At 72.4% G+C, this 57,479-nt stretch carries 45 protein-coding genes and 3 pseudogenes (1 of these 48 running past the window's edge); 9 read left to right on the plus strand and 39 right to left on the minus strand.

Going from position 1 to position 57,479, the window contains the following annotated elements; translation table 11 throughout:
• Nucleotides 1–248 (plus strand): annotated as a pseudogene (locus ACF1BE_RS28175) (ATP-binding protein); the annotation flags it as partial.
• Between the two features lie 153 nt (nt 249–401).
• Here the strand turns inward: ACF1BE_RS28175 and ACF1BE_RS28180 are convergent.
• The 5 genes and pseudogenes from ACF1BE_RS28180 to ACF1BE_RS28200 form a co-directional block, all read right to left on the minus strand.
• The gene (locus ACF1BE_RS28180) at nt 402–593 is read right to left on the minus strand and encodes an acyl-CoA carboxylase subunit epsilon (RefSeq protein WP_361997141.1); all 192 of its coding nucleotides are present in this window, start codon (nt 591–593) and stop codon (nt 402–404) included.
• A gap of 57 nt (nt 594–650) precedes the next feature.
• Nucleotides 651–2,246, minus strand: a complete 1,596-nt coding sequence (locus ACF1BE_RS28185) for an acyl-CoA carboxylase subunit beta (RefSeq protein WP_392201822.1) — start codon at nt 2,244–2,246, stop codon at nt 651–653.
• A gap of 154 nt (nt 2,247–2,400) precedes the next feature.
• Nucleotides 2,401–4,698 carry a polysaccharide lyase 8 family protein gene (locus tag ACF1BE_RS28190; RefSeq protein WP_392201909.1) on the minus strand — a complete coding sequence of 766 codons (2,298 nt, stop codon included), beginning with the start codon at nt 4,696–4,698 and terminating at the stop codon, nt 2,401–2,403.
• 35 nt (nt 4,699–4,733) lie between these two features.
• Nucleotides 4,734–5,231, minus strand: coding sequence for a hypothetical protein (locus ACF1BE_RS28195; protein WP_392201823.1), 498 nt, complete (start codon nt 5,229–5,231; stop codon nt 4,734–4,736).
• Between the two features lie 119 nt (nt 5,232–5,350).
• A pseudogene (locus ACF1BE_RS28200) lies at nt 5,351–5,768 on the minus strand (ATP-binding protein).
• Between the two features lie 213 nt (nt 5,769–5,981).
• Between ACF1BE_RS28200 and ACF1BE_RS28205 the strand changes: the two are divergent.
• Complete coding sequence (locus tag ACF1BE_RS28205; RefSeq protein ID WP_392201824.1) at nt 5,982–6,521, plus strand: DUF5753 domain-containing protein; 540 nt, start codon at nt 5,982–5,984, stop codon at nt 6,519–6,521.
• Nucleotides 6,518–6,766: a DUF397 domain-containing protein gene (locus ACF1BE_RS28210; RefSeq protein ID WP_392201825.1), complete on the plus strand. Its 249-nt coding sequence runs from the start codon at nt 6,518–6,520 to the stop codon at nt 6,764–6,766. Before ACF1BE_RS28205 ends, ACF1BE_RS28210 begins: the two co-directional genes overlap by 4 nt.
• A gap of 5 nt (nt 6,767–6,771) precedes the next feature.
• On the opposite strand, the gene ACF1BE_RS28215 is transcribed toward ACF1BE_RS28210, so the two are convergent.
• From ACF1BE_RS28215 to ACF1BE_RS28225, 3 genes are read right to left on the minus strand one after another with little or no spacing between them, the layout of a single operon-like run.
• Nucleotides 6,772–7,365 (minus strand): NAD(P)H-dependent oxidoreductase, encoded by a 594-nt coding sequence (locus ACF1BE_RS28215; RefSeq protein WP_392201826.1) that lies wholly within the window; start codon nt 7,363–7,365, stop codon nt 6,772–6,774.
• A 51-nt stretch (nt 7,366–7,416) separates the two neighbouring features.
• Nucleotides 7,417–8,784 carry a hypothetical protein gene (locus ACF1BE_RS28220; protein ID WP_392201827.1) on the minus strand — a complete coding sequence of 456 codons (1,368 nt, stop codon included), beginning with the start codon at nt 8,782–8,784 and terminating at the stop codon, nt 7,417–7,419.
• A 53-nt stretch (nt 8,785–8,837) separates the two neighbouring features.
• Nucleotides 8,838–11,849 (minus strand): glycoside hydrolase family 3 N-terminal domain-containing protein, encoded by a 3,012-nt coding sequence (locus ACF1BE_RS28225; protein ID WP_392201828.1) that lies wholly within the window; start codon nt 11,847–11,849, stop codon nt 8,838–8,840.
• A gap of 124 nt (nt 11,850–11,973) precedes the next feature.
• Here ACF1BE_RS28225 and ACF1BE_RS28230 point away from each other — a divergent pair, with 124 nt between their 5' ends.
• Nucleotides 11,974–13,839, plus strand: a complete 1,866-nt coding sequence (locus ACF1BE_RS28230; RefSeq protein WP_392201829.1) for a ricin-type beta-trefoil lectin domain protein — start codon at nt 11,974–11,976, stop codon at nt 13,837–13,839.
• Between the two features lie 111 nt (nt 13,840–13,950).
• Nucleotides 13,951–14,556 carry a GPP34 family phosphoprotein gene (locus tag ACF1BE_RS28235; RefSeq protein ID WP_392201830.1) on the plus strand — a complete coding sequence of 202 codons (606 nt, stop codon included), beginning with the start codon at nt 13,951–13,953 and terminating at the stop codon, nt 14,554–14,556.
• A gap of 22 nt (nt 14,557–14,578) precedes the next feature.
• On the opposite strand, the gene cimA is transcribed toward ACF1BE_RS28235, so the two are convergent.
• The 12 genes from cimA to ACF1BE_RS28295 form a co-directional block, all read right to left on the minus strand.
• Entirely contained in the window at nt 14,579–16,189 is a 1,611-nt protein-coding gene (gene cimA / locus ACF1BE_RS28240) for a citramalate synthase (RefSeq protein WP_392201831.1), read from the minus strand.
• A gap of 286 nt (nt 16,190–16,475) precedes the next feature.
• Entirely contained in the window at nt 16,476–17,786 is a 1,311-nt protein-coding gene (locus tag ACF1BE_RS28245; protein WP_392201832.1) for an MFS transporter, read from the minus strand.
• Nucleotides 17,787–17,824: 38 nt separating this feature from the next.
• Nucleotides 17,825–18,442 (minus strand): TetR/AcrR family transcriptional regulator, encoded by a 618-nt coding sequence (locus tag ACF1BE_RS28250; RefSeq protein WP_392201833.1) that lies wholly within the window; start codon nt 18,440–18,442, stop codon nt 17,825–17,827.
• Between the two features lie 238 nt (nt 18,443–18,680).
• Nucleotides 18,681–19,724, minus strand: a complete 1,044-nt coding sequence (locus ACF1BE_RS28255; protein ID WP_392201834.1) for an agmatine/peptidylarginine deiminase — start codon at nt 19,722–19,724, stop codon at nt 18,681–18,683.
• A gap of 16 nt (nt 19,725–19,740) precedes the next feature.
• The gene (locus tag ACF1BE_RS28260) at nt 19,741–21,465 is read right to left on the minus strand and encodes an urease subunit alpha (RefSeq protein ID WP_392201835.1); all 1,725 of its coding nucleotides are present in this window, start codon (nt 21,463–21,465) and stop codon (nt 19,741–19,743) included.
• Nucleotides 21,462–22,157: an urease subunit gamma gene (ureA, locus tag ACF1BE_RS28265; RefSeq protein WP_392201836.1), complete on the minus strand. Its 696-nt coding sequence runs from the start codon at nt 22,155–22,157 to the stop codon at nt 21,462–21,464. Before ureA ends, ACF1BE_RS28260 begins: the two co-directional genes overlap by 4 nt.
• Nucleotides 22,158–22,416: 259 nt before the next feature.
• Nucleotides 22,417–23,505 (minus strand): branched-chain amino acid aminotransferase, encoded by a 1,089-nt coding sequence (locus ACF1BE_RS28270; protein ID WP_392201837.1) that lies wholly within the window; start codon nt 23,503–23,505, stop codon nt 22,417–22,419.
• A gap of 238 nt (nt 23,506–23,743) precedes the next feature.
• Nucleotides 23,744–24,787 carry a 3-isopropylmalate dehydrogenase gene (locus ACF1BE_RS28275; protein ID WP_392201838.1) on the minus strand — a complete coding sequence of 348 codons (1,044 nt, stop codon included), beginning with the start codon at nt 24,785–24,787 and terminating at the stop codon, nt 23,744–23,746.
• A 132-nt stretch (nt 24,788–24,919) separates the two neighbouring features.
• Nucleotides 24,920–25,051: a hypothetical protein gene (locus tag ACF1BE_RS28280; protein WP_392201839.1), complete on the minus strand. Its 132-nt coding sequence runs from the start codon at nt 25,049–25,051 to the stop codon at nt 24,920–24,922.
• A 372-nt stretch (nt 25,052–25,423) separates the two neighbouring features.
• A complete protein-coding gene (locus ACF1BE_RS28285; protein ID WP_392201840.1) occupies nt 25,424–25,957 on the minus strand; it encodes a GNAT family N-acetyltransferase in 534 nt (177 codons plus the stop codon).
• 116 nt (nt 25,958–26,073) lie between these two features.
• Nucleotides 26,074–27,705, minus strand: coding sequence for an L-glutamate gamma-semialdehyde dehydrogenase (pruA, locus tag ACF1BE_RS28290; RefSeq protein ID WP_392201841.1), 1,632 nt, complete (start codon nt 27,703–27,705; stop codon nt 26,074–26,076).
• A gap of 39 nt (nt 27,706–27,744) precedes the next feature.
• The gene (locus ACF1BE_RS28295; protein WP_392201842.1) at nt 27,745–28,671 is read right to left on the minus strand and encodes a proline dehydrogenase family protein; all 927 of its coding nucleotides are present in this window, start codon (nt 28,669–28,671) and stop codon (nt 27,745–27,747) included.
• Between the two features lie 163 nt (nt 28,672–28,834).
• Here ACF1BE_RS28295 and ACF1BE_RS28300 point away from each other — a divergent pair, with 163 nt between their 5' ends.
• Entirely contained in the window at nt 28,835–30,139 is a 1,305-nt protein-coding gene (locus ACF1BE_RS28300) for a PucR family transcriptional regulator (RefSeq protein WP_392201843.1), read from the plus strand.
• Between the two features lie 7 nt (nt 30,140–30,146).
• Here ACF1BE_RS28300 and ACF1BE_RS28305 read toward each other — a convergent pair whose 3' ends face one another.
• Nucleotides 30,147–30,731 (minus strand): TetR/AcrR family transcriptional regulator, encoded by a 585-nt coding sequence (locus ACF1BE_RS28305; protein WP_392201844.1) that lies wholly within the window; start codon nt 30,729–30,731, stop codon nt 30,147–30,149.
• 97 nt (nt 30,732–30,828) lie between these two features.
• Between ACF1BE_RS28305 and ACF1BE_RS28310 the strand changes: the two genes are divergently transcribed.
• A complete protein-coding gene (locus tag ACF1BE_RS28310; RefSeq protein WP_392201845.1) occupies nt 30,829–32,361 on the plus strand; it encodes an MFS transporter in 1,533 nt (510 codons plus the stop codon).
• Nucleotides 32,362–32,422: 61 nt separating this feature from the next.
• On the opposite strand, the gene serA is transcribed toward ACF1BE_RS28310, so the two are convergent.
• The 6 genes and pseudogenes from serA to ACF1BE_RS28340 all read right to left on the minus strand — a co-directional run bounded on the left by serA (nt 32,423) and on the right by ACF1BE_RS28340 (nt 42,435).
• Complete coding sequence (gene serA / locus ACF1BE_RS28315) at nt 32,423–34,021, minus strand: phosphoglycerate dehydrogenase (RefSeq protein WP_392201846.1); 1,599 nt, start codon at nt 34,019–34,021, stop codon at nt 32,423–32,425.
• A 226-nt stretch (nt 34,022–34,247) separates the two neighbouring features.
• Nucleotides 34,248–35,246 (minus strand): ketol-acid reductoisomerase, encoded by a 999-nt coding sequence (gene ilvC / locus ACF1BE_RS28320; RefSeq protein ID WP_392201847.1) that lies wholly within the window; start codon nt 35,244–35,246, stop codon nt 34,248–34,250.
• Nucleotides 35,247–35,367: 121 nt separating this feature from the next.
• Entirely contained in the window at nt 35,368–35,892 is a 525-nt protein-coding gene (gene ilvN / locus ACF1BE_RS28325; protein ID WP_121786755.1) for an acetolactate synthase small subunit, read from the minus strand.
• A gap of 28 nt (nt 35,893–35,920) precedes the next feature.
• Entirely contained in the window at nt 35,921–37,771 is a 1,851-nt protein-coding gene (locus tag ACF1BE_RS28330) for an acetolactate synthase large subunit (protein WP_392201848.1), read from the minus strand.
• Between the two features lie 243 nt (nt 37,772–38,014).
• Nucleotides 38,015–41,075 (minus strand): annotated as a pseudogene (locus ACF1BE_RS28335) (putative bifunctional diguanylate cyclase/phosphodiesterase).
• Nucleotides 41,076–41,457: 382 nt separating this feature from the next.
• Nucleotides 41,458–42,435 carry a 2-hydroxyacid dehydrogenase gene (locus tag ACF1BE_RS28340; protein ID WP_392201849.1) on the minus strand — a complete coding sequence of 326 codons (978 nt, stop codon included), beginning with the start codon at nt 42,433–42,435 and terminating at the stop codon, nt 41,458–41,460.
• 75 nt (nt 42,436–42,510) lie between these two features.
• On the opposite strand from ACF1BE_RS28340, the gene ACF1BE_RS28345 reads away from it, so the two are divergent.
• Together ACF1BE_RS28345 and ACF1BE_RS28350 are read left to right on the plus strand one after the other, a co-directional pair.
• Nucleotides 42,511–43,509: an aldo/keto reductase gene (locus tag ACF1BE_RS28345; RefSeq protein WP_392201910.1), complete on the plus strand. Its 999-nt coding sequence runs from the start codon at nt 42,511–42,513 to the stop codon at nt 43,507–43,509.
• A 98-nt stretch (nt 43,510–43,607) separates the two neighbouring features.
• Nucleotides 43,608–44,771, plus strand: a complete 1,164-nt coding sequence (locus tag ACF1BE_RS28350; protein ID WP_392201911.1) for a PQQ-dependent sugar dehydrogenase — start codon at nt 43,608–43,610, stop codon at nt 44,769–44,771.
• Between the two features lie 15 nt (nt 44,772–44,786).
• Here ACF1BE_RS28350 and ACF1BE_RS28355 read toward each other — a convergent pair whose 3' ends face one another.
• The 12 genes from ACF1BE_RS28355 to ligA form a co-directional block, all read right to left on the minus strand.
• Nucleotides 44,787–45,146: a DUF6191 domain-containing protein gene (locus tag ACF1BE_RS28355; RefSeq protein ID WP_392201850.1), complete on the minus strand. Its 360-nt coding sequence runs from the start codon at nt 45,144–45,146 to the stop codon at nt 44,787–44,789.
• A gap of 37 nt (nt 45,147–45,183) precedes the next feature.
• Nucleotides 45,184–48,228, minus strand: coding sequence for an AAA family ATPase (locus ACF1BE_RS28360; RefSeq protein WP_392201851.1), 3,045 nt, complete (start codon nt 48,226–48,228; stop codon nt 45,184–45,186).
• Nucleotides 48,229–48,521: 293 nt separating this feature from the next.
• Nucleotides 48,522–48,695 (minus strand): hypothetical protein, encoded by a 174-nt coding sequence (locus ACF1BE_RS28365; RefSeq protein WP_392201852.1) that lies wholly within the window; start codon nt 48,693–48,695, stop codon nt 48,522–48,524.
• A 196-nt stretch (nt 48,696–48,891) separates the two neighbouring features.
• Nucleotides 48,892–49,524, minus strand: coding sequence for a hypothetical protein (locus tag ACF1BE_RS28370; RefSeq protein WP_392201853.1), 633 nt, complete (start codon nt 49,522–49,524; stop codon nt 48,892–48,894).
• A 35-nt stretch (nt 49,525–49,559) separates the two neighbouring features.
• Nucleotides 49,560–50,135 carry a GNAT family N-acetyltransferase gene (locus ACF1BE_RS28375; RefSeq protein WP_392201854.1) on the minus strand — a complete coding sequence of 192 codons (576 nt, stop codon included), beginning with the start codon at nt 50,133–50,135 and terminating at the stop codon, nt 49,560–49,562.
• 136 nt (nt 50,136–50,271) lie between these two features.
• The gene (locus ACF1BE_RS28380; RefSeq protein ID WP_392201855.1) at nt 50,272–50,631 is read right to left on the minus strand and encodes a hypothetical protein; all 360 of its coding nucleotides are present in this window, start codon (nt 50,629–50,631) and stop codon (nt 50,272–50,274) included.
• A 137-nt stretch (nt 50,632–50,768) separates the two neighbouring features.
• On the minus strand, nt 50,769–52,283 hold the full coding sequence (gatB, locus tag ACF1BE_RS28385; protein WP_392201856.1) for an Asp-tRNA(Asn)/Glu-tRNA(Gln) amidotransferase subunit GatB: 1,515 nt from the start codon (nt 52,281–52,283) through the stop codon (nt 50,769–50,771).
• A gap of 15 nt (nt 52,284–52,298) precedes the next feature.
• Complete coding sequence (locus ACF1BE_RS28390; RefSeq protein WP_392201857.1) at nt 52,299–52,538, minus strand: hypothetical protein; 240 nt, start codon at nt 52,536–52,538, stop codon at nt 52,299–52,301.
• Nucleotides 52,535–54,034: an Asp-tRNA(Asn)/Glu-tRNA(Gln) amidotransferase subunit GatA gene (gatA, locus tag ACF1BE_RS28395; RefSeq protein WP_392201858.1), complete on the minus strand. Its 1,500-nt coding sequence runs from the start codon at nt 54,032–54,034 to the stop codon at nt 52,535–52,537. Before gatA ends, ACF1BE_RS28390 begins: the two co-directional genes overlap by 4 nt.
• Before the next feature lie 5 nt (nt 54,035–54,039).
• Entirely contained in the window at nt 54,040–54,336 is a 297-nt protein-coding gene (gene gatC / locus ACF1BE_RS28400) for an Asp-tRNA(Asn)/Glu-tRNA(Gln) amidotransferase subunit GatC (RefSeq protein WP_004925108.1), read from the minus strand.
• Nucleotides 54,337–54,551: 215 nt separating this feature from the next.
• On the minus strand, nt 54,552–56,792 hold the full coding sequence (locus ACF1BE_RS28405) for a putative bifunctional diguanylate cyclase/phosphodiesterase (protein ID WP_392201859.1): 2,241 nt from the start codon (nt 56,790–56,792) through the stop codon (nt 54,552–54,554).
• Nucleotides 56,793–57,051: 259 nt separating this feature from the next.
• A protein-coding gene (ligA, locus tag ACF1BE_RS28410; protein WP_392201860.1) for an NAD-dependent DNA ligase LigA crosses the window boundary here: on the minus strand, nt 57,052–57,479 show its 3' portion. 1,768 nt of this gene lie beyond the right edge of the window; only the last 428 of its 2,196 coding nucleotides appear in the window; its start codon lies off the right edge, out of view — the gene reads right to left on this strand; its stop codon occupies nt 57,052–57,054.

Below are 57,479 nucleotides of genomic sequence, written 5' to 3' on the forward strand. Positions count from 1 at the left end.
TGGTGGACACCCGGCGCCTGGCCGACTGCTTCCCCGCGGTCGACTACTTCGAGAACAGCGGCCTGCCCTTCGTCATCGCCCTCAACGGCTTCGACGGCAACCAGCCGTACTCGCCGGACGAGGTGCGCGAGGCCCTCCAGATCGGCCCCGACACCCCGATCATCACGACGGACGCCCGCCACCGCGCGGACGCCAAGAGCGCGCTGATCACGCTCGTGGAACACGCCCTCATGGCGCGCCTGCGGTAGCACTGCCGCGCAGTCGGCAAGAGAAGGGGGTGCCCTCTCCGGTTCGGAGAGGGCACCCCCTTTTTCCTGTTGCCTTCCGCCCCGGCTCCCCCGTGGCCGCACGCCGAAGGGGGCCCACCCGGGCGGGTGGGCCCCCTTCAGGGACGTACGGGCTCAGTGCCAGCTGTGCGGGGCGTGGAAGCCGGGTTCGCGTTCCAGGCGGCGCCAGCCCGCCTTGGCGCGGGCCCGGTGCGTGGCCGAGGGTGCCGGGCGGGCCGCGGCGCGGGCCATGAGGACGGCCGTGATGGCGGCGACCTCCTCGGGCTCGGCATGGCCCTTCTCGACGCGGATGTCAGGAGTACTCATGGATGTCAGTCTCCGGGAGAGGTAGGTCCGCGGGATTGCCGCGGCGGGTCCGCTGGGTTACTGCGGGGGGTTGCCGTGCTTGCGCGAGGGCAGGTCGGCGTGCTTGGTGTGCAGCATCGCCAGGGACCTGATCAGTACCTCGCGGGTCTCCGCGGGGTCGATGACGTCGTCGACCAGGCCGCGCTCGGCCGCGTAGTAGGGGTGCATCAGCTCGGCCTTGTACTCCTTGACCATCTTCTGACGCATGGCCTCGGGGTCCTCGGCCTCGGCGATCTGCCGGCGGAAGATGACGTTGGCCGCGCCTTCCGCGCCCATCACGGCGATCTCGTTCGTCGGCCAGGCGTAGGTCAGGTCGGCGCCGATCGACTGGGAGTCCATGACGATGTAGGCACCTCCGTACGCCTTGCGCAGGATGAGCGAAATCCTCGGCACGGTCGCGTTGCAGTAGGCGTACAGCAGCTTCGCGCCGTGGCGGATGATTCCGCCGTGCTCCTGGTCGACACCGGGGAGGAACCCGGGGACGTCCAGGAACGTGACGATCGGGATATTGAAAGCGTCACACATCTGGACAAAGCGTGCAGCTTTTTCGCTCGCCTCGATGTCCAGCACACCCGCCAGGACCTGGGGCTGGTTGGCGATGATGCCGACGACCTGGCCGTCCAGCCGGGCGAGGGCGCAGATGATGTTGCGGGCCCAGCGCTCGTGGACCTCCAGGTACTCGCCGTCGTCGACGATCTCCTCGATGACCTTGGCCATGTCGTACGGCCGGTTGCCGTCGGCCGGGACCAGGTCGAGCAGGACGTCGCCGCGGCGGTCCAGCGGGTCGGACGAGTCCACCCGGGGCGGGTTCTCGCGGTTGTTCTGCGGGAGGAGCGAGAGGAGGTAGCGCACCTCGGCGATGCAGGTCTCCTCGTCGTCGTACGCGAAGTGGCAGACGCCGGAGGTCTCCGCGTGGACGTCGGCGCCGCCCAGGCCGTTCTGGGTGATCTCCTCGCCCGTCACCGCCTTGACGACGTCCGGGCCGGTGATGAACATCTGGGAGGTCTCACGGACCATGAAGACGAAGTCCGTCAGGGCGGGGCTGTAGGCCGCGCCGCCCGCGCACGGGCCGAGCATCACGGAGATCTGCGGGATGACACCGGACGCCTTGGTGTTGCGCTGGAAGATGCCGCCGTAGCCGGCGAGCGCGCTGACGCCCTCCTGGATGCGGGCTCCCGCGCCGTCGTTCAGGGAGACCAGCGGGGCACCGGCCGCGATGGCCATGTCCATGATCTTGTGGATCTTGGTGGCGTGGGCCTCGCCGAGCGCACCGCCGAAGATCCGGAAGTCGTGGGCGTAGACGAAGACCGTGCGGCCCTCCACCGTGCCCCAGCCGGTGATGACACCGTCGCTGTACGGCTTCTTGGCCTCCAGGCCGAATCCGGTCGCCCGGTGCCGGCGCAGCTGCTCGACCTCCTGGAAGGACCCGGGGTCCAGGAGCAGCTCGATCCGCTCCCGCGCCGTCAGCTTGCCCTTGGCGTGCTGCGCCTCGGTCGCCTTCTCGCTGGGGCCGGCGACGGCCTGGGCACGAATCTCGTGCAGCTCGGCGACCCGTCCGCGCGCGTCCGTCGGCTCGCCGGTCGGCTCACCCGTCGTCTCTTCCAAAACGGTCATGTAGTGACCATACGAAGGACACCGAGGAAAGCGAGCCGTTGACTCTGTACAGTCTCCGGCCCGTTTTCCTGGTAGCAGTGAACAGAACCATCCCCGCATGCAGCCGTTCCGACTGCTCAGGAGGCCGGACAGTTGTAGGTGTGCCACAAAGACATCAGGCGAGAGCCACCTCACATTCGTGGGTGGAACATGCCATCCCCGGAGTGACACGGAGCCTCAGACGGCCGTCCCCCGAAAGGACCTCGACACTGTCGTCGGCCCGTACGACGGCACGCACGGGACGGTCCCAGACCAGTTCGAGCGGGGCTCCGGTGCGGGGCGGCTCGCTGACGCAGAGGGTGGCCGTGCGGCTCCGGCGGACGACGAGCACGCTCGCGCCGGCGGAGACGGTCAGCTCCCCCACCGTACCGGCCCGCCAGAAGGTGGCCGCGGTCAGCCCCAGGCGGGGTACGGCGACGGCCTGGCGGACGGTGTCGTCGGCGAGGACGGACAGCCAGCGCGGGTCGGCGGCCCGGGCGGCGGTCTCGGCGCGGGAGGCGCCGGGCAGGACGACGTAGGCGTGGCGGGCGCCGGCCGGATCGGTGCCGTGGTCGAGCCACAGCGTCTGCCAGCGCCGGGTGCGCCGCTCGTCGTCACTGGTGCTGTTGATGTCGGACCAGGCGCCGGTGCGGTCCTCGCGCAGGGTGCGCAGGGCCGGCCCGCGGAGCAGGACCCAGCCGCCGTGGCCTTCCAGGTGGGCCCAGTTCCGGCCGCGTACGAACCTCTGGGTGCCGTTCTCGCCCAGGTTGCGGTTGTCCACGACGGTCTCGACCGGGACGCCGTCGGCGCAGCTGATCCCGGCGCCGAGGCAGACGACGGCGTCGGGGAGGAAGAACCAGGACGTGCGGGCCTCCAGAGTGGAGCCGAGGCCCTTGAGGTGCTGTCCCACGGCGGCGCAGGTGCCGTCGGTGGTGCCGCCGACCCAGCGGACGTCCGGCCTGGGGGCGCCCCACTCGCCGCCGGCCCGGTCGGCGAGCCGCCGGGTCGACACGGTGGTGCCGGGCAGCCGGTACCAGTCGACGGTGGGCCAGTACCAGTCCGTGTACTGGTCGCCGCCGCCCTGCGGCCACCAGGCGAGCATGCCGGAACCGGTGTGCCAGCCGCGCGGGTTCTCGCCGTTGCCGCACTCGTAGTGGGCGATGCGGTCGCTGGCCATGGCGAGGGCGGCGGTGAAGCGGGGGGCGCGGTGGACCGCGCGGTCCATGGCCGGGAAGAGGCGGTGGCCGAGGGGTTCGGGGGTGGCGGGGCCGGGTGCCCGGGCGATGGCATGAAGCCGCGCAAGGTCGGCCACCCCGAACTGGGGTGACGTCAGCACCGGTGCGACGGTGTCCCGCTGGATCCAGCCCCTGACGAGGCCGTGCCACCGCTCCCGCTCGGTCTCGCTCGCGCCGCCGGCGAGGAGGGCGACGGCGGCGATCAGGGCGTGCCCGTGGTAGTGGTCGCTGCGCATGACGTCCAGGTCGTCGCCGCGCAGGTGACCCCGGCTGATGGCGCGGCCGTTGACGCAGTCCATCACCAGCCCGTCGTGGACGAGGGGCGCGAAGGCGTGTTCGACGGCGTCGAGGACGTGTCGCCGGGCGGGGTCCGTCACCTGCCACTCCGAGCCGGCGAGCAGCGCGAACAGCCGCCCGAGGCCGTCGAGCAGGACCTGTCCGTAGGTGCCCGTGTAGGCGACCGCGGTGTGCTGGACGAAGGAGCCGTCGGCGTAGAGCCCGTCGCCCCGGGTGACGTACGGGAAGACCGGTGAGAGCGCGTCCCGGGCGAGGGAGATCCGGCCGCCGTCCCGGCCGAGGACGCCGCGCAGGGCGACCGAACGGCACAGGTCGACACGGTTGGCGCCGGTGGAGGTGCCGGAGTAGTCGGTGAGCATCGTGTCGGGGACGAAGTGGTCGACGGCCGCGCAGGCCGCCGCGATCCGGTCCGGGCCGAGCCTCTCGTACAGGGCGGCCGTGATGTCCGTCAGCAGGCGGGGGCTGCCGATCTGCCACTCCCACCAGTTGCCGTAGCGGGTGGTGCCGGGGTGGTAGACGGTGGCGGAGAGGTGGTCGAGGCCGCGCAGCACGTCCGCGAGGAGGCCGGGGTCGGCGGTGGAGCCGGTACCGTCCTGGGCGTAGGCCTGGGTCATGGTCCACAGGCGGCCGTAGCTGAAGGTGATGCCGGACGGCGGGTCGAAGGGGTGTCCGGGCCAGAGGGAGGCCGGGGCGGGAGCCATGGTGGCCCGGAAGTCCCGGGCCCGCGCGCCGAGTTCCGCCAGCCGCGAGGCGTACGGTTCGGTACCGGGGTCGTAGCCCGTGCCGAGCGCGATGCCGAGCCAGCGGCGGCGCAGCACGTCGTACGGGTCGTCGGCCGCCCGGGCGCCGGGCGCGGGGGCGGCGGCGAGGGCGGCGGCCAGCAGCAGTGCGCGTCGGGTCATGCCCACGGGGCCGGTCACCGCCCTCTCCCGCCGGCTCAGCAGCCGCCGCAGTTGTAGTACAGGACGTCCCAGTGACTGCCCTCGTCGGCGTAGATGTTGCCGGAGCCGGACTTGTACTGCGGGGCGCCGTCACCGCGCAGGCCGATGTACGTGAAGGTGTTCTTGACGTACGACGTCACGCACGTGTTCTTGCCGTAGTCGAGCTTGTAGCCGTTCCAGTGGGAGTAGGTGCCGGAGGCGTGGCCGGTCTCGGTGCCACCGGTGATGTTGAGGGCGCAGCCGCTGACCCCCTTGAGGGTCTGGGCGCCCTGGGCGGTGGCGAGGTTGAGCTGGTCGAAGGACGTACAGGTGGCGTTGTTGCGGTCGGAGCAGTTGCCGGAGGACGACCAGGTGATGCCGGCGTTGCGGAACATCTGGGTGGCGGTCGCGTGACTGATCTTCGTGACGGCGAACGCGTCGGTCGCGGTGCCGACGACGGCGACACCGGGGGCGACGACGAGGGCGAGCGCGGTCAGGGCGGAGCGGATCCTCATGGGGGTACCTTCCTGCGGTGGGCCGTGCTTCCTGGGGGGCGGCTGTGCAGGTGGTGCAGCCAGATGGTGCCCGAGCGCGAGGGGCGTGCGCCAGAGGGCGCACGCCCGGAGGTGGTACCTCACCCCGGAGCCTCGAACTCGCACCACACGACCTTGCCCGGGTTCCGCTCCCCCACCCCCCACCCCCCACTTGTCCGCCAGCGCCGACACGAGCAGCAGTCCGCGGCCGCCCTCCGCCTCCGGATCCGCCTCGCCCAGCCGGACGGTACCGGGGCCGCTGTCGTGCACCTCCATCCGCAGCCGGTCCTCGCCGCGCGCGAGATCCAGCCGGACGGAGAATCCCCTGCCGGGCGGCACACCGTGCAGCAGCGCGTTGGTCGCCAGCTCGCTCACGCACAGCAGCACGTCCTCCGCCCGCCGCCGCAGCCGCCGGTCCGTCGGCACCGCCCGGGTGAACTGCCGCGCGGACCCGACCGACCTGCGGTCCTTCCGGAAGAACGCGACGCGTGTCTCGAGGGGTTGGGTTTCCTGGTTCATGCGACGATAGTCACGGAGCGTGACTACGGTGGACCACCGGGTGAGGTCGTAGAGACATCCTCTACGACTCCACTACGAGGACTTCCGCTCGGCACGGGGGAATCGCAGACGCATGCCCAAGAAAGTCGGTACCTGGCAGGCGGTCGGCGCGCTGGTGGCGCACTACCGGAAGAAGGCACGCCTCTCGCAGGAGGCGTTGGCCGGGCGTTAACCGTGCTGCTGGAGAAGCTGCCCGTCCGAGACCGGATCGTGCAGTTCGCGCAGGGGCTGGTGGATCACGAGCAGGAGGCGGTGAGCATCCTGTCGTACCAGACCCAGATGGTGCCGGTACTGCTCCAGACTCGGGAGTACTGTCTGGCCGCCTTCGACTCCCGCTGTCCAGCGCTCGGAAGTGAGACGGCCGAGCAGTGGGTGAACGCCCGCCTGGACCGGCAGTTGATCTGGCAGCGGGACCGGCCGCCCGTGGGGCACTTCGTGCTGGAGGAGAGCGTCCTGCGGCGCGACGTCGGCGGTCCCGAGGTCATGCGGGCGCAGATCCGGCAGATCCTGGAGTGCACCGCGCCGATCCACACGAGCGTGCAGATCATGCCCATGACCCGTATGCCGCACGCCGGGCTCGCGGGCCCCATGACCCTGCTGGAGACGCCCGAGTTCGAGCGTCTGGTGTACCTGGAGGTACAGCGCGCCAGCTTCCTGATCGACGACCCCGACGAGAGCGTGCGCCTGCTGAATGGACTGCTAGGAGAGTCATGAACACCGCAGCAGCACTCGCATGGTTCAAGTCGAGCTACAGCAGCAATGAGGGCGGCGACTGTCTCGAACTCGCCTGCTCCTGGCGCAAGTCAAGCTACAGCGGAAGCCAAGGCGGCGACTGCGTCGAGGTGGCCGCCCACCTCGCCACCGTCCACATCCGTGACTCCAAGGCCGCTCCCGCCGGGCCGGTCCTCACCCTCTCCCCCGCCACCTGGAGCGAGTTCCTGGACGGCCTCGCCCGCTGACACGGTCAGACCAGCAGCGCGGCGGCCTCCCGGCGTGCCTGGCGCAGCCAGGACGCGCGTGTCTCGTCCGCCGAGTCGGTGACCGTACGGAAGACGACCCGGCGGACGTCGGCGACACCCACGTACGGCAGGACGCACGCCGCCCAGATCTTCTGCAGCGGGTCGCCGAACTCGCTCTCCTCGCGGTCGGCGGGGGTGTCGGAGGTGTTCAGGACGAGTGCCCGGCCGGCCCTCAGCAGCCCGGCGGGCTCTCCGTCCGCGGTGCCCAGCTTGTACGCGACACCGGGCGCGAGCACACGCTGCACCCAGCCGGTGAGGACGGCGGGCGGCATGCCCCACCAGTTCGGGTGGACCAGCACCAGGGCGTCGAGGGTGGCCACCTCGGACCGGTGCAGCTCCACCTGGGCGTCACGGGCGGGGGTGGCCGACCGGACCGTTCCGGTCTCGTCGGCGGTCAGTGCCGGTGCGAAGCCCTCGGCACAGAGGTCGTGCGCGAGCACGTCGCACCCCCGGTCGCCCAGTTCCCGCACGACGGCGTCGAACACCGCGTGGTTGAAGCTGCCCGGACGCGGATGCGCCAAGTAGACCCCGATACGCATGATCCCTCCCCCTGACCGACGCCTGATCCTCCCCGATCGGCGCGCCGCCCGCTAGAAGCCCCCGCCGAAGTCCCCGCCGCCACCGCCACCGAAGTCTCCGCCGCCGCCGAAATCGCCTCCGCCGTCGCCGAAGCCGCCACCGAAGTCGCCGGGGTCGAAGTCTGTGCCGGAGACGTCGCCGCCGTCGAAGCCGCCGCCGCCGAAATCGCCGTACCCGGTGCCGTAGTCGGCGGCGTAAGCGGGGCCGGCCATCATGCCGCCCAGCACGGTGCCGACGAGGAGGCCGGGCAGCAGGCCGCCGCCGAAGTAGCCGCCCGCCCAGGGGCCGTAGGCCGGGCCCGCGTCCCAGTAGGGGCGGCGCCCGTACTCGGTGTCGACCTCGCGGACCGCGGGGTCGCGGCCGTCGGCCAGCCGGGCGGCGTCGGCCGCGCACACCGGGACCTGGCGTGGGGCGCCGGCGGGCGGGGTCCAGGTGGCGTCGGTGACCGAGGGGCCGTGGCGGGGGTCGAAGAAGCACGGCGGCCGGCGTTCCGGCAGGGGCCGGCCCTCGCGGCGGGCCGCCAGCCGGGCGAGGGAGAAGCGGCCGTCCTCCAGGGCCTCGGTGACCGTCCGGACGTCCTCGGGGCGGCGCGCCGCGGCCATGCGCTGTTTCGCGGTCTCGTAGGTGTCCAAGGCGCTCGCGTAGTCGGCGCGCATCGCGTCGTCGGCGCCCGGTTCCGAGGGGCGGAAGTCCAGGCGGTCCAGTTCCTCGCCGAACGCGGTGATGTCCTCGTCCACGACGACCCGCAGCCGGTCCAGGGCGGCCCGCTGCTCCTCCTCGCGGCGGCGGCGGTTGCGGCGGACCAGCGCGTACGCGCCCGCGCTGCCGGCCACCACCACCACGCCGGCCGTGATCAGCCCCGTGTCGGAGACGCCGCCGCCGTCCGAGCCACCCCAGCTCTCCGGGGCGTGTCCGCCGATGTTGGCCAGGGCGCGGTCGGTGAAGTCGGTCAGCTGGGCCTTGGCGTCCTCACCCTGGACGCTGCCGACCAGGTTCTTCCGGGCCGTGACCGACATGACGCTCTCGTCGGCGCGGGCGTCGAAGCGGTCGCCGAGGCGGATGCCGTAGAGCCCGGTGATCCCGGTCGCGGCGCGCAGATGGTTGAAGAGGCCCGCGGTGCGGTAGCCGGCCGGAAGGACGGCGACGAACACGGGCTTGTCCGCGTCCTCGATCCGCCGGGCCAGGGTGTCGGCGTCCGCGGCGGACAGCTGGTCCCTGGCCGCCGGGTCGACGTAGACGGGGCTCTCGCGCAGGGCCCGGGCGATCGTGGAGAGGTCGGTGTCCGCCCTCGCCCCGGGCGCGAACGCGGTCGCCACCATCAGGACCAGGACGGCCAGCAGCAGGGCGGGGAGACTCCGGGTCCGCAGGACGTCCTTCATACTTCGAAACTACCCGAAGTCTCCCCGCACCGTTCATCCGTACCGCTGCGGCCTCAGGCCGCGCGGTAGGCCTCCGCCAGTTTCTCCACCGCCCTTCCGTACCTGCCGGTCAGGAGCAGGTGGTCGGCGTCGGCGAAGGGCTTGGCCACGGCCTGGGTGAGGTGGCCGTCCGCCTTGCGCTGGACGAGCAGCCGTGCCGTGTCCACCAGGGTGCGGCCGGCCCGGTCGTCGCCGTGGCGTTCGGCCGCCGCGGCCCGGGCGGCGAGGGAGCGCAGGGTGGCCGCGGAGCCCTTCGGGACCTGGGTGAGGGTGGTCAGGCCCCAGCCGTAGGGGTACTGCGGGTCGTACGACGCGTCACCGACGTTGATCGGCAGCTGCGTCTCCGACTTCGGCCAGGTGACGGGGAGCTGCCCGGTGAAGGGGCGGCGGCCGTAGAGGACGTCGGCGACGCCCTCGCCCTCGGTGCCGGGCAGCCAGGAGGCGACCAGGGCGTCGATCCCCTCCAGCCGGTCGCCGAGGAGCTGCGGGCGGCCGGAGACGATCAGCACCGCGCACTTCATGGCCGCGCAGACCTTGTCCACGGCGGCCTGGTCGGCGGCGGACAGCCGCAGGTCGTGGCCGTTGCCGACGTCGCCGACGCCCTCCGCGTACGGGGTCTCGCCGACGACGACCACGCCGACGTCGTAGCCGCCGGTCGAGGCGGAGGCGTCCTTGGAGTAGGTGACGTCCCCGCCCGCCGCGCGCAGGCCCTGGAGGATGGTCGTGCCGGGCACGGTGTTCCCGGAGGCCCCCTGCCAGGTGAGGGTCCAGCCGCCGGTCTGGTTGCCGATGTCGTCGGCGTTCGACCCGGCGACGTACACCTTCTGCGTCTTCTTCAGCGGCAGCAGTCCGCCGGCGTTCTTCAGCAGCACCTGCGACTCGGCGGCGGCCCGGCGGGCGACCTCCCGGTGTGCGGGCGAGCCGATCCGCGCGGCGCCGGTCGTGTCGGCGTACGGGTGCTCGAAGAGGCCGAGGCGGAACTTCTGGGTGAGGATGCGGGAGACAGCGTCGTCGACGCGTGCCTCGCTGATCCGGCCCGCCCGCACCTCGTCGGTGAGCGTGGTGGTGAAGTCCTTGTAGGTGTACGGCACCATCATCATGTCGAGGCCCGCGTCGACGGACGTGCGGACGTGGGACGCGTAGTCGCCGGGAAGCTGGTCGATGGCGTTCCAGTCGCTGATGACGAAGCCGTCGAAGCCCAGGCGGTCCTTCAGCACACCGTTGATCATGTCGCCGCGGGCGTGCATCTTCACCGCGCCCTTGCCGTCGCCGGCGATGTCCAGGGAGGAGTACGACGGCATCACCGTGCCGACGCCCCGGTCGACGGCCGTGCGGTACGGCGCGAGGTGGACGTCCGCCAGCTGCTCGCGGGTGACGTGGGTGACGCCCTGGTCGATGGTGTACGTCCCGGTGGTCGAGGAGCCGTACGCGGTGCCGCCGTCGGCCACGAAGTGCTTGGCCGTGGCGAGGACCTTGTCGTCGCGCTTCAGGTCCCGTCCGTCGGCGCGGCCCTGGAGGCCCTGGATGACGGTCTCCATGGACTCGACCAGGGCCGGGTCCTCGCCGAAGGACTCGTAGGAGCGGCCCCAGCGTTCGTCGCGGCTGACGCACAGGCAGGGTGCGAAGTCCCAGGGGACGCCGGTGGCGCGGACCTCGGCGGCCGTCACCGATCCGGTCTGCCGGGCGAGTCGCGGGTCACGGGTCGCGCCGATGCCGATGTTGTGCGGCATGACCGTGGCGCCGGACAGGTTGTTGTGGCCGTGGACGGCGTCGACGCCGTAGATCAGCGGGATCTGGAACCGCGTCGCCCGCGTGCGGAGCTGGAAGCCGTCGATCATCCGGGCCCAGGCCTCGGGAGTGTTGGGCGTGGGCGTGGAGCCGCCGCCGGAGAGCAGGGAGCCCAGGGCGTAGGCGGCGATGTCGCTGCCCTGGCCCACCGCGCCGCGCTCGGCCTGGGTCATCTGGCCGGCCTTCTCGGCCAGGGACATCCGGCCGAGCAGGTCCGCGACGCGCTTCTTCACCGGCAACCGCGTGTCGAGGTACGGCAGTCCGTGTGCGCCGACGACGACCTGCGGGGTCTCGGCGGGGGCCTTCGCGCCGGTGACGGTGAGCTTCAGGGGGATCGTCTCGGCGGGTTCGGCCGTCCGGTCCCGTCGGGTGGGCACCTCGACGGTCCGCACGGTGCCGGACGCGGTGCCGGCCGGGAAGGTGAGGGTGCCGGAGACGGGCCTGTAGTCGCTGCCGGGGTCCGCGGTGCCGTCGGCGGTGGCGTAGGTGACGGTGACCGGGGCGGTGAGGGGCTGGGCACCGGTGGTGGCCACGGTGACCTTCACCCTGGCCGTCGCGCCCTCCCTGACCGGGTAGAGGGGTGCGTCGGTGGTGACGGCGGCGCTCAGCGACTGGTCGGCCGTTCCGTACAGCTCCACGTCGTCCAGGGCGAAGTCGCCCTTGGTGCCGGCCGGGAGGGTGACGGCGTAGCCCCACATCTCCTTGAGGCCGAGGACGTGGTCGATGCCGCCGACGGGCTGGTAGTCGGTGCGGTAGGTGAAGTCGGTGAAGGGAAGCTCGATCTGCTTCCAGCCGGTGAAGTCGTCGGTGAAGGAGGTGGTCCAGAGTTCGGAGGCCTCGCCGCCGGCGCCGCCGTCCTTGATCTCGAAGACGGTCTTCCTGCCGTTGTTCCGGCCGTCCCACCAGAAGCGGATGCCCCGGTGGGCGGACCAGTCGTGGGCGGGCGCGGTGGCGGCGAAGTCGTGGGTGAAGCCGCCGTATCCGCTGATGTCGTAGCCGCCGGTGAGGACCTTGCCGCCCTCGGGGGCGTCGGCACGGTCCGTGAGCCGGAGGGTGGGCGGGTCGTCGGTGTCGCCGCCCCAGGTGAAGATGCCCTCGGCGGGCTGGGAGGCGAAGGGGACCTCGCCCTCGAAGCGGTCGACGGGGACGGGGGCTGGTTCGTCCGCGGCTTGTGCGGTCGCCCAGGGCAGCAGACCGGCGACAAGTGCGGCGGAGGCGAGCAGGGCGGTTCTTCGCATTTACCTTCCCTCGGCTCTCTGGTTCACTCAGGGCTTAGATCACGCCGTGAGTTAACTAGGGCCCCGGAGGCCCGTCAAGACGACCCGTCAGCTCCTTCGACCCCGACAGGAAGGGCGACGCACCATGAGGAGAACCCCCCGCACCGTCCGGCTGCTGCTCGCCGGACTGCTCTCCGCCGCCGGCGTCACCGCGGCCGTACCCCCCGCGCACGCGGCCGGCGAACAGGTCACGGCCTGGCTCACCACCACCGACGACTCCGGCGGACGGCACGTCGTCCGCGGCCTCCAGCCGCAGACACCGTTCGCCTTCCAGTCCGGGACGGGCGGTGGCGGCGAGCACATCACCGTGGACGAGAACACCCGCTACCAGACCTTCACCGGCGGCGGCGCGTCCTTCACGGACACCGCGGCCTGGCTGATGAACAGCAGCGGGGCGCTGTCCCGGGCGACCCGGGACGCGACCATGCGCAAGCTGTTCTCGCCCACCGACGGCATCGGCCTGTCGTTCCTGCGCAACCCGATGGGCGCCTCCGACCTCGCGCGCTACGGCTACACCTACGACGACGTGCCCGCAGGCCAGAGCGACCCGACGCTGGCGAGGTTCACCCTCGCGCACGACCTGGCGGACGTCGTCCCGCTGACGAAGCAGGCGCTCCAGCTGAACCCGTCCCTGACCGTGATGGCCTCGCCGTGGACGGCGCCGGCCTGGATGAAGGACAGCGGCTCGCTCAACGGCGGCTGGCTCAAGGCCGAGGACTACGGGGCGTACGCGTCCTACTTCGTGAAGTACCTCCAGGGCTACCGTGACCAGGGCGTCAACGTCTCCTACGTCACCGCGCAGAACGAGCCGACCTGCTGTTCCGGCTACCCGTCGATGAGCTGGAACGCCGACGGGCTCGCGTACTTCACCAAGAACGAACTCCTGCCGAAACTCCAGGCGGCCGGCCTCACCACGAAGGTGCTGGCCCACGACTGGAACTGGGACGTCTACGACTCCTACGCCGCCCGGACCGTGAACGACGCGGCCGTGCGCGCCCACCCCAACTTCGGCGGCATCGCCTGGCACGGCTACGGCGGTGACGTCACCGAGCAGACGGCCGTGCACGACCAGTACCCCACGCTGAACGCCTTCGGCACCGAGCACTCCGGCGGCACCTGGATAGCCGACCAGCAGCGCGAGGACATGAACAACATCATCGACTACACCCGCAACTGGGCGAAGTCGGTGACCAAGTGGTCGCTGGCCGTGGACCAGGACATGGGCCCGCACAACGGCGGCTGCGGTACCTGCACCGGGCTGATCACCGTGCACGACGGGGACGGCGCGAGCGGGACCGTGGACTACACGGTCGAGTACTACACCATGGGCCACCTGACGAAGTTCGTCCGCCCCGGCGCCCAGCGGATCGCCTCCACCGCCTCCGCCACCGTGCCGAACGTGGCCTGGCGCAACCCGGACGGCAGCAAGGCGCTGATCGCCTACAACGGCTCGTCGTCGGCCAGGACGGTGACGGTCGACTGGGGCTCCCAGCACGCCACCTACTCGCTGCCCGGCCGGACCTCGGCGACCTTCACCTGGTCCGGCACCCAGTCCGGCGGCGGCGGCCGGAGCGGGGCCTTCACCGGGCTCGCCGGCAAGTGCCTGGACGTGGCGGGCGGTTCGAGCACCAACGGAACGGCGGTGCAGCTCCACGACTGCAACGGCTCCGCCGCCCAGCAGTGGACGCTGACGGCGGACGGGGCGGTGCAGGCACTCGGCAAGTGCCTGGACGTGACGTCGGCTTCGACGGCCGACGGGGCGAAGGTCCAGCTGTACGACTGCAACGGGACCGGCGCCCAGCGGTGGTCGTACGACGCGGCCACGGGCGACGTGGTGAACACGGCGGCCGGCAAGTGCCTCGACGTCACGGACAACTCGTCGGCCAATGGGGCCCGGATCCAGATCTGGTCGTGCACCGGAGCCGCCAACCAGAAGTGGTCACTGCGGTAGAACGGGCACGGGACACACGGGGGCGCGGGAATCCGCTGCCGCGCGGACCTTTGCCCGAAGAGGACGGTGTGCCGCGCTGCGGATCGGCCGCACGCGGCCCATCGTGGGGGTATGACCACACCGCAGGATCTCTTCCTCGTCACGCTGGACGTCCCCGGCGAGCACCCCGTCGAGCAGGGCGACCTGTCACTGGCGCTCGCCGGGGCGGAGCTGATCGACCTCCTCGGCGTCCGGGCGCTCACCCTGGACGGCGAGCGCATCGTCCCGGGGCCGGTGCTGACCACGGGTGACCGGCTGCTGGACGAGGCGGGGGCGGCACTCGTCCGGGAGGGGCCGCACGAGAGGGTCGAGGACTGGCTGTGGCGGCGGGGCGAGGGCCTGGCCGTGGCCTACCACGACACCCTCCAGGCCGCCGGGCAGCTGGACGGGAAGAGCGGCCACCGCTGGCTGCCGCGCCGCGGCGGGGCCGCGGCGCCGGCCGACACCGCGGCCCGCCGCCACGCGAGCGACCGCTGGGAGTCCCGCGACCCCGTACTCGCCGGGCTCGCCACGGTCCTCGGCATCCAGGACGACCGGCCTGCCGGGGCCGAGCCCGGCGACGAGGCGGTCGTCACCGTGCTGGCCGCGGTCGGCGACGCGGTGAGGGAGCTGGAGGCCGTACGCGAGCGGCGCCGCATCGAGAACATCGCCTTCGACAACATCTGGCGGGCGCCGTGAGCGTCTTCCGGTGCGGGCGGGACTATTCCGCCGGTGCCACGCCCGCCCGCAGCAGGCCGTACGTGTACGCGTCCTCCAGCGCCTGCCAGGAGGCGGCGATGACGTTCTCGGCCACACCGACCGTGGACCACTCGCCCGAGCCGTCGGAGGTGGAGATCAGGACGCGAGTGGTGGACTGGGTGCCGTGCTTGCCCTCCAGGATGCGGACCTTGTAGTCGACCAGCTCCAGCCTGGCGAGCTGGGGGTAGATCCGCTCCAGCGCGACGCGCAGCGCGCGGTCGAGGGCGTTGACCGGGCCGTTGCCCTCGGCCGTGGCGACGATCCGCTCGCTCTTGGCCCACAGCTTGACCGTGGCCTCGTTGGCGTGGATGCCGTCGGGCCGGTCCTCGACGATCGCGCGCCAGGACTCGACGTCGAAGTACTTCAGCGGCCTGCCCTCGACCTCGGCACGCAGCAGCAGTTCGAACGAGGCGTCCGCCGCCTCGTAGGTGTAGCCCTTGAGTTCGCGCTCCTTCACGCGCTCGACCACCCGGCCGACCAGTTCCCGGTCGTCGCCCAGGTCGATGCCGAGTTCCCTGCCCTTCAGCTCGATGGAGGCGCGGCCCGCCATGTCGGAGACCAGCATGCGCATGGTGTTGCCGACCAGTTCGGGGTCGATGTGCTGGTACAGGTCCGGGTCGACCTTGATGGCGGAGGCGTGCAGACCGGCCTTGTGCGCGAACGCCGAGACGCCGACGTAGGGCTGGTGGGTGGACGGCGTGAGGTTGACGACCTCGGCGATGGCGTGGGAGATGCGGGTCGTCTCGCGCAGGCGGCCGTCGGGGAGCACCTTCTTGCCGTACTTCAGTTCCAGGGCCGCGACGACCGGGAACAGGTTGGCGTTGCCGACGCGCTCGCCGTAGCCGTTGGCCGTGCACTGGACGTGGGTGACGCCCGCGTCGACGGCGGCGAGGGTGTTGGCGACCGCGCAGCCGGTGTCGTCCTGGGCGTGGATGCCGAGCCGGGCGCCGGTGTCGGCGAGGACGGTGGCGACGACCGCGTGGACCTGGGCGGGGAGCATGCCGCCGTTGGTGTCGCAGAGGATGACGACGTCGGCGCCGGCCTCGGCGGCCGTACGGACGACCGCCTTGGCGTACTCCGGGTCGGCGCGGTAGCCGTCGAAGAAGTGCTCGCAGTCGACGAACACGCGGCGGCCCCGGCCGCGCAGGTACGACACCGTGTCGCGGACCATCGCCAGGTTCTCGTCCAGCGTCGTGCGCAACGCCAGCTCCACGTGCCGGTCGTGCGACTTGGCGACCAGCGTGATCACCGGGGCGCCGGAGTCGAGCAGCGCCTTGACCTGCGGGTCCTCGGCGGCCGTGGCGCCGGCGCGGCGGGTGGCGCCGAAGGCGACCAGCTGGGCGTGCCGGAAGTCGATCTCCTCCCGGGCACGCGCGAAGAACTCGGTGTCGCGGGGGTTCGCGCCGGGCCAGCCGCCCTCGATGAAGCCCACGCCGAAGTCGTCCAGGTGCCGGGCGATCGCGAGCTTGTCCGCGACGGTGAGGTTGATGCCCTCGCGCTGCGCGCCGTCGCGCAGCGTGGTGTCGAAGACGTGGAACGAGTCGTCGAGCCTGCTGGTAGCCGTCTCGGTCATTATCTCAAGGCTCCTGTTGTGGATCTTCGGTCTTTACCGGAATGACCGGCTCCACCGTTCCTCCCATGGTCCCTCGCGCTCCGCCGCCGGCTGCGGGTGGGCCGGAAAACGAAAAAACCCCTCGCGGGTGCGAGAGGTATGCGCGCGGGTCGAGGACGACGGTGGCCACCCGCACCTGGTCGTACGAGGTGGTCACTGCGGACCGGCGCGCCTGCTGCCCATAATCACGGCGAACGAGAGCACGGGGGAAGTCTGGCACAGCACGGCCCCCGGCTCACCGCCCGTCTCAGGATGCGGTCGTCAGGCTGGACTCCCCGGCGTCCTCGTCGGCCCGCACCCGGGCCAGGTCCAGGTCCTTCGTCTCGCGCATGGTGACGTAGACCACCAGGGACACGGCGGCGCAGCCGGCCACGTACCAGGAGAAGCCGGACTCGGCACCGGCTTTCTTGAACCACAGGGCGACGTACTCGGCGGTGCCGCCGAAGAGGGCGTTGGCGACGGCGTACGGCAGGGCCACGCCGAGCGCGCGCACGCCGGTCGGGAACAGCTCGGCCTTCACACAGGCGTTGATGGAGGTGTAGCCGGTGACCACGGTCAGCGCGAGCAGGGCGAGGCCGAGGGCGGACCAGTATCCGTGGGCGTGCCGCAGCAGCGCCATGATCGGGACCGTCAGGACCGTGGAGCCGACCGCGAAGGTGATCAGCAGCGGGCGGCGCCCGACGCGGTCGGACAGGGCGCCGGCGAGCGGCTGGAGGCAGGCGAACACGATCAGCGCGGTGAACGAGACCAGGGTCGCGGTCTCCTTGGACAGGCCCGCCGAGTTGGACAGGTACTTGGTGAGGTAGGTGGTGTACGTGTAGTACGCCACCGTGCCGCCCATCGTCAGCGCGACCACGAGGAACGCCTCCCGCCGGTGCCGCCACAGGGCGCGCAGGGTGCCGCGCTCCCCGGAGCGGGAGGTGTCCTCCTCATAGACCTCGGTCTCCAGCATGCTGCGGCGCAGGTAGAAGACGACGGCCGCGCCGAGCGCGCCGACGGCGAACGGGATGCGCCAGCCGTAGCCGTGCAGGGCGTCGTCGGACAGGGTGCGCTGGAGCACGATCAGAAGACCGAGGCCGGCGATCTGGCCGGCGGTCATGGACACGTACTGGAAGCTGGAGGCGAAGCCGCGCCTGCGCGGATCCGAGGCCTCGGTCAGATAGGTGGCGCTGGCCGCGTACTCGCCGCCCACCGACAGGCCCTGGAGCAGGCGGGCGACGAGCAGGACGAGGGCGCCGCCGTAGCCGGCGACCCCGTAGGTGGGGGCGACGGCGACGAGGACCGCCGACGCCGACATGAGCGTGACGGTCAGGGTGAGCGCCGCCTTGCGGCCCTTGCGGTCACCGACCCTGCCCAGCAGCCAGCCGCCCACGGGGCGCATGAAGAACCCGACGGCGAAGATGCCGGCGGTGTTCATCAGCTGCGCGGTGGGATTGCCGCTGGGGAAGAAGGCGCCGGCGAAGTACGGCGCGAAGCTCGCGTACACGAACCAGTCGAACCACTCGACCATGTTGCCCGCCGAGCCGACCCAGATCTTCTTCCAGTGTTGTCGTCCCATGCGCCCTTACCTGCCCGGCGGCAAAGGGAACAATTCCTTCAGGAGCCGTCGGCGAGGAGCGTGGCCGCGACGAACTCCCGTACGTGCGCGAGCACCTGGTCCCGGTCGGTCCCGCGCAGCCCGATCGCGACGTGGATGGAGAACCCGTCGAGGAGCGCCCGCAGCCGGGCCGCGAAGCGGTCCGCGTCGACCATGCGGAACTCGCCGCGCGAGATGCCCTCGGCGACCAGGGCGACCAGGTCGCGGTGCCAGGCGCCCTCGATGGCGGCCTGCCGGGCGCGGGCGTCGTCGTCGGCGTTCTGCGAGCGGTTCCAGACCTCCAGCCAGAGCGTCCAGTGCGGGTCGCGGTGGCCGTCGGGGACGTACAGGTCGACGTAGGCGGCCAGCCGGTCCCGGGCCGGCGCGGACCGGGTGAGCAGCCGGCCACGCTCGGCGCCGAGCCGGCCCTCGCTCCACTCCAGGGTCCGCAGCAGCAGCTCGTCCTTGGAACGGAAGTAGTAGAGCAGGTGTCCGCTGCTCATGCCGACCTCACGGCCGAGGGCGGCCATGGTGAGCTTCTCCAGACCACGCTCGGCGATCATGTCCATGGCCGCGGCGAGGACGTCCTCGCGGGGCGGGGCAGGGGTACGGCGGCGGGGGGAGGGAGACGTGCTCATGCCGGGCCCGTCCGTACGGCACCGGGCCGGACGTGGGGTGCGCGGGGCCCGCAGCGGCCGGCGCACAGCCCCACCGTCCGCGCCCCCGCGGTGGACGGGGCGTGCCGGAGGGCGCCGGGGGCCTGCCGGCCGTCGGGCGACGGAGGGCCGGGCCGCCGCGGCGGTGGCGGGCTGGGACGGCGGCCGTGGGCCGCGCACACCTGGACGTTCACCCGTACGTTCTACCCGACGCCGGCCGTCAGCGGGTCCTCGGCTGCTGCTGGGTGACGCAGTGGACGCCGCCGCCGCCCGCGAAGATCGTGCGGGCGTCGACCAGGGTCACCGTCCGCTCGGGGAACAGGCGGCGGAAGATCCCGGCGGCGATCTCGTCGCGCGGGTCGTCGAAACCGCACAGCACCAGGCCGCCGTTGCACAGGTAGTGGTTGATGTAGGAGTAGTCGGCCCAGTGACCGTCGGCCTCCAGGACGGTCGGGGCGGGCACCTCCACGACCTCCAGGCGGCGGCCCCGGGCGTCGGTCGCCGACCTCAGCAGGCCGATGACCTCCTGGGTGACCTCGTGGTCGGGGTGGGCCGGGTCCGGCTGGTGGTGGGCGACCACGACACCGGGGCGGGCGAAGGCGGCGACGATGTCGACGTGGCCGAGGGTGCCGAAGCCGTGGGGAGGGTAGTCGCCGGTCAGGCCGCGCGGCAGCCAGATCGCCTTGCGGGTGCCGAGGTGGGCGTGGATCTCCGCCTCGACCTCCTCGCGGGACCAGTGCGGGTTGCGCTCGGGGCCGAGCTGCACGGTCTCGGTGAGCAGCACGGTGCCCTCGCCGTCGACGTGGATCGCACCGCCCTCGTTGACCAGCTTCGAGGCGTACGTCCGCGCGCCCGCCAGGCCGGCGACGTACGCGCCGACCTCGCAGTCGTGCTCCCAGCGGGCCCACTCCTGCGCGCCCCAGCCGTTGAACGCCCAGTCCACGGCGGCCAGTCCGCCCCGGCCGTCGGTGAGGAAGGTGGGCCCGATGTCCCGCATCCAGGCGTCGTCCAGCTCCCGCTCGACGGTGTCGATGCCGGGGCCGAGCAGCGCCCGCGCCTCGGCGGACCGGCCGGGCCCGCACACGACCGTGACCGGCTCGAAGCGGCGGACGGCACGGGCGACGGACGCCCAGGCGAGCCGGGAGGCCGCCAGGTCGTCGGGGTCGTCGAAGGTGGGGTTGGGGCCCGGCCACGCCATCCAGGTGCGCTCGTGCGGGGTCCACTCGGCGGGCATGCGGAAGCCGTCGGCGGCGGGGGTGGTCATGTGAGGTCCCGGGGTCCTAGAGGAAGTAGAGGCGGTTGAGGGAGACGGAGGCGGCGGGCGGGGAGCTCAGCGGGTCACCGTCGAGGGTGACCAGGCCGGTGCGCTGGTCGACGTCGACCGCCCCGGTGCGGGCGTTGAGACGCAGGTCGGCGGGGCCGATCCCGCGGGTGCCGCGCACGGCGACCCTTCGGCGGCGGGTGGGCATGAGGTCGTCGCCCCGGTCGGCGGCGGCCCGGGCGACGAACGCGACCGAGAGGTCTGCGGGCGTGGCACCGTACGCCCCGAACTGGGGGCCCAGCACGAGGGGTTCGCAGGTGTCGGTGGCCGCGTTGGGGTCGCCGGTGACGCCGTACGCCGGGAAGCCGGACTTGAGGACCAGCTGCGGCTTGGCGCCGAAGTACTCCGGGCGCCAGAGCACGAGGTCGGCGAGCTTGCCGACCTCGATCGAGCCGACCTCGTGCGACAGTCCGTGCGCGATGGCCGGGTTGATGGTCAGTTTCGCTATGTAGCGCAGGACGCGGGCGTTGTCGTCACCGTCGCCGTCGCCGTCCAGCGGGCCCAGCTCGGCCTTCATCTTGCCGGCCATGGCGAACGTACGGCGGACCGTCTCCCCGGCCCGGCCCATGCCCTGCGCGTCGGAGGAGGTGATGCCGATCGCGCCCAGATCGTGCAGCACGTCCTCGGCACCCATCGTGCCGGCGCGGATCCGGTCGCGGGCCATGGCCGCGTCGCCGGGGAGGTCGGGCTTGAGGTCGTGGACGGAGACGATCATGCCGTAGTGCTCGGCGACCGCGTCCCGGCCGAAGGGCAGGGTGGGATTGGTGGAGGAGCCGATGACGTTCGGGACACCGGCCATCTTCAGCACGTTGGGGACGTGTCCGCCGCCGCAGCCCTCGATGTGGAAGGCGTGGATCGTGCGGCCCTCCAGCACCCGCAGGGTGTCCTCCACGGACAGGCACTCGTTCAGCCCGTCGCTGTGCAGGGCCACCTGGACGTCATGCTCCTCGGCGACGCGCAGCGCGGTGTCCAGCGCCCGGGTGTGGGCGCCCATGTCCTCGTGCACCTTGAAGCCGCAGGCACCGCCCTCGGCGAGCGCCTCAACCAGCGGCGCGTCCGACGAGGACGAACCCCGGGCGAGGAAACCGATGTTGACCGGCCAGGCGTCGAAGGCATCGAAGGCGTGGCGCAGCGCCCAGGGCGAGTTGACGCCGACACCCCACACCGGGCCGAACTCCTGCCCGATGATCGTGGTCACGCCGGAGGCGAGGGAGGCCTCCATGATGCGCGGCGACAGCAGGTGGACGTGGGTGTCGACGGCACCGGCGGTGGCGATCAGCCCCTCGCCGGAGACGATCGAGGTGCCGGTGCCGACGACGACGTCCACCCCGTCGAGGGTGTCCGGGTTGCCGGCCCGCCCGATCGCGCAGATCCGCCCCTCGCGGATGCCGATCGACACCTTCCGGATGCCCTGCACCGCGTCGATCACCACGACGTTGCTGATCACGACGTCACAGGTCGCGCGGACGGCGGCGGCCTTCAGGTGCAGTCCGTCGCGGGCGGTCTTGCCGAATCCGGCGAGGAACTCGTCGCCGTACCGCTGGGAGTCGGACTCCACGCGGATGGTGAGCCCGCAGTCGCCGAGGCGGACGCGGTCGCCGGCGCGGGGGCCGTGGGTGGCCGCGTAGGCCCGCGGGTCGACGTGGACCGAGCGGCTGACCTCACGTCCCTTCGAGCGGCTCATCGCTCGTCTCCTTCCGTGCCGGCTCCGAGGTACCCGCAGGCGGCGGCCCTGCGCAGGGCCTCCTGTCGTGCTCCGGGCGCGTCCAGCGGCCCGTCGACCAGGCCGGCGAAGCCGATCGCGATCCGCTCGCCGCCGATCGGGAGGAGCCCGACCTCCTCGCTCTCCCCCGGCCCGAAGCGGACCGAGGACCCGGCGGGTACGGCGAGCCGCATGCCGTAGGCCCGGCGGCGGTCGAAGTCGAGGCGCGGGTTGGCCTCGAAGAAGTGGAAGTGGGAGGTGACGGAGACCGGCACGGTGGCGGTGTTGGTGACGCGGAGCCGGACGGCCGGCTCGGGGTCGGCGTGCCCGGGGCCGGGCAGCAGCGCGCCGGGGGCGTGCTCGCCCAGGCCGCTGCCGATGGGGTCGGAGACCACCGCGAGCCGGGAGCCGTCGTCGAAGACGGCCTCGACCATCACTTCGGTGACCACGTCGGCGACGCCCGGCAGCACGTCGTCGGGGCCGAGCACCGACCGGGCCGCCTCGACGGCCTCGGCGAGCCGCCGGCCGTCGCGGGCGGCCTCGCAGACGGTGTCCGCGATCAGCGCGGTGGCCTCCGGGACGTTCAGCCTGAGGCCGCGCGCCCGGCGGGCCCGGGCCAGCTCGGCGGCTCCGAAGAGCAGCAGCCGGTCACGTTCCGTCGGAGTGAGTCTCACGCCGCGGCACCTCCTCGCCATCCCGTGATTAGAGCATCACTCTAAACAGAGAATCCGAGAAACAGAAGCTTGGTCTCCCTGCGGCGGCCCATGTCACATAGAGCGCCGCTCAATTCTGCTCGCGCACAATTCGGCCGTGGGCGGGGCGGCGTGCCTGCGGCCGGCTTCCGGCCGGAAACGGCCGAGGGCCGCCGCGGACGTCGACGCGTCCGAGGCGGCCCTGAGCGTGTAGCGCCCGGTGGGGCGCCTTCCGGGGCGGTCAGCCGATCCGGTGCATCCAGCCGTGCTTGTCCTCCGTCATGCCCCGCTGAAGGTCGAGCAGGGCCTGCCGCAGCCGCAGCGTGACCTCGCCGGGCTCCCCCCCGCCCTGCCGCCACTCAGCGCCGGCCCGCTTGACCGTGCCGACCGGAGTGATGACGGCTGCGGTGCCGCAGGCGAAGACCTCGGTGAGGCTGCCGTTCTCGGAGTCGCGCTGCCACTGCTCCACGGAGACCCGGCCCTCCTCGGACTCGTAGCCGAGGTCGCGGGCGACGGCCAGCAGGGAGTCGCGGGTGACGCCCTCCAGGATGGAGCCGGTCAGGGTGGGCGTGACGATCTTGTCGCCGTACACGAAGTACAGGTTCATGCCGCCCAGCTCCTCGACCCACCGGTGCTCGACCGCGTCGAGGTAGCAGACCTGGTCGCAGCCCTTGGCCGCGGCCTCGGCCTGGGCGAGAAGGGAGGCGGCGTAGTTGCCGCCGGTCTTGGCGTCACCCATGCCGCCGGGGACGGCACGGACACGGTCCTCGCTGACCCAGATGGACACCGGCTTGACGCCGCCCGGGAAGTAGGCGCCGGCCGGGGAGGCGATGACGATGAACAAGTACTCGTTGGCCGGCTTGACGCCCAGGCCGACCTCGGTGCCGATCATGAACGGGCGCAGGTAGAGGGATTCCTCGCCGCCGTGGGCGGGCACCCAGTCCCTGTCCTGCTGGACGAGGGCGTCGCAGGCCTCGATGAACGTCTCGACCGGCAGCTCGGGCATGGCAAGGCGCTTGGCGGAGCGCTGGAAGCGCTTGGCGTTCTGGTCCGGCCGGAAGAGGGCGACCGAGCCGTCGGGCTGGCGGTAGGCCTTCAGGCCCTCGAAGATCTCCTGCGCGTAGTGCAGGACGTTGGTGGCCGGGTCGAGGGGGATCGGCGCGTACGGAACGAGCTGACCGTCGTGCCAGCCGCGGCCCTCGGTCCACTTGATCGTCACCATGTGGTCGGTGAAGTGGCGGCCGAACCCGGGGCTGGCCAGGATCGCCTCGCGCTCTGCGGCGGCGAGCGGGCTGGCGGAGGGCTTGAGCTCGATCGTGGGCGTCGTCATGTGGTTGTCCTTCACCGGTTGTAGTGACGGGCCGCGCTCACGCCTGTACTGCGGGTCGTCAGTGCTAGGACGTCCGAGCATTCCCTCATATCGCGGCTCCGCGTTCGATTATCGCGCGGGGGCGGCGGCGGACGGAATCGGGGTGAAAGCGGTCCAGGGATTGATGGTGGCACCCGGCGAGGCACAGGAAAAGCCGCCGGGTGCGTGCGACCCGGCGGCTTGGGTGAAGCGCGGCGGGTCAGCCGGCTACGCGTACGGCGAGCGCGTCGCCGATCTCAGAGGTGCGGCGGGCGGGCAGGGAGCCCCGCTCGGTGAGGTCGGCGGTGACCGCCGCGTCGATGCGGTCGGCCTCGGCGTCGTAGCCGAGGTGACGCAGCAGCAGGGCGACGGACAGGACGGTGGCCGTGGGGTCCGCCTTGCCCTGGCCGGCGATGTCCGGGGCCGAGCCGTGGACCGGCTCGAACATGGACGGGAACTCGCGGCTGGGGTTGATGTTGCCGGAGGCGGCCACGCCGATGCCGCCGGAGACGGCCGCGGCGAGGTCGGTGATGATGTCGCCGAAGAGGTTGTCGGTGACGATGACGTCGAACCGGCCCGGGTCGGTGACCAGGTAGATCGTGGCCGCGTCGACGTGGATGTAGTCGGTGGTGACCTCGGGGAACTCCTCGGCCACCTTGTTGAAGACGTTCGTCCACAGGTGTCCGGCGAAGGTCAGCACGTTGTTCTTGTGGACCAGCGTGAGCTTCTTGCGCGGGCGGGCCTGGGCGCGGGCGAAGGCGTCGCGGACGACGCGTTCGACGCCGTAGGCGGTGTTGACGGACACCTCGGTGGCCACCTCGTGCGCGGTGCCCTTGCGGATGGTGCCGCCGTTGCCGGTGTACGGGCCCTCGGTGCCCTCGCGGACGACGACGAAGTCGATCTCCGGCTGGCCGGCGAGCGGGGTGGCGACGCCGGGGAGCAGCTTCGACGGACGCAGGTTGACGTGGTGGTCGAAGGCGAAGCGGAGCTTGAGCAGGAAGCCGCGCTCCAGGACGCCGGACGGCACCGACGGGTCGCCGATGGCGCCGAGCAGGATGGCGTCGTGCCGCTTCAGCGCGTCGAGGTCGGCGTCGGTGAGGGTCTCACCGGTGGCGTGGTAGCGCCGGGCACCGAAGTCGTACTCCTTGGTCTCCAGCTTCACATCCTGCGGCAGGACGGCGGAGAGGACCTTGAGACCCTCGGCCACGACCTCCTGGCCGATGCCGTCACCGGGGATCACTGCGAGATTGAGGCTGCGAGACATGCGGGCACCCTACCCCTCGTCCCACGGGATGACATGCTCTGTCCGGCATACGGACAGTCGGGGTGCGGCGCGGCGGGCGAGGGCCGCACCGCACCCCGTTCGGGCGCGGCTCCCGGCTGGTGGTGGTCCGGCTCAGTGGCCGGTCGAGCCGCCGTTGTCCCGGCGGTCCAGGGCACGCTGGAGTGCGGCGGCGGCGTTCTTGCGGTCGGACTCGCTCGTGCGGGGCACGTGGCGGACGCGGCGGCGGACGGTCGTCTCGGCCATGGCAATCGACTCCTTCGTCAGACGCGCAGTACGGCGGTGAGGGGGTACGACTCCTCCCGCCGCCTCACGGGGCGTGGGAGGGAGACCCCCGGAAAGGGGCGGGAAACGATGGCCGCAGGGGTTGCCTGCACGGGGCCCGGCTCACGACCGCCATTCGCTGGATGGAGCGAGACGCTCGGCTCCTCCCACGCTAAGGGAGCCGTCCGCGTCTGTCTGCACCATTACTCGGACTTCCTACTATCTGAGACGGCGCACCGGGTCACACGGCCGTGAGCTGGGCGTTCGTGCGTTCGGGGGGTACTCCGGCCGGGTGGGCGCGTGCCGCGCGGCGGCAGCACGGGCGGGTCCCGGGCCGCGTGGGCGTGCTTCGCCTCAGGTGACGTCCCCGTCGCGCCAGTCGAGGACCAGTTCCCCGGCCGGGTCGGGCGGCCCGGCGAGAGCGGGCCACACGTACAGGCTCCCTTCCTCCTCCGGCAGCCGTACGATCCCGGCCGGCGAGAGCGCCTGCACCTGCCCGGGCCACCGTCGCCACCCCCGGGCGGTGTACAGCGGGACGCCCGCGTCGCCGGCGCAGAGCGCGCCGAGGTCGTAGGCCCGGCCGATCACCCGCTCCAGCTCCGCCATCACCCGGCCGCCGAGGCCGGTCCGCCGCGCGTCGGCCCGTACGGCGACGGCCTCCACGTACCCGGTGCGCAGCCAGCGCCCCCGGTGCCGCGTCCTGCGCATCACGACGGAGCCGTGCGCGACGAGCCCGGCATCGTCCCGGACGAGCGCGTGCATGCCGCCCAGCCCGTGGTCCCAGTCCTCGTCGGTGAATTCCCCGTCGAAGGCGTCGTCCAGCAGGGCACGCAGCTCACGGAGTTCGGCGGGGGTCATCCCGGCGGTGTGGACAAGACGGGGAGTCATGACGTCAGTGTCCTCCTCCGGGGTCGCGCGGACCGTGCCCGGCCCCCTGGGAGACGGGAACGGCCCGGGCGGCCCGACCGGATGTCGGGCCTCCCGGGCCGTGGTCGCCTGGGCGGTCAGCCCATGTGCGGGTAGGCGTAGTCGGTCGGCGGGACCAGGGTCTCCTTGATGGCCCGGGTCAGGGTCCAGCGCAGCAGGTTCTGCGGGGCGCCGGCCTTGTCGTTGGTGCCGGAGGCACGGCCGCCGCCGAAGGGCTGCTGGCCGACGACGGCGCCGGTCGACTTGTCGTTGATGTAGAAGTTGCCGGCGGCGAAGCGGAGCTTCTCCATGGTGTGGGCCGCGGCGGCGCGGTCATTGGCGATGACCGAACCGGTGAGGGCGTAGTCCGACACCGACTCCATCTGGGCCAGCATCTCGTCGTACGCGTCGTCCTCGTAGACGTACACGGCGAGGATCGGGCCGAAGTACTCGGTGGTGAAGACCTCGTTCTCCGGGTCGGTGCACTCGATGACGGTCGGGCGGACGAAGTAGCCGACCGAGTCGTCGTAGCTGCCGCCGGCCACGACGGTGCAGGACGGGTCCTGCTTGGCGCGGTCGATGGCCGCCTTGTTCTTGGCGAAGGACCGCTCGTCGATCACCGCGCCCATGAAGTTGGACAGGTCGGTGACGTCACCCATGGTCAGGTAGTCGACCTCGGCGGCGAACTCCTCCTTGAAGCCCGAGTTCCAGATGGAGGCCGGGATGTAGGCGCGGGAGGTGGCGCTGCACTTCTGGCCCTGGTACTCGAAGGCACCGCGGGTCAGGGCGGTCTTCAGGATCGCGCGGTCGGCGCTCGGGTGGGCGACCAGGAAGTCCTTGCCGCCGGTCTCGCCGACCAGACGCGGGTAGGAGCGGTACTTCTCGATGTTGTTGCCGACCGTCTTCCACAGGTACTGGAAGGTCTTGGTCGAACCGGTGAAGTGGATGCCCGCGAGGTCGCGGTGCTCGAGAGCGACCTTGGAGACCTCGATGCCGTCGCCGGTGACGAGGTTGATGACGCCCTTGGGCAGGCCCGCCTCCTCCAGCAGCTGCATGAGGAGGACGGCCGCGTGGGTCTGGGTCGGGGACGGCTTCCAGAGCACCACGTTGCCCATCAGGGCCGGCGCGGTGGGCAGGTTCGCCGCGATCGCCGAGAAGTTGAACGGCGTGATCGCGTAGACGAAGCCCTCCAGCGGGCGGTGGTCCAGGCGGTTCCAGACGCCCGGGGAGTTCGCCGGGGGCTGCTCGGCGAGGATCTGGCGGGCGTAGTGGACGTTGAAGCGCCAGAAGTCGACCAGCTCACAGGGGCTGTCGATCTCCGCCTGCTGGGCGGTCTTGGACTGGCCCAGCATGGTGGAGGCGGCGATCGTCTCGCGCCAGGGGCCGGCCAGCAGCTCGGCGGCGCGCAGGATGATCGCTGCGCGGTCGTCGAAGGCCATCGCACGCCAGGCCGGGGCGGCGGCCAGGGCCGCGTCGATGGCGTCCTGCGCGTCCTGCCGGGTGGCGTTGCGCAGGGTTCCGAGGACGGCCTTGTGGTTGTGCGGCTGGACGACCTGGACGGCCTCGCCGCCGCCCATCCGCTTCTCGCCGCCGATGGTCATCGGCAGGTCGACCGGGTTCTCGGCCAGCTCCTTGAGCTTGACCTCCAAGCGGGCGCGCTCGGGCGAGCCGGGGGCGTAGCCGTGCACCGGCTCGTTGACGGGGGTGGGGACCTGGGTCACAGCGTCCATGAGATCCGTAACTCCTTGTACGTGAGCGGGTGTTCGGGCTCAGCCCTTGCTGACCATCGAGCGCAGGAAGAAGCGCAGGTTGGCGGGCTTCTCGGCGAGACGGCGCATGAAGTAGCCGTACCAGTCGGTGCCGTAGGCGGTGTAGACGCGCATGCGGTGGCCCTCGGCGGCCAGCCGCAGGTGCTCCTCGCCACGGATGCCGTACAGCATCTGGAACTCGTACTCGTCGGGCTTGCGGCCGGCCTTGTGGGCCAGCTCCTGGGCGATGGCGATCAGACGCGGGTCGTGGGACCCGATCATCGGGTATCCCTCGCCCTCCATGAGCGTCCTGAGGATGCGCACGTAGGCCTTGTCGATCTCGTGCTTCTGCTGGTAGGCGACCTCGGCGGGCTCCTTGTAGGCGCCCTTCACCAGGCGCACGCGGCTGCCGGACTCCGCCAGGCGGCGGGCGTCGGCCTCGGTGCGGAAGAGGTACGCCTGGATGACGCAGCCGGTCTGCGGGAAGTCCTTCCGCAGCTCCTCGTGGATGGCGAACATCGAGTCGAGGGTGGTGTGGTCCTCGGCGTCGAGCGTCACGGTCGTCCCGATGGCGGCGGCGGCCTCGACGACCGGGCGGACGTTGGCGAGGGCCAGCTCGTGGCCGCCCTCCAGCGCTTGGCCGAACATGGACAGCTTGACCGACATCTCGACCTTCTCGCCCAGCTCCAGCCGCGCCAGGTGGTCGATCAGCGCCAGGTAGGCGTCCCGGGCGGCGCCGGCCTGCTCCGGGGTGGTGATGTCCTCGCCGACGACGTCCATCGTCAGCTCCAGGCCCTTGGCCGTGAGCTTCTCGATGATCGGGACGATGTCGGCCACGGTCTCGCCGGGGATGAAGCGGTCGACGACCGGCTTGGTCACCGGGGCCGCCGAGATCAGACGACGCATCCGGTCGCTGCGCGACGCGGCGAGAATCACGGGACCCAGCACGGGGCACCTCCACAGACAAGCACCGAAGCGGCCCTACCCGACGATTCGGGTACAGCACGGAGAACCACCGTGAAACCTAAGGATCTCTCCGATCCTGGGCCATCGACAGCTGTCACGCATCCGTGCACGGGTTATCAGACAGCTGTATGAGGGCGGCCGGGGAATGGGAGAGAATGCCCGGGTGAGGGCCGATGCTGCATCCTTCAGAAGCATGGGTGACTACCAGGAGCTGGTGGACGAGATCTCCGAGCTGCTCGGCGTTCCGGCGACCCTGGAGAACCGCGACTTCGAACTGATCGCGTTCGGCGCGTACGACAGCGACGACGACCTGGACGCGTCCGCGCTCGACCCGGTCCGCACCCGCTCGATCCTGACCCGGCGCTCCACGGCGGCGGTCCGGACCTGGTTCGAGGGCTTCGGCATCACGCGCGCGACCGGTCCGGTACGCATCCCGCCCAGCCCGGAGGCCGGCGTGTACCGCGGCCGGATCTGCCTCCCCGTACGCCACCGGGGTGTCGCCCTCGGCTACGTCTGGCTGCTGGACGGCGACCCGGGGCCGACGGACGCCCAGCTGGCCGCCGCCCTGCGGGTGGCGGACCGGATCGGGGCGCTGCTCGCCGACGAGGCGGAGGCCGGGGCGGGGCTGAGCCGGGAGCTGCGGGCGGTGCTCACGGCGGAGCGCGGCTGGCAGCGCGACATGGCGGTGGCCGACCTGCGCACCGCCCTGGGCCCCCGCGCGGACGGTCCGCACACGCTGGTCTGTGTGGCGCCCTGGCCCTCGGCCGACCCGGACGACGCCCCGGCCCCGCGCACGGTCCCGCACGCCACCGCCCTGTGCACGCTGCCCTGGGGGCCGACCGGGCTGAGCCTCGCGGTGCTGGTGCGACTGCGGACGACGGCGGTGCCGACACCGGCGCTGACGGCGGCGGCACGGCTGCTGCGGGAGGCCGGGGACGCGGGAGGAGCGAAGACGCGCGGAGCGGGGGCGCGTACGGCCGCCGCCGTGGCCGCGCGGCCCTCCGGGAGCCCCGGGGCGGCCGCGGCCGTCCCGGTGGCCGGGTTCGCCGCCGGGATCGGCGAGCCCCGCACCGGACTCGCCGAGCTGGGCACGGTCTGGCAGGAGGCGCAGGCCGCCGCGCGCGCCGCGCTGGCCGAGCCGCGGTTCGCACCGGTCGCGGAGTGGGGGCGCATCGGGCCGTACCGGCTGCTGACCGCGCTGCCCCCCGAGGCCGCGCACGACCCCGTGGCCGGCCCGCTGCTCTCCCCCGCCCACCGGGAGCTGGCCCGCACCGCGGAGGTCTACCTCGACTGCGCCGGACAGGCCGGCCGCACCGCCGCCGAGCTGGGCATCCACCGTCAGACGCTTTACTACCGCCTGTCCCGGGTGGAGCAGCTGACCGGGCTCGACCTGGACGACGGGGAGGACCGGCTGCTGCTGCACATGACGTTGAAGCGGGCGCGGCTGTGACTGCCGGTCAGTGCTGCGCGGCCCGCCGGATGACGCGCCGCAGGCCCTCGGTGAGCTGCTCCGCGGTGGTCGCCGAGCCGGGGTCGAAGAGCCACTGGACCATGAGGCCGTTGAGGAGGGTCTGGTAGAGGCGGCCCTCGCTGTCCGTGGTCTCCTGGTCGACCTCCGTCTCCGGGACGCCGTTGAAGAGCGCCACGAGCCCCGTCCGGCCCTCCTCCTGCGCCGCGGCCAGCAGTTTGCGCACCTCGGCGACCCGCTCGTCCTGGAACATCAGCTCGAAGCTGAGCAGCCAGATCGCACGTGACTCGGGGACGGTGCGCAGGACGCTCGCCCACATCTCCTGGAATCGCTCGAGCGATCCCGGGGGCTGTGTGACCTCCCCGCCGGGGCCCGGGCCGAAGCTCTCGCCCACGCTCTCGATCAGGGAGACGTACGCCTGGGTGAGCAGCGCGTCCTTCGACCCGTAGTGGTAGCCGATAGAGGCCAGGTTCGTCCCCGACTCCTTGACGATGTCGCGCGCCGTCGTCCGGGCGAAGCCCTTCTCCAGCAGGCAGCGCTTGGCGCCTTCGAGCAGATCCTCACGGTGTCCCATGCCCCGCACCCTACCCGCGATCCGTACAACCGTCCCAGACAAGTGACTTATACATCTGTTCTAGACAGTCGTTTAATACAGCCGTACATTCCTCGGCATGACGAACTCGACGAGCACCACCGTCTCCGCCGGCGCCGAACGCGCCCCCGTCCGCGCCGGACGCCGCGAGTGGACCGCGCTCGGTGTGCTGATGCTGCCGCTGCTGCTGGTCTCGATGGACGTCTCGGTCCTCTACTTCGCGGCCCCCGCGATCAGCGCCGACCTGCACCCCAGCGGCATCCAGCAGCTGTGGATCTTCGACATCTACGGCTTCGTCCTGGCCGGCCTGCTGATGACGATGGGCTCGCTCGGCGACCGCGTCGGCAGCCGCAAGCTGCTCCTGGCGGGGGCCGCGGCCTTCGGCGGGGCCTCACTGCTCGCGGCCTGCGCGAACAGCGCCGGGACCCTGATCGCGGCCCGCGCACTCCTCGGCGTCGGCGGCGCGACCCTCATGCCGTCCACGATGGCCCTGCTGCGCACGATGTTCACCGACCCCGCCCAGCGGGCGAAGGCCATCGGCCTGTGGTCCGGTGTGATGACCGGCGGGATCGCCCTCGGCTCGGTGATGAGCGGCGTCCTGGTCGAGCACTTCTGGTGGGGCTCGGTGTTCCTGGTCAACCTGCCCGCGATGGCGCTGCTGCTGGTCCTCGGCCCGGTCCTGCTGCCGGAGACGCGGAACCCCAGGGCCGGCCGCTTCGACCGGGCGAGCGTGCCGCTGTCGATGGCCGCCGTGCTCCCGGTGATCTACGGCCTCAAGGAGATCCCGTCCGAGGGCTGGCACCCGCAGTACGTCGTCTCGATCACCGTCGGCCTGCTCTTCGGGGCGCTGTTCGTCCACCGCCAGCGCACCGGCGCCTCCCCGCTGGTCCCGCCGGCCCTCTTCCGGGGCCGCGGTTTCACCCCGTCGCTGGTCCTGACCCTGGTGTCCGCGTTCGGGATGATGGGCTCGGCCGTCTTCACCACGCAGTACCTCCAGTCGGTCCTCGGCAAGAGCCCGCTGGCGGCGGCACTGTGGAGCCTGCTCCCGTCGGTGCTCATCGGAGCCGCCGGGCCCCTCACCACCGCGCTCGTCCAGCGGGGCCTCCACCGCGGGTACGTCGTCGCCGGCGGCTTCGCGGTCAGCGCGGCCGGGTACGCCCTGCTCGCCCTCGCCGGCACCGACTCCCTGTGGCTGGTGCTGGCCGCGGCCGGCGTCCTCGCCTGCGGGGTGGTCATGGTGCTGTCCCAGCTGACCGACCTGGCCATGAGCGGCGTCCCGGCGGAACAGGCGGGCACGGCATCCGCCCTGCTGGAGACCGGCACCGAGTTCGGCGGGGCGCTCGGCATGGCGGTCCTGGGCTCGATCGGTACGGCCGTCTACCGCCACTCGATGCCGGACGCGGCCCCGGCCCAGGCCCGCGAGACCCTGGGCGGGGCACTCGCCACGGCCGCCCGGCTGCCCGGCCGGTCCGGCGCGTCCCTGCTCGCCACGGCCCGGGAGGCGTTCACCAGCGGGATGCAGGGCGTGGCGCTCGCCGGGGCGGTGCTGCTGGCGCTGGCGGCGGTCGGCGCCGCGCTGACCCTGCGGACGACCGGGGGCGGCGACCGCTGACGGGAACGACGAACGCCGGGCGGGCCGACCGATGTCAGCCCGCCCGGCGTTCGCCGTGTGCTCAGACCAGGTTCACGGACCGGGCCGAGGCCGCCCCGATCTCCGCGGCCAGCTCGGCCAGCACGCCGGGGGCCACCGTGTCGTCCACGGTGAGCACCGCCAGCGCCTCGCCGCCCACCGCGGCACGCGCGACCTGCATGCCGGCGATGTTGATGCCGGCCTCCCCGAGGACCCGGCCGACGGTGCCGACGACACCCGGACGGTCCTCGTAGCGCAGGACGACCATGTGGTCGGCGAGCGCGAGGTCGACGTCGTACTCGCCGACCGCGACGATCTTCTGCACGTGCTTCGGGCCGGCCAGCGTGCCGGAGACCGACACCTCCTCGCCGGTGCCCAGCGTGCCGCGCACGGTCACCACGTTGCGGTGGTCGGCCGACTCGGAGCTGGTGGTCAGGCGCACCTCGACACCGCGCTCCTGCGCGAACAGCGGCGCGTTGACGTAGGACACCGTCTCGTCGACGACGTCCTCGAAGACGCCCTTGAGCGCGGACAGCTCCAGCACCTTCACGTCGTGCTGGGTGATCTCGCCGTAGACCTCGACGTCGAGACGGACGGCGACCTCGCCGGCCAGCGCGGTGAAGATACGGCCGAGACGCTCGGCGAGCGGCAGGCCCGGCTTGACGTCCTCGGCGATGACACCGCCCTGGACGTTCACCGCGTCCGGCACCAGCTCACCGGCGAGCGCGAGCCGCACCGACCTGGCGACCGCGATACCGGCCTTCTCCTGGGCCTCGTCGGTGGAGGCGCCGAGGTGCGGGGTGCACACGACCTGGTCCAGCTCGAACAGCGGAGAGTCGGTGCAGGGCTCCTTGGCATACACGTCGAGGCCGGCGCCGGCGACCCGGCCCTCCTTCAGCGCCGCGTACAGCGCCGCCTCGTCGACGATGCCGCCGCGCGCGGCGTTGACGACGCGCACGCTCGGCTTGACCTTGCGCAGCGCCTCGTCGCCGATCAGCCCGAGGGTCTCGGGGGTCTTGGGCAGGTGGACGGTGATGAAGTCGGAGACCTCCAGCAACTCGTCCAGCGACAACACCTTGACGCCCATCTGCGCGGCCCGCGCGGGCTGCACGTAGGGGTCGTAGGCGACGACCTTCATGCCGAAGGCGGACATGCGCTGCGCGACGAGGGCGCCGATGCGGCCCAGGCCCACGACACCCAGCGTCTTCTCGGCCAGCTCGACGCCCGTGTACTTGCTGCGCTTCCACTCGCCGTTCTTCAGGGCGGTGTTGGCCTGCGGGATGTTGCGGGCGGTCGCGAGGATGAGACCGCAGGCCAGCTCGGCGGCGGTCACGATGTTGGAGGTGGGGGCGTTGACGACCATCACGCCGGCCTTGGTGGCGGCGGAGACGTCGACGTTGTCCAGGCCGACGCCGGCGCGCGCGACGACCTTCAGTTTCTTCGCGGCGGCGATGGCCTCGGCGTCGACCTTGGTGGCCGAACGGATGAGGATCGCGTCCACGTCGGCGATGGCCGGAAGCAACTCCGAGCGGTCCGCTCCGTTGCAGTGCCGGATCTCGAAGTCCGGACCGAGTGCGTCGACGGTGGCAGGCGACAGCTCTTCAGCGATGAGTACCGTGGCTTTTTGACTGGGGTACGACACGTGAGTCCTCACAGGTGCGATGCGGACGGCCGTCCCGACGGCCGCAGGCGGAGGAGGGGGGCTAGCCGCGGAAGACGCACGACGCTGTGGGCCTGACGCGTGTTGTGCAGAAGTGTAGTGGCGTGGCGGACATCGCATTGCGCCTCCGCGGAAGGATCACCCTTCCGTGGCAGGACGCGGTGGACAACAGGGGCCGGAGCAGCCGCCCCGGCCCCTGTCCCGAGGCTTACGCCTCCTCGTCCACCCAGCTCATCAGCTTGCGCAGCTTCTTGCCAGTGGTCTCCAGCAGGTGCTCGGAGTCCTGCTGCTTGTACTCGTTGTACTTCTTCAGGCCACCGTGGTACTCGTCCATCCAGGCCCGGGCGAAGGTGCCGTCCTGGATCTCGGCGAGGACCTTCTTCATCTCGGCCTTGGTGGCGTCGGTGATGATGCGCGGACCGGTGACGTAGTCGCCCCACTCGGCGGTCTCGGAGATGGACCAGCGCATCTTCTCCAGGCCGCCCTCGTACATGAGGTCCACGATCAGCTTCAGCTCGTGCAGGCACTCGAAGTAGGCGATCTCCGGCTGGTAACCGGCCTCGGTCAGCGTCTCGAAGCCCGCCTTGACCAGCGCCGCGGTGCCACCGCACAGCACGGCCTGCTCACCGAACAGGTCCGTCTCGGTCTCCTCGGTGAACGTCGTCTTGATGACGCCGGCGCGGGTGCCGCCGATGCCCTTGGCGTAGGACAGGGCGAGGGCGAAGGCGTTGCCGGAGGCGTCCTGCTCGACGGCGGCGATGCAGGGCACGCCGCGGCCCTCCTCGTACTGGCGGCGGACCAGGTGACCCGGGCCCTTCGGGGCGACCATGCAGACGTCCACGCCCGCCGGGGGCTTGATGAAGCCGTAGCGGATGTTCAGGCCGTGGCCGAAGAACAGGGCGTCGCCGTCCTTCAGGTGCGGGGCGATGGACTCGTCGTAGACCTGGGCCTGGAGGGGGTCCGGGACCAGGATCATGATGACGTCGGCCTCGGCGGCGGCCTCGGCAGGGGTCACCACGCGCAGGCCCTGCTCCTCGGCCTTGGCCTTGGACTTCGAGCCCTCGTGCAGGCCGACACGCACGTCGACACCGGAGTCACGGAGCGACAGCGCGTGGGCGTGACCCTGGCTGCCGTAGCCGATGACCGCGACCTTGCGGCCCTGGATGATGGACAGGTCGGCGTCAGCGTCGTAGAACAGCTCGGCCACTTTGGGTTCTCTCCTTGTGTGCAGGTGATGCGTCCCACCGTATGACGGTGGGCGGGACGGAAGTTTCGGGGTCTCGGCATACGGGCGGCGGCGTGGCGCGCCGGCCGCCCGTCCGCGGGCCCTACGCGGTCCGGTCGAGCGCGCGCAGCGAGCGGTCCGTGATCGAACGGGCGCCGCGGCCGATCGCGATCGTGCCGGACTGGACCAGCTCCTTGATGCCGTACGGCTCCAGCATCTTGAGCATGGCGGACAGCTTCTCGCCGGAGCCGGTGGCCTCGATGGTCACGGCCTCCGGGGAGACGTCCACGGTCTTGGCGCGGAACAGCTGGACGATCTCCACGATCTGGGAGCGGGTCTCGTTGTCGGCGCGGACCTTCACCAGAACGAGTTCACGCTGGACGGCTTGGCCGGGCTCCAGCTCGACGATCTTCAGCACGTTGACGAGCTTGTTGAGCTGCTTGGTGACCTGCTCCAGCGGCAGCTCCTCGACGCCCACCACGATGGTGATGCGGGAGATGTCGGGGTGCTCGGTGACACCGACCGCGAGCGAGTCGATGTTGAAGCCGCGGCGGGAGAACAGTGCGGCGATGCGGGCGAGGATGCCCGGCGTGTTCTCCACCAGGACGGAGAGCGTGTGCTTGGACATGGTGTGTGCTCTTCCTTGCCAGTCGTCGTCAGTCGTCTTCGTTGTCGCCGAAGTCGGGGCGGACGTCCCGGGCGGCCATGATCTCGTCGTTGGAGGTGCCTGCGGCGACCATCGGCCAGACCATCGCGTCCTCGTGGACGATGAAGTCGACGACGACCGGACGGTCGTTGATGGCGTTCGCCTCCGCGATGACCCGGTCCAGGTCCTCGGGGCGCTCGCAGCGCAGGCCCACGCAGCCCATCGCCTCGGACAGCTTCACGAAGTCCGGCACGCGCGTGCCCCGGGCCTGCGGGTTGATGTCGTCGGGTCCGCTGTGCAGCACGGTGTTGGAGTAGCGCTGGTTGTAGAAGAGGGTCTGCCACTGGCGGACCATCCCGAGGGCGCCGTTGTTGATGATCGCGACCTTGATCGGGATGTTGTTCAGGGCGCAGGTGGTCAGTTCCTGGTTGGTCATCTGGAAGCAGCCGTCGCCGTCGATCGCCCAGACCGTCCGCTCCGGCACGCCGGCCTTGGCGCCCATGGCGGCCGGGACCGCGTAGCCCATCGTGCCGGCGCCGCCGGAGTTCAGCCAGGTGGCGGGCCGCTCGTACTGGACGAAGTGCGCGGCCCACATCTGGTGCTGGCCGACGCCCGCGGCGAACACCGTGCCCTCGGGCGCCAGTTGCCCGATGCGCTCGATCACCTGCTGCGGGGAGAGCGAGCCGTCCTCGGGCAGGTCGTAGCCGAGCGGGTAGGTCTCGCGCCAGCGGTTCAGGTCCTTCCACCAGGCGGTGTAGTCGCCCTGGTGGCCCTCGCTGTGCTCCTTCTGCACCGCCTGGACCAGGTCGGCGATGACCTCGCGGGCGTCACCGACGATCGGCACGTCGGCGGTGCGGTTCTTGCCGATCTCCGCCGGGTCGATGTCGGCGTGGACGATCTTGGCGTAGGGCGCGAAGCTGTCCAGCTTGCCGGTGACGCGGTCGTCGAAGCGGGCGCCGAGGGCCACGATCAGGTCGGCCTTCTGGAGGGCGGTGACCGCGGCGACGCTGCCGTGCATGCCGGGCATGCCCACGTGCAGCGGGTGGCTGTCGGGGAACGCGCCGAGCGCCATCAGGGTCGTGGTGACCGGCGCTCCGGTCAGCTCGGCGAGGACCTTCAGCTCGGCCGTGGCACCGGCCTTGAGGACACCGCCGCCCACGTACAGGACGGGCCGCCTGGCGGCGGTGATCAGCTTGGCCGCCTCGCGGATCTGCTTGGCGTGCGGCTTGGTCACCGGGCGGTAGCCGGGCAGTTCCATGGTGGGCGGCCAGGTGAAGACCGTCTTCGCCTGGAGGGCGTCCTTGGCGATGTCGACCAGGACCGGGCCCGGGCGGCCGGTGGAGGCGATGTGGAACGCCTGCGCGATCACCCGCGGGATGTCCTCGGCCTTGGTGACGAGGAAGTTGTGCTTGGTGATCGGCATGGTGATGCCGACGATGTCCGCCTCCTGGAAGGCGTCGGTGCCGATCGCCTTGGAGGCGACCTGGCCGGTGATCGCCACGAGCGGCACCGAGTCCATGTGCGCGTCGGCGATGGGCGTGACCAGGTTGGTCGCACCCGGCCCCGAGGTCGCCATGCAGACGCCGACCTTGCCGGTGGCCTGCGCGTAGCCGGTGGCCGCGTGACCGGCGCCCTGCTCGTGCCGGACCAGGACGTGGCGCACCCGGGTGGAGTCCATCAGCGGGTCGTAGGCGGGGAGGATCGCGCCGCCGGGAATGCCGAACACCGTGTCCGCGCCGACCTCCTCGAGGGAGCGGATGAGGGACTGCGCACCCGTGACGTGCTCGACGGGGGCGGAGTGCTGTCCTCCGGAACGGGGCCGCGGCTGCGGATGGTGGGCCCCGGTGGCCTGCTCGGTCATCGGCATTCTCTTCTCGATGCTGAGGGTTTTTGCGAGGTTCGGACGGAGTTCGGGGGCTGCACGAACGGTGCTCGTGCAACAAAAAACCCCTCGTGCCGCAAGGCAAGCGAGGGGAGCGCGCCGGTGTGGTCGCTGGGGATTCCGGATCGTCCTCCGGTGGGTCCCAGCTCAGCCGACGCGCTGTCCAAGTACGAGAATTCGGGTGCGCATGGCACTGACCCTCCCCCCGGCACGCACCACGTGTCAAGTAGGTGGGACGGGAGTCTCAGAATGTGAGCGGAGGGCGCGGCCGCCTCCCCGGACAGCGCCCGCACCCTCTGTTTACACCTCCGTGCCCCGTCCCGCGTTCCGTTCATCTCCCGGGCGCGGCGGTCGGCTCTCTCACACTGCCCGCGAACGCCGGTTCCGCCGGGACGTGCGGCACCGGATAGTGACCGGACGCGAGCGCCCGGCGCAGCCGGTACTCGTCCAGCGGGCCGGCGAACGCCATGCCCTGGCCGTGCGTGCAGCCCATCGCGCGCAGCGCGACCACCTGATCCGGCAGGTCCACGCCCTCGGCCACCGACTGGAGCCCGAGGTCGCCGGCTATCCGCAGCAGACCACTGGTGATCTTGTGCAGCCGAGCGGACTCGACCACGCCCTCCACCAGGCCGCGGTCGAGCTTGAGGATGTCCACGGGCAGCCTGCGCAGCGCCGTGATGGCCGCACAGCCGCTGCCGAGGCCGTCCAGTGCGATCCGCACCCCCAGCCGGCTGAGCGCGGTCAGCCGGCGCTCCAGCTCGTCCAGGGGGACCCGGGGGTCGGTGTCGGACAGCTCCAGGACCAGCGCCCCGGGCGGCAGCCCGTGCCGGGTGAGCAGCGCCTCGACGGAGCCGAGCGGCGTGGAGCGGTCCAGCAGCCGCCGGGCGCTCATCCGGACGGACACCGGCACGACGGCCCCGGTGCCGGCCCGCTCGGCGGCCTGCTCCACGGCCTCGCGCAGGACCCAGCGGTCCAGCTCGGCCACCTTGTCACCGTCCTCGGCGACCCGCAGGAACTCGGCCGGGGTGAACAGCACCCCCTGCGAGGAGCGCCAGCGCGCCTGCGCGGAGACCGCCGCGATCCTGCCGTTCTGGAGGCACACCACCGGCTGGTGCAGCAGCGCGAACTCACCGTCGTGCAGCGCGGCACGCAGGCGTGTGGCCAGCTCCGCCTTGCGGACGACGTCCTGCTGCATCTGCGGTCTGTACAGCTCGACCCGGCCCTTCCCGGCCGATTTCGCGCGGTACATCGCCAGGTCGGCGTTGCGCAGCAGCTCGCCCGCGCCGAGACCGGGTTCGGCGAAGGCGACACCGATGGAGGCGTTGACCCGGACATCGTTGCCGCCGATGGCGTACGGCTGGGAGAGGGTCGACCGGAGGCGGTCGGCCAGCTCCAGGATGTTCCGCTCCCGGGCCGCCCGGTCCCGGGTGCCGTCCCCGACGATCAGGGCCGCGAACTCGTCGCCGCCCAGCCGGGACGCGGTGTCCCCCTGCCGGACCGCGTCCTGGAGCCGGCGGGCGGCCTGCACGAGCAGTTCGTCCCCGGCCTGGTGCCCGATCGTGTCGTTGACGGCCTTGAAGCCGTCCAGGTCGATGAAGAGCACCGCCGTACCGCGCAGGGCGGCGCCCCGGTCGGTGGCGCGGCGGCCGGACAGGGCCTGCTGGACCCGCTTGGTGAACAGCGCGCGGTTGGGCAGGTCGGTCAGCGGGTCGTGCTCGGCGTTGTGCTGCAACTGCGCCTGGAGGCGCACCCGCTCGGTCACGTCCCGGCTGTTGAAGATCAGACCGCCGTGGTGCCGGTTGACGGTGGACTCGACGTTGAGCCAGCCGCCGGTGCCCGACCGGAACCGGCACTCGATGCGCGTGGTCGGCTCCTCGACCGGGCTGGCGGCGAGGAAGCGGCGCACCTCGTGCACCACACAGCCCAGGTCCTCAGGGTGGATCAGGCTCGCCAGCTCGCTGCCGACCAGATCCTCGGCGGGCCGGCCGTACACCCCGGCGGCGGCCGGGGAGACGTACCGGAGGATGCCGTTGGGCGCGGCGATCATGATGACGTCGCTGGAGCCCTGCACCAGGGAGCGGAAGTGGTTCTCCTTCTGCGCGAGTTCCTGGGTGAGGGTGATGTTGTCCAGCAGCATGATGCCCTGCCGGATGACGAGTGCCAGCACCACGCACCCCGCGGTGATCAGCACGACGTGGTCGGGCCTGCGGCCGTTCAGGACGTTGTACAGGATGCCCAGGGTGCAGACGGCGGCCGCGAGGTACGGGGTGAGCGCGGCGAGGGAGCCGGTGAGCGGCCGTCCGGCCGGATACCGGCAGTGCTCGCCGCCCGGGGCGGCCGGGGACACCGGGTGGTGGGCCGCGCCGCGCTGTCCGGGCACGTGCTCGTGGACCACGCGCGTGTGTCCGTCCGGCGCGCGCGTCTCCGGCGCGCCGGCCGGCCACCGGGGGGTGGCCCAGGGCGCGTAGGCGAGCAGCAGGGAACCGGCGAACCAGCCGGCGTCCAGCAGCTGTCCGGAGCGGTAGCTGCTGTGCAGCAGCGGCGAGGTGAACAGCGCGTCGCACATGACGGTCAGCGCGAGCGCGCCGATCGCGGTGTTCACCGCCGTGCGGTTGCCCGGGGCGCGGCGGAAGTGCAGCGCGAGGACCATGCTGACGAGCGCGATGTCCAGCAGCGGGTACGCCAGCGACAGCGCGGCGTGGGCCACGCTCGACCCGTCGAACCTGGCCGTCTGGGCGAGTGCGAGGCTCCACGAGAGGGTGAGCAGGGAGCCGCCGATCAGCCAGGCGTCCAGGGCCAGACAGATCCACCCCGCCCGGCTGGCCGGCCGCTTGGCCAGGACCAGCAGACCCACGATGGCGGGCGGCGCGAAGCAGAGGAAGAACAGGTCGGCGTAGCAGGGGCTGGGCACGTCCACGTCAAGGACGACCTCGTACCACCCCCAGACGGCGTTGCCCAGCGCCGTCATCGTCGCGGAGAGGGCGAACAGCAGCCAGGCGGACCGGAAGCGCACGCGCGGGCGGCGCGCGTACAGGAAGCAGGAGACGGCGGCGGTGCCGGCCGCCGCGCTGAGCCCGAAGTCGCCCATGACGTCCGCGACCGCCTTCGCGCCCCAGCCGGACGCGGCGCCGACGGCGTAGGCCGCGCAGACCAGGGCGACCACGAGCTGCTCCGCCAGGCGGGCACTCTCGGCGGGGGCCGGCCGCGGGGGCGGCGGCTGGTACGGGTGCGGTGCGCGCACGGCTTCGTCGAGGGTGCTCGTCACCGAGGGCGGGGCGCTCACCGGGGCCTCCCGCTGCGCGCCGCTCCCGGGTCCCGACGGTCCCGGTGCGCCGGACGGGTGTGCCTGCGACGGCCGCCGGGCCTGCGCTGCTGGTGGCTGTGGTGGGTGTGGTGGCCGCGCCTGCGCGTGGCCGTGCGCCAGGGTCGCCGTCGGCGGCCCCGCCGCGTCGGATCGTTCGTCCATAGGCCGTGCATCGCCCGTCGCCCCCCTCACAAATCTGACATGTCCATCCCCCGCGCCGAACGGTCAGCGGCGCAGCCCCTGTCGGGACGATACACCAGGATCGTCACTCAGGGACATAGTTCCTCTACGCTCCGTGACGACCAGCGGATATGCCAGTACGGGCCGCGTCCGAAAGGTTGCGGAGGGTGCCGGAAGCGGGTTACCGCCCGTTTGATCCCGTGCTGCCGTCTCCCGTCGTAAGGATCACGTTCCGCAGCGGCCGGCGGTTCACGAACCGGGTCAACTGGTCGGCGAGCAACCGTCGGGCGCGCGGCAGGAAGGCCGAGGACGGGCCGCCCACATGCGGGCTGATCAGTACGCCCGGCGCCTGCCACAGCGGATGGCCCGGCGGCAGCGGCTCGGGGTCGGTCACGTCCAGGGCGGCAGTGATCCGGCCCGTCTCCACCTCGGCGAGCAGCGCCCGGGTGTCGACGACGGGGCCGCGCGCGACGTTCACCAGCAGCGCGCCGTCCCTCATCCGCGCGAGGAAACCGGCGTCGACGAGCCCCCGGGTGGCCTCCGTGAGCGGGGTGCAGAGGATCACGACATCCGCGTCCGGCAGCAGCGAGAACAGATCGGTGATCGGGTGCACGGGACCGCGCGCCGTGGTGCGCCGGGAGCGCGCGACGCGCGCCACCCGCGCGACTTCGAAGGGCACGAGCCGGTCCTCGACCGCGGCGCCGATGGACCCGTAGCCGACGATGAGGACGTTCCTGTCGGCGAGCGAGGGGTGGAAGGCGCTCTCCCAGCGCTCCCGCTGCTGGGCGCGGACGAAGCCGGGAACACCGCGCAGCGCGGCCAGGGTCAGGGTGAGGGCCAGTTCGGCCGTGCTCGTCTCGTGCACACCGCGCGCGTTGCACAGCTGGACGCCCGGCGCGATGTCCGGCAGCCGGGCGGTGATGTCGTCGACGCCGGCGGTGAGCGTCTGGATGACCCGGACGTTGGTCAACCGCGCCAGCGGGCGCACCCTGACGGGCCACTGCTTCATGTACGGCACCACGTACACCGCGCACTGGGCGGGGTCGCCGGGGAACGGCTGCTCGCCGTCCTCGCCCCCGTCCCAGAACAGGTACCGGGGCCCCTCGGGAAGCCCCTCGATCTCGTCGGGCCGAAGGGGAAGCCACACGTCTGAAGTCATGCCAGGAGGCTATGTCAGGCACGCGCGCGTGCAGAGGTTAGGTTGGTGGCCGGGCAGAGGGAGGGTCACGAGCAGGTGGAGCGCAGGACGATCGGCGCGGGGGCGCTCGCGGTGGGGGCCGTCGGACTCGGGTGCATGCCGATGAGTTGGGCGTACAGCCGGTCCCGGCAGCGGGGCGACGAGTCGCTCAGAACCGTGCACCGTGCGCTGGACCTGGGCTGCGACCTCCTGGACACCGCGGACATGTACGGCCCGTTCACCAACGAACTTCTGCTCGGCCGGGCGCTCAAGGAGCGGCGCCGGGACGCGTTCGTGTCCACGAAGGCGGGCCTGCTGGTGGGCGAACAGCACATCGTGGCCAACGGCCGTCCCGGCTATGTGAAGCGGGCCTGCGACGCCTCGCTGCGGCGGTTGCAGACGGACGTGATCGACCTGTACCAGCTGCACCGCGCGGACCCCGAGGTGCCCGTCGAGGAGACCTGGGGCGCGATGGCGGACCTGGTGCGCGCCGGGAAGGTACGGGCACTTGGCCTGTGCGCGGTGGGGGTGGGCGGCGGACGCCGCCCCGGTGCCGGGCCGTACGACACCACGCTGCGCCAGCTGCGGCGGGTGCAGCAGGTGTTCCCGGTGAGCACGGTGCAGGCGGAGCTGTCGGTGTGGTCGCCGCAGGCGCTGGAGGCGCTGCTGCCGTGGTGCGAGGCGCGCGGCGTGGGCCTGCTGGCGGCGATGCCGCTCGGCAACGGCTTCCTGACCGGCACGCTCACTCCGGGACAGGGCTTCGAACCGGACGACGTACGCGCCCGTCACCCCCGGTTCACGGCCGAGATGATGGCGGCCAACCAGCCGATCGTCGCGGGCCTGCGCCGGATCGCCCGCCGGCACGGCGAGGACGTCACCCCGGCACAGGTGGCCCTGGCCTGGGTGCTGGCGCAGGGCCGCCATGTGATCGCTCTTCCGGGGACCAAGCGGGAGCGCTGGGCGGCGGAGAACGCGGCGGCGGCCGGGCTGCGGCTGACCGGGGAGGACCTGGCGGAGGTGTCCCGGCTGCCGGCGGCGCAGAACTCGTGGGACTGAGGCTCCCGCCATGGGCCACCGGGGAGCGGGAACCCGGGAGGACGCGGGCGGGGCAGGAGAGGGAGAGCGTGTCACCGGACCGCCGCGTCGAAGGGACCCTGATCGTGCAACGTCGAGCTGTGACGGCCGTGCTGGCCGCGGCCTCCCTCCTGCTGGGAGCCGGCTGCTCCGCCGGCGGGGACGGGCCACCCCCGGGCGACGGGCGTACGGCTACCGGTGCGGTTCCCGGTGCCTCCTCGCCGCGGGCCACCGTCACCCCACCCCCCGCCAGGGGCTCGGTGAAGGTGCTGCGCACGGTGGCCGAGGGCCTGAAGACACCGTGGGGACTGGCTCCGCTGCCCGGCGGCGGTCTGCTGGTCTCCTCCCGTGACGAGGGCACGATCGTCCGGATCGACGGGAGGACGGGCCGGAAGACGGAACTGGGCACGGTCTCCGGGGTCGCGCCGGCCGGCGAGGGCGGTCTGCTGGGCATCGCCCTCTCCCCCGACTACGCCTCGGACCACATGGTCTACGCCTACTTCACCTCGGCCTCGGACAACCGCGTCGTCCGCATGCGCTACGACGAACGGAGGCCGGCCGGTGAGCAACTGGGTGCTCCGGACACGGTGTTCAAGGGCATCCCCAAGGGCTTCATCCACAACGGCGGCCGGATCGCCTTCGGCCCGGACGGCATGCTGTACGCGGGCACCGGCGAGAGCGGGCAGCGGGGCCTGGCACAGGACAGGAAGTCCCTGGGCGGGAAGATCCTCCGCATGACCCCGGACGGCGAACCGGCGCCCGGCAACCCGTTCCCCGGCTCCGTGGTGTACTCCTACGGCCACCGCAACGTGCAGGGCCTGGCCTGGGACCGCGAACAGCGGCTGTTCGCCTCGGAGTTCGGCCAGGACACCTGGGACGAGCTGAACGCGATCAGGCCCGGCGGCGACTACGGCTGGCCGGTCGCCGAGGGCAAGTCCGCCAAGGCCGGGTTCCTCGACCCGGTCGCCCAGTGGCACACCGACGACGCGTCCCCCAGCGGCATCGCCGCCGTCGACGGGGTGATCTGGATGGCGGGTCTGAAGGGCAGGCGGCTGTGGCGCGTCCCGCTGCGCGGCACGGCGGCGTCGGCCGCCCCGCAGGCGTTCCTCACCGGCGTCTACGGCCGCCTTCGTACGGTGGTGCCGGCGGGCGGTGACCGGATCTGGCTGGTGACGAGCAACACGGACGGCCGCGGGACCCCGGAGAAGGGGGACGACCGGGTGCTGGAGGCGCGGGTGCGGTAGTCCCCCCCTCCCCGGTCAGGCCTCGTCCGGTGCCGCACCGAAGGGCGGGGGGCCGGCGGGTCGCGGCCCGGCGGGCGGGGGTTCGGCGGGCGGGGGTTCGGCGGACGGCACGCCCGTCTCTGGTTCGGTCGGTTCGGTCGGTTCGGTCGGTTCCGGGCCGGTCGGTTCCGGCTCGGCCGCCTCGGGCTCGGCCGCTTCCGGGCCGGCCGCTTCCGGGCCGGGCAGTCGTATGAGCGCCTTTCCGGACGCGAGGTCTATGGGGCCTCGGCCGGGGTCGTTGTCGCCGACGTCCTCGCGGGTCAGCGCGAGCCGGTTCTGTTCGTCCCGGGTGTGCTTGCGCCCGGGCGCGAACAGTTCGTCGAAGGCCTCGAACACGATCCCCCCTCACTGCCGGTCTTCTCCGGCACAACTCTCAGCCCCGTGCCTCGGCGGCCAGGGGCTCGGCGGCGAACAGTCCCAGCCGGTGCGCCACCGCCGCCGCCTCGCCCCGGCCGGAGACACCTAGCTTGCCGAGGATGTGGGAGACATGGACGCTCGCGGTCTTCGGGGAGATGAACAGCTCCTGGGCTATCTGCCGGTTGGTGCGGCCGGCGGCGACCAGGCCGAGGACGTCCCGCTCCCGGCCGGTGAGACCGAGCGCCGCGACCGGATCGGCCGGGGCGGCGTCCTGCCGGGGCGCGCGCGTCAGGCTGAGGCGGGCACGCTGGGCGAGCCGGGCGACGGCGTCGGCCAGTGGACGGGCGTCCAGGTGGGCGGCGACCGCGGCGGCCAGCCGGAGCAGTTCCACCGCGCGTTCCCGCTCGTCGTCGCCGCCCTGCGCGAGCAGCGCCGCGGCGAGGCGGTGGCGGACCCGGCCGAGGTCGTAGGGGCGGTCCAGGCACTCGAAGGCGGCTACGACCGGCGACCAGGTGCCGACGGTGTCCCGGCCCTGCGCGCGCAGCAGTTCGGCGCGGGTCCACTGGCCGTAGGCCTGCCAGAGGGGGACGCCGGTGGTGAGGGTGCCCACGGCCGACGAGAGGCGGTCGAGGAGGTCGGCGCGGCCCGGCTGGGCGGCGGGCAGGGCGCGGGCGTCGGCCTCGGCGGTGGCGGCGGCCAGCAGCAGCGGCCAGCCGTAGCGGTGGGTGCCGGGTGGCAGGCCGGCGTCCAGGGCCAGGAGCAGCGCGGCGCGGGCGTCGGCGATGCGGCCCTCCGCGGCGGCGAGACCCACGGTGATCCGGGCCAGCGGCAGGGACTGCTGGGGCATCGGGTCGTGGGTGCCGTACAGGGTGCGGGCGGCGGTGTGCTGCCGGGCGGCCTCGGCGAGGTCGCCGCGCGCCAGGGCGAGGTGGGCCAGGCGCAGGGCGCCCGCGCCCCGGGGCTTGGCGCTGTGGCCGGCCCGGGTCGCGTGCGTGGCGGCCTCGGCCGCCTCCGTCCACCGGCCGAGTGAGTACAGCGCGTCGGACAGGTTGCCCCACACCCAGGCCTCGGAGGCCAGCAGCCCGTACCGGCGGCAGAAGTCGACGCCCTCACGCAGCAGCGGGGCGGCCTCCCGGTCCCGGCCGATGCTCTGCAACGCGGACGGCAGGTTGACGTAGGCGCGGCCGGCGACCGGGTGCATGCCCTCCGCCCGGGTCTCCCGCAGGACCTGCCGCATCTGTGCCAGGCCGGTCTCGGGGTCGCCGGAGTCCACGGTCAGGCCGCCCAGGGTGAGGCGGGCGTGCAGTTCGGTCTCGCGGGCGCCCACCATCCGCGCGTACTCCACGGCCCGCTCGGCGGCGGCGAAGGCCTCGGGGCCGGGCCGGTGCTGCATGGACCAGTTGGCGGCGACCGCCAGCACCTCGGCGTGCACCTCGGACGGCGGCAGACCGCGTACCAGGTCCTGGGCGGTGGCCAGTTCGTGCCGGCCGTCACCGCGGGCCTGGGCCTGCACGAGCCGGGAGCGCTGCACCCAGAACCAGGCGGCGCGCAGGGGGTCCGGCTCGTCGTCCAGGAGACGCAGGGCCCGCTTGGTGATCTTCAGGGCGCGTTCCCGCTCGCCGCCGAAGCGGCCGGCCACGGCGGCCTCGGCCATCAGGTCGAGGTAACGCAGGGGGGTGGTGGCCGGGTCGCAGCCGCACGGGGGATACGCCTCGGTGCAGTCGACGGGGCGCAGGGCGGAGCGCACCTCCAGCGGGGCGCCGTCCCACAGCTCCATCGCCCGCTCCAGCAGGCCCAGCTGCTCGGTGTAGGCGTGCCGGCGGCGGGCCACGACGGAGGCGGCCAGGACCGCGGGCAGGGCTTTCGCGGTGTCGCGGGCGTGGTACCAGTAGCTGGCCAGGCGCATCACGCGGGCGTCGGCCGGGACGAGCCCGGGGTCGGCCTCCAGGGCTTCGGCGTAACGGCGGTTGAGCCGGGAGCGTTCGCCGGGCAGCAGGTCGTCGGCGACGGCCTCGCGGACCAGGGAGTGCCGGAAGCGGTAGCCGTCACCGGCCCGGGTGACGGTGAGGATGTTGGCGCCGACGGCGGCCCGCAGCGCCTCGATGAGGTCGTCCTCGGAGAGCTGGACCACGGCGGCGATCAGCCGGTATTCCACCGTGGAACCGCCCTCGGCGACGACACGGGTGACCCGCTGGGCGCTCTCGGGCAGGGCCTCGACCCGGACCAGCAGCAGATCGCGCAGGGAGTCGGTGAGGCCGGCGCAGTCGCCCTGGCGGCCGGCGACGGCGAGTTCCTCGATGAAGAAGGCGTTGCCGTCGGAGCGTTCGTAGATCTCGTCGACCTGGGCGGGGTCGGGTTCCGCGGCGAGGATGCCGGCGATCTGAAGGCAGGCCTCCTCGCGGGTGAAGCGGGCCAGTTCGATGCGGCGGACGGTGCGCAGCCGGTCCAGTTCGGCGAGCAGGGGGCGCAGCGGATGACGGCGGTGGATGTCGTCGGAGCGGTAGGTGGCGAGGACCAGCAGACGGCCGGCGCGCAGGGTGCGGAAGAGGTAGGCGAGGAGGTGGCGGGTGGAGGCGTCGGCCCAGTGCAGGTCCTCCAGGACGAGTACGACGGTGTGTGCGGCGGCGACCCGTTCGAGCAGCCGGGCGGTCAGCTCGAACAGGCGGGCCATGCCCTGCTCGTCGTGGCGGCCGGTACCGGCCTCGCCGAGGTCGGGCAGCAGCCGGGCCAGCTCCTCCTCCTGGCCCGCCGCGGCGGCGGCGAACTCCTCGGGCAGGGCGTCCCGCAGAGCGCGCAGCGCGGTGGAGAAGGGGGCGAACGGCAGTCCGTCGGCGCCGACCTCCACGCAGCCGCCGACGGCCACGACGACCTCGCGGCGGGCGGCGGCCGTGGCGAACTCCTCGACGAGGCGGGTCTTGCCGACGCCCGCCTCACCGCCGAGCAGCAGCGCCTGCGGCTCGGCCGCGGCGGCACGGGCGAGCGCGTCTTTCAGCGTGCCCAGCTCGTCGGTACGGCCGACGAACACGGGACTGACGAACCAGGTCTCCACGGGCCCGAGCATCGCACGGGGCCGGTGCGGCCGGGCACCGGTTTTCCACAACCCCGGTGTGATGGTCGTACCGACGGACGCGGACGGCGTACCGGTGGCCGGAAGAGGCGTACCGACGGCCGGCGGAGTCGTACCGGCAGCCGTACCGGCCGTCGCGGCAGCCGTACCGGCAGTCCCAGGAGCCGTACCCACGGCCGGCGGAGTCGTACCGGTGCCCGGAAGAGGCCCACGGCCGCGCCGGGCAGCCGTACGGCCGGCGGGGCGTGGGCGGCCGACCCCCGTGCGGTCGCCCTCCGCCTCCGTCGTCACGCGGTGCGCGGCAGCCGGGTCCGGCGGGGCCGCTCGGTATGGGACTCGGCGGCCGGGGTGTCGTGGCGGGCTGCGCGGCGGGCGCGGACGGCCTCGCGGGCCAGGCGGTCCCGCTGGGCCTCGCGGCGCAGTTCGGCGGACCGGATGCGGTGCAGTTCCAGCTCGTACATGGCGGATCCTTCGGTGAGAACGGTGTCGTGCGCCGCGTTCTGCGACGACTCCACTTTCGTCCCCCGGGGGTGCGTGCCACATCGGGGAAGTTCCGCATCTTCGGCCGGCCGGCGGTCCGCACGCGCGCGTAAGGGACCTTAGGGAGCCCGTACGGCGCGCACGGGCTCCCTAAGGCCCCGGGGATCCGCGGGTGTCTCAGCCGGCCGAGGGCAGGCCGAGCAGCGCGTCGGAGTACTTCAGGACGGCCAGGAACAGCCCGATGACGCCGAGCGAGACGCCCGCCCAGGCGACCGACCTGATCCAGGCGGCCTGCGGGCGGCCGGGGGCGCCGAACGCGGGCCGGGCCAGCACCACGACACCGGTGACCAGCGCCGCCAGGGCGAACAGGCCGGCCCACAGGGCGGTGGTGTGCCAGGCGTCGCCGTAGACCTCCTTGATCTGGCGGGACACGCTCGCCGTGGAGGAGGTCCGCAGCTGGCCGACGAGCTGCTCGCGGGCGGAGGCTACGGTGCCGATCCAGCCGCCGCTGAGCGAGACCAGGCCCAGCGCGGCGGAGACGACGGCACCGGCGCCCTGGCCGACCCCGGAGGGCGCCCGGTCACCGGCGGCCCCGGCCTCCGTCCCCTGGCCGTCCTCCTCGGACCGCGCCGCGTCCGGGCCCCCCTCCTCCACGTCGCGCCCCCCGGCGTCGCGCTCCCCGCCATCCCGCTTTCCTGCCTCCGCGCCGGGGGCCGGCGTCTGCCCGGCGGTTCCGGCCGCCGTCGTCGTCTCGTCGTCCGTGCGTGCCTCGGTGCCGGCCTCGGCGCCTTCCGATGTCTTCGTTGCCATGCCCGGCACCGTACGGACGCTCTCTGAGAGGTCTCTTAACGCCCGTTGTGCGGGACACGCGCGCGTGCCGCAGGCCATTCGGGTGCCAGCACCGCCCAGATCTCGGTGCTGGTGCGCACCCCCCGGTGGGGGTAGTTCTCGCGGAGCACGCCCTCACGGCTCATACCGAGCCGCCGGGCCACGCCGATGCTCGGCTCGTTGGCGGAGGACACGTGCCACTCCACCCGGTGCATGCCGCGCTCCTCGAAGGCCCAGTCGAGCAGCACCCGCATGCCACGCGTGACCAGGCCGCGCCCGGCCGCCGCCGGCTCCAACCAGCAGCCGGCCTCGCAGACACCGCTCGGGGTGTCCCAGACGCGGAAGAGCAGCCCGCCCACGAGCGTTCCGTCCAGCCAGATGCCGTGCACGCTGCCGGCGTCGGCGGCGCGCTTGTCCGCGTACGACGTCAGCCAGGCCCGGGCGCCGTCCAGGTCGGACACGACGTCCGGCAGGCCGACGTGCCGGCCGATGAACTCGCGCCCCCGGTCGATGTGGGCGAGGAGTTCCCCGGCGTGCCAGACCTCCAGGGGCCGCAGTTCGGCTCCGTCGTCACCCAGGGATGTCGCGTACATCGCGGCGCTGCTCCTCCCGCAGTTCCTCCGTCGAGACTGCGCAGAGCCTCTCATGCCCGCAAGGGGTGCGAACCGGTGCGGTGTCCTCTGCGGGCGGGAATGATCGCTCAGCGTGTTCGCGGGCCGCGCCGGCCCGTCAGTCGAACTGGTCCCCGAGCGCCATGACCATCGTCCCGGCGATCAGCAGCCACAGGGCCCTGCGGGTGCGGCCCCTGGCGCCGAGGGCCGCGGCGAGGGCGCACACCGCGGCGCCGAGGGCGTAGGCGGCGGGGACGAGGGCCGGGGCCGAGCGGGTGCTCCGCAGGAGCGCGGCGGCCAGTCCGGCCAATGTCAGCAGCGCTCCGGTGCCGGTGGCCGTCCAGCGGGCGCGCCGGGCGTCCTCGACGTGCTCCTGCGTGCCGTCCTCGGTCTCCTCCGCGCCGTCCGCCGCGGTCTGCTGCGCGTCGTCCGGCTCCGTTATCGCGGGCCCAGGGCCGGAATTGGTGCGTCCACTCATGGCGGGCGAGCGTAGCGTCTCCCGTCCGGTACACCGGACGCGGGGCTGACGACCGCCGCGTTTCCGCGTGCGAAGACGGCGACGGCCCCGGAGGCCGTGCCTCCGGGGCCGTACGGTCAGCCGTGCGACGTCTGGGCTCAGCCCTCGCCGAGGCCCAGCTTCTCCAGGATCAGCTCCTTGACGCGGGCCGCGTCGGCCTGGCCGCGCGTGGCCTTCATGACCGCGCCGACCAGGGCACCGGCCGCGGCCACCTTGCCACCGCGGATCTTGTCCGCGACGGCCGGGTTGCCGGCGATGGCCTCCTCCACGGCGGTGGTCAGCGCGCCCTCGTCGGAGACGACCTTCAGCCCGCGCTTGTCGACCACCTCGTCCGGGGTGCCCTCGCCCGCGAGGACGCCCTCGATGACCTGACGGGCCAGCTTGTCGTTCAGGTCACCCTTCGCGACCAGCTCGGTGACCCGGGCCACCTGCTGCGGAGTGATCGCCAGCTCGTCCAGCGCGGTGCCGGACTCGTTGGCGCTGCGCGCCAGTTCACCCATCCACCACTTGCGGGCGGAGGCCGCGTCGGCACCGGCGTCGATCGTGGCGACGATCAGGTCCAGCGCGCCGGCGTTCAGGATCGCCTGCATGTCGGTGGCGGAGATGCCCCACTCGGCGAGCAGCCGGGTCCGGCGGACCAGCGGCAGCTCCGGCAGGGCCGCGCGGATCTCCTCGACCCACTCGCGCGAGGGTGCCACGGGGACGAGGTCGGGCTCCGGGAAGTACCGGTAGTCCTCGGCCTCCTCCTTCACGCGGCCCGAGGTCGTGGACCCGGTGTCCTCGTGGAAGTGGCGGGTCTCCTGCACGATCGTGCCGCCGGACGACAGCACCGCCGCGTGCCGCTGGATCTCGAAGCGGGCCGCACGCTCGACGGACCGCAGAGAGTTGACGTTCTTCGTCTCGCTGCGCGTGCCGAACTTCTCGCGGCCGTGCGGGCGCAGCGACAGGTTCACGTCGCAGCGCATCTGGCCCATCTCCATGCGGGCCTCGGAGACGCCGAGCGCCTTGATGACCTCGCGCAGCTCACGGACGTACGCCTTCGCCACCTCGGGGGCGCGCTCGCCCGCGCCCTCGATCGGCTTGGTGACGATCTCGATGAGCGGGATACCGGCGCGGTTGTAGTCGAGCAGCGAGTGCGAGGCGCCGTGGATACGGCCGGTCGCGCCGCCCACGTGGGTGGACTTGCCGGTGTCCTCCTCCATGTGGGCGCGCTCGATCTCCACGCGGAAGGTCTCGCCGTCCTCCAGCTGCACGTCGAGGTAGCCGTTGAAGGCGATCGGCTCGTCGTACTGGGAGGTCTGGAAGTTCTTCGGCATGTCCGGATAGAAGTAGTTCTTCCGGGCGAAGCGGCACCACTCGGCGATCTCGCAGTTCAGCGCGAGACCGATCCTGATGGCCGACTCGACGCCGGTCGCGTTGACGACCGGGAGCGCGCCGGGCATGCCGAGGCAGACGGGACAGGTCTGCGAGTTGGGCTCGGCGCCCAGCTCGGTGGAGCACCCGCAGAACATCTTCGTCTTGGTGCCGAGCTCGACATGGACCTCGAGGCCCATGACGGGGTCGTACGACGCCAGCGCGTCCTCGTACGACACCAGGTCGGTCGTGGTGGTCACGGTGAAAATTCCCTCTCAGCCCAGCAGGACGTCGTCGTCGCCCAGCCGCTTCAGCTCGCGGTAGAGGATGGCGAGGCCGGTGACGATGGCGACGGCGGACACGGTGGCATCGATCAGGACCAGCGTGTCCTGCTCGGCGCGGGCCTTCTTGAGACGCTTGGCCACACCGATCGCGCCGAACGCGGTCCCGGCGATGGACAGGTACGTACCGGACCTGGACTTCTTGAAGCCCTTGGCCTTGGTCAGTGCACTCACAGCGACGGAGCCTCCTCGAGCAGCGGGTGCCCCCACTTTTCCACGAAGGCCGCCTCGACGGCGGCGCCGACCTTGTAGAGCCGGTCGTCCTGCATCGCGGGGGCGATGATCTGGAGTCCCACCGGGAGGTTGTCCTCCGGGGCGAGACCGCACGGCAGGGACATGGCCGCGTTGCCCGCCAGGTTGGTCGGGATGGTGCACAGGTCCGCGAGGTACATCGCCATCGGGTCGTCGGCGCGCTCGCCGATCGGGAAGGCGGTGGTCGGGGTCGTCGGGGAGACGATCACGTCGACCTGCTCGAAGGCCTTCTCGAAGTCCCGCCTGATGAGCGTGCGGACCTTCTGCGCCGAGCCGTAGTACGCGTCGTAGTAGCCGCTCGACAGGGCGTACGTGCCGAGCATGATGCGGCGCTTGACCTCGGGGCCGAAGCCCGCCTCACGGGTGAGGGAGGTGACCTCCTCGGCGGAGTGCGTGCCGTCGTCGCCGGTCCGCAGGCCGTAGCGCAGGCCGTCGAAGCGGGCGAGGTTGGAGGAGCACTCGGAGGGCGCGATCAGGTAGTACGCCGACAGGGCGAGGTCGAAGGACGGGCAGTCCAGCTCGACGATCTCCGCGCCCAGCTCCCTGAGCAGCTCGACCGACTCGTCGAAGCGCTGGATGACGCCGGCCTGGTAGCCCTCACCGCGGAACTGCTTGACCACTCCGACGCGCATGCCCTCGACGCTGCCGTTGCGGGCGGCCTCGACGACCGGCGGGACCGGGGCGTCGATCGAGGTGGAGTCGAGCGGGTCGTGCCCGGCGATCACCTCGTGCAGCAGGGCCGCGTCCAGGACCGTACGGGCGCAGGGGCCGCCCTGGTCCAGGGAGGAGGAGAAGGCGACCATGCCGTACCGGGAGACCGCGCCGTACGTCGGCTTCACGCCGACCGTGCCGGTGACGGAGGCCGGCTGGCGGATGGAGCCGCCGGTGTCGGTGCCGATGGCGAGGGGGGCCTGGAAGGCGGCGAGGGCGGCGCTCGAACCGCCGCCGGAGCCGCCGGGGATCCTGGTGAGGTCCCACGGGTTGCCGGTGGGGCCGTACGCGCTGTTCTCCGTGGAGGACCCCATGGCGAACTCGTCCATGTTGGTCTTGCCGAGGATGACGACGTCGGCGGCCTTGAGCCGCTTGGTGAGCGTCGCGTCGTACGGCGGGATCCAGCCTTCGAGCATCTTCGAGCCGACGGTCGTGGGCACGCCCTCGGTGGTGAAGATGTCCTTCAGGGCGAGCGGGACGCCGGCCAGCGGGCCGAGCTTCTCGCCGCGGGCGCGCTTGTCGTCCACGGCACGGGCCTGGGCGAGGGCGCCCTCGCGGTCGACGTGGAGGAAGGCGTGCACCTTCTCGTCCACCGCCTCGATCCGGGCGAGGTGGGCCTCGGTCACCTCGACGGCCGTCAGCTCGCCGGAGGCGATCTTCGCGGCGATCTCCGCCGCGGTGAGCTTGATGATGGGACTGTCCGTCATGGCTGTCACTCCTCCCCCAGGATCTGCGGCACCTTGAAACGCTGCTGCTCCTGGGCCGGGGCGCCGGAGAGCGCCTGCTCGGGGGTGAGCGAGGGACGGACCTCGTCCGGCCGCATGACGTTCGTCAGCGGCAGCGGGTGCGAGGTCGGCGGTACGTCTTGGTCGGCGACCTCGCTGACGCGGGCGACCGCGCCGATGATGTCGTCCAGCTGTCCCGCGAAGTGGTCGAGTTCTTCGGGCTTCAGCTCCAGACGCGCCAGCCGGGCGAGGTGGGCGACCTCCTCGCGCGTGATGCCAGGCATGCAGCGATCCTCTGGGTGAGAGTGTGTGGTTCGGAGCCAATCCTATGGGGCGGGCCCGGGTCCCCGTGAAACGGTTTGCCGTGACACCGTCCTCACCGGTGCCGCCCGTCCCGCGTACGGCCCCTCGGCGGGCCCCGTCGGCCCCCTCGGGGAAGGGCCTTCCGGGAGCCCGAAGGCTACTCCGGGAGGGCACGCCGTCCGGGGAGAAAGGAAGACTACTCGGCGGCGGGCAGCGCGGCGCGCGGCCGCTGCCAGCCGCGGGTGCCGCGGGCCAGCAGCCAGGCGGTGGCCTCGTCCGGGGGCATCGCCGCGGCGACCAGCCATCCCTGCACCGCGTCGCAGCCCAGATCCCGCAGCCGCTCCCACGTCTCGTCGTCCTCCACGCCCTCGGCGACGACGAGGAGCCCCAGCGAATGGGCGAGGTCGACCGTGCAGCGCACGATCTCGGCATCCTCGGCGTCGACGGCCAGCCGGGCCACGAAGGAGCGGTCGATCTTCAGCTCGCTGACCGGCAGCCGGCGCAGGTGCACCAGCGAGGAGTAGCCGGTGCCGAAGTCGTCGAGGGACATCTTCACGCCGTGCGCGGTGAGCCCGGCGAGGGTGTCCGCGGCCCGCTGCGGGTCCTCCAGCAGGACGTGTTCCGTGATCTCCAGCTGGAGCGCCCCGGCGGGGACCCCGTGCCGGGCGAGGCGCGCGGCGACCGATCCCGCGAATCCGGGGGTGTGGACGTCGCGCGGGGAGACGTTGACGGCGACCGGGACCCGCAGCCCCTGCGCGCGCCACCGGGCGACCTGCGCGAGAGCGGTGTCGAGGACGTACTCCGTCAGATGGGGCATCAGGCCGGAGGACTCGGCTATGGCTATGAACTCGTCCGGCGGAACCTTGCCGCGTTCGGGATGCACCCAGCGGACCAGTGCCTCCAGGCCGGCGACCTGGCCGTCGAAGCGGACCTTGGGCTGGTAGTGCAGCTGTACCTCGCGCGCGTCCAGGGCGCGGCGCAGGTCACCCAGCAGGCCGAGGCGGTCCGGGGTGTTGGAGTCCCGCTTGGACTCGTACACCTCGACGCCGGTGCGGTCCCGCTTCGCCTGGTACATCGCCACGTCGGCCCGGCGCAGCAGCCCTTCGGCGTCGAGCGCGTGGTCGGGGAAGACGGCGACACCCGCACTGGCCTCCAGGACGAGGGTGAGCCCGTCGAGGTCGAGCGGGGAGCTGAGGGCGGCGACGAGGCCGCGGGCGACGCGCGTGGCCGACGTGGTGGAGTCGGCGACGGGCAGTAAGACGGCGAACTCGTCACCGCCGAGACGGGCGGCCTCGGCGCCGCGCGGCAGGGCGATGCGCAGCCGGTCGGCTATCTGGAGCAGCAGCCGGTCCCCCGCGAGATGTCCCAGGGTGTCGTTCACCGACCGGAAACGGTCGAGGTCGATCAGCATGAGTGCGGAGCGGGCACCGATGCGCTCGGCGTCGTCGAGGGCGGTCCAGATCCGCTCCAGCAGCCACTGCCGGTTGGGCAGCCCGGTCAGCGGGTCGCGCAGCTGTTCCTCGGCGCGGGCACGGGCCATCCACAGCGTGGAGTCCAGGGCGATGAGGGGGATGGCGAACAGCGGGAGCAGGACCGGCTGGGCGTCGGCGACGACGCAGAGGAGGGGCGCGATGCCGAGCAGCGCGACGGCGACCAGACCCTGTCTGACCAGGGCGGTGCGGGCGACGGTGGGCACCCCGCCGCCGCGCGGGGCGTGCAGGTACCACAGCAGGCCGCGGCTGACGGCGAGATAGGCGCACGCGACCAGGACGACCTGGGGGGCCGTCGCGACGGTCCACGTGCCGGGCCGCCAGGGCTGCTCGACGCTCGGGAAGCGGCCGAACGCGCCGAGCAGCAGGGCACCGGCGCCGATGCCGAGGATGTCGACCGCGCCGTGCAGGACACCCTGCCGCCAGCGGTGCCGGCGGGCGATGCCGACGAGGACGACCACGGTGAGGCTGACCAGACCGGCGGGCACCCAGCCGTACAGCAGCAGCACGGCGAGGGTGAGGGCGGCGCCCGATCCGGTGCCGCCCCACCAGCGGGCGCTGCCCAGCATGACGAGGTGGCCGACGATGACGCCGGTGAGCAGGGCCAGCGCCCAGCCGAGCGTGCCGCAGGGGAAGAGCGCGTGGTGGCCGGCGTAGGCGCGGTAGAAGCCGGCTGCCAGGAAGAGGCCCGCGGCGGCGACGACGGCCCCGGGCAGCGCCGGCCAGGACGGGTGCCGTTCGGTGTCGGCGCCGGACAGCCCGGAAGCGGACTCGACGGCCAGGGGCAGCGGAGCGTGTGCCTCGCCGGCGGGGCCGGGTCCGGCCGGGCGCGGCTGCCCGCCCGTCCGTCCGCCGGCCGGCCCGCTCCACCGGATTCCCCGCCACGCGCCCGGGCGGCGGCGCAGACGCAGCCGTGAGTCCGGGGCGGCGCTCTCGGTCGGTTCCATTCCCGTCCCTCTCACAGCCGGCGGTGCCCACGCCACGCGGCCCGATGCCCGACAACCATCAGCAGCTCCGCGCCGAAGAAACCTTCCCCGGGCCTCTGGAGAGCACGGGTATGCCCCAGCCGCAGCTGGGCACGGCAGGCGCATACCTCAACAGTAGGCCGCGGAAGGCTTCCACGGGCAGCGGTCTCCGACGGTTGCCCGAATGCGCCCGGGCCACCCGTATGCAACTGATATGCGCCGATCGGGTGGCCTTCAACCGCTACTCCTCGGTCGGAAGCGCGACTTCGGCCGCCGCTTCCGGCCCCTGCTCCAGAAGGACGTCGAAACCGTCCTCGTTCAGGATCGGGACCTTCGCCTGTACGGCCTTGTCGTACTTCGATCCGGGGTTGTCACCCACAACGACGAACGAGGTCTTCTTCGACACCGAACCGACCACTTTCGCACCCCGGCTCTGGAGCGCCTCCTTGGCGCCGTCCCGGGTGTGGTTCTCCAGCGTGCCGGTGACGACGACCGTGAGCCCCGCCAGCGGGCGCGGCCCTTCGTCCTCGCCGGACGACTGGTCCTCCAGGGGGACTCCGGCGGCCTTCCACTTGCGGACGATCTCGCGGTGCCAGTCCTCGGCGAACCACTCCTTGAGCGCGGCGGCGATGATCGGGCCGACGCCGTCGGTGGCCGCCAGCTCCGCCT

The organism is Streptomyces sp. NPDC014991 (assembly GCF_043080665.1).
GTDB lineage: Bacteria > Actinomycetota > Actinomycetes > Streptomycetales > Streptomycetaceae > Streptomyces.

Coding starts and splice junctions, on each gene's coding strand:
- ACF1BE_RS28180 (WP_361997141.1), bottom strand. CDS start 593: ATGAGTACTCCTGACATCCGCGTCGAGAAGGGCCATGCCGAGCCCGAG.
- ACF1BE_RS28185 (WP_392201822.1), bottom strand. CDS start 2,246: ATGACCGTTTTGGAAGAGACGACGGGTGAGCCGACCGGCGAGCCGACG.
- ACF1BE_RS28190 (WP_392201909.1), bottom strand. CDS start 4,698: ATGACCCGACGCGCACTGCTGCTGGCCGCCGCCCTCGCCGCCGCCCCC.
- ACF1BE_RS28195 (WP_392201823.1), bottom strand. CDS start 5,231: ATGAGGATCCGCTCCGCCCTGACCGCGCTCGCCCTCGTCGTCGCCCCC.
- ACF1BE_RS28210 (WP_392201825.1), top strand. CDS start 6,518: ATGAACACCGCAGCAGCACTCGCATGGTTCAAGTCGAGCTACAGCAGC.
- ACF1BE_RS28215 (WP_392201826.1), bottom strand. CDS start 7,365: ATGCGTATCGGGGTCTACTTGGCGCATCCGCGTCCGGGCAGCTTCAAC.
- ACF1BE_RS28220 (WP_392201827.1), bottom strand. CDS start 8,784: ATGAAGGACGTCCTGCGGACCCGGAGTCTCCCCGCCCTGCTGCTGGCC.
- ACF1BE_RS28225 (WP_392201828.1), bottom strand. CDS start 11,849: ATGCGAAGAACCGCCCTGCTCGCCTCCGCCGCACTTGTCGCCGGTCTG.
- ACF1BE_RS28230 (WP_392201829.1), top strand. CDS start 11,974: ATGAGGAGAACCCCCCGCACCGTCCGGCTGCTGCTCGCCGGACTGCTC.
- ACF1BE_RS28235 (WP_392201830.1), top strand. CDS start 13,951: ATGACCACACCGCAGGATCTCTTCCTCGTCACGCTGGACGTCCCCGGC.
- cimA (WP_392201831.1), bottom strand. CDS start 16,189: ATGACCGAGACGGCTACCAGCAGGCTCGACGACTCGTTCCACGTCTTC.
- ACF1BE_RS28245 (WP_392201832.1), bottom strand. CDS start 17,786: ATGGGACGACAACACTGGAAGAAGATCTGGGTCGGCTCGGCGGGCAAC.
- ACF1BE_RS28250 (WP_392201833.1), bottom strand. CDS start 18,442: ATGAGCACGTCTCCCTCCCCCCGCCGCCGTACCCCTGCCCCGCCCCGC.
- ACF1BE_RS28255 (WP_392201834.1), bottom strand. CDS start 19,724: ATGACCACCCCCGCCGCCGACGGCTTCCGCATGCCCGCCGAGTGGACC.
- ACF1BE_RS28260 (WP_392201835.1), bottom strand. CDS start 21,465: ATGAGCCGCTCGAAGGGACGTGAGGTCAGCCGCTCGGTCCACGTCGAC.
- ACF1BE_RS28270 (WP_392201837.1), bottom strand. CDS start 23,505: ATGACGACGCCCACGATCGAGCTCAAGCCCTCCGCCAGCCCGCTCGCC.
- ACF1BE_RS28275 (WP_392201838.1), bottom strand. CDS start 24,787: ATGTCTCGCAGCCTCAATCTCGCAGTGATCCCCGGTGACGGCATCGGC.
- ACF1BE_RS28280 (WP_392201839.1), bottom strand. CDS start 25,051: ATGGCCGAGACGACCGTCCGCCGCCGCGTCCGCCACGTGCCCCGCACG.
- ACF1BE_RS28285 (WP_392201840.1), bottom strand. CDS start 25,957: ATGACTCCCCGTCTTGTCCACACCGCCGGGATGACCCCCGCCGAACTC.
- pruA (WP_392201841.1), bottom strand. CDS start 27,705: ATGGACGCTGTGACCCAGGTCCCCACCCCCGTCAACGAGCCGGTGCAC.
- ACF1BE_RS28300 (WP_392201843.1), top strand. CDS start 28,835: ATGGGAGAGAATGCCCGGGTGAGGGCCGATGCTGCATCCTTCAGAAGC.
- ACF1BE_RS28305 (WP_392201844.1), bottom strand. CDS start 30,731: ATGGGACACCGTGAGGATCTGCTCGAAGGCGCCAAGCGCTGCCTGCTG.
- ACF1BE_RS28310 (WP_392201845.1), top strand. CDS start 30,829: ATGACGAACTCGACGAGCACCACCGTCTCCGCCGGCGCCGAACGCGCC.
- ilvN (WP_121786755.1), bottom strand. CDS start 35,892: ATGTCCAAGCACACGCTCTCCGTCCTGGTGGAGAACACGCCGGGCATC.
- ACF1BE_RS28330 (WP_392201848.1), bottom strand. CDS start 37,771: ATGACCGAGCAGGCCACCGGGGCCCACCATCCGCAGCCGCGGCCCCGT.
- ACF1BE_RS28340 (WP_392201849.1), bottom strand. CDS start 42,435: ATGACTTCAGACGTGTGGCTTCCCCTTCGGCCCGACGAGATCGAGGGG.
- ACF1BE_RS28360 (WP_392201851.1), bottom strand. CDS start 48,228: ATGCTCGGGCCCGTGGAGACCTGGTTCGTCAGTCCCGTGTTCGTCGGC.
- ACF1BE_RS28365 (WP_392201852.1), bottom strand. CDS start 48,695: ATGTACGAGCTGGAACTGCACCGCATCCGGTCCGCCGAACTGCGCCGC.
- ACF1BE_RS28370 (WP_392201853.1), bottom strand. CDS start 49,524: ATGGCAACGAAGACATCGGAAGGCGCCGAGGCCGGCACCGAGGCACGC.
- ACF1BE_RS28375 (WP_392201854.1), bottom strand. CDS start 50,135: ATGTACGCGACATCCCTGGGTGACGACGGAGCCGAACTGCGGCCCCTG.
- ACF1BE_RS28380 (WP_392201855.1), bottom strand. CDS start 50,631: ATGAGTGGACGCACCAATTCCGGCCCTGGGCCCGCGATAACGGAGCCG.
- gatA (WP_392201858.1), bottom strand. CDS start 54,034: ATGACGGACAGTCCCATCATCAAGCTCACCGCGGCGGAGATCGCCGCG.
- gatC (WP_004925108.1), bottom strand. CDS start 54,336: ATGCCTGGCATCACGCGCGAGGAGGTCGCCCACCTCGCCCGGCTGGCG.
- ACF1BE_RS28405 (WP_392201859.1), bottom strand. CDS start 56,792: ATGGAACCGACCGAGAGCGCCGCCCCGGACTCACGGCTGCGTCTGCGC.